50 protein-coding genes, 2 pseudogenes and 3 CRISPR repeat arrays (1 of these 55 only partly in view) are annotated in these 57155 nt (G+C 68.4%); of the genes and pseudogenes, 25 read left to right on the top strand and 27 right to left on the bottom strand.

Features of this window, described 5'->3' with window-relative positions:
- Positions 1-564: 564 nt before the first annotated feature.
- The 7 genes and pseudogenes from KME79_RS45240 to KME79_RS24425 form a co-directional block, all read right to left on the bottom strand.
- Positions 565-807 (bottom strand): annotated as a pseudogene (locus KME79_RS45240) (type I-E CRISPR-associated endonuclease Cas1e); the annotation flags it as partial.
- Positions 808-809: 2 nt separating this feature from the next.
- A complete protein-coding gene (gene cas6e / locus KME79_RS24450) occupies positions 810-1499 on the bottom strand; it encodes a type I-E CRISPR-associated protein Cas6/Cse3/CasE (RefSeq protein WP_219546507.1) in 690 nt (229 codons plus the stop codon).
- Positions 1499-2200: a type I-E CRISPR-associated protein Cas5/CasD gene (cas5e, locus tag KME79_RS24445; RefSeq protein WP_219546506.1), complete on the bottom strand. Its 702-nt coding sequence runs from the start codon at positions 2198-2200 to the stop codon at positions 1499-1501. The genes cas6e (KME79_RS24450) and cas5e (KME79_RS24445) overlap by 1 nt, the downstream gene beginning before the upstream one ends.
- On the bottom strand, positions 2197-3384 hold the full coding sequence (gene cas7e / locus KME79_RS24440; protein ID WP_219546505.1) for a type I-E CRISPR-associated protein Cas7/Cse4/CasC: 1188 nt from the start codon (positions 3382-3384) through the stop codon (positions 2197-2199). Before cas7e (KME79_RS24440) ends, cas5e (KME79_RS24445) begins: the two co-directional genes overlap by 4 nt.
- Positions 3384-5801, bottom strand: a complete 2418-nt coding sequence (casA, locus tag KME79_RS24435) for a type I-E CRISPR-associated protein Cse1/CasA (protein ID WP_308249033.1) — start codon at positions 5799-5801, stop codon at positions 3384-3386. The genes cas7e (KME79_RS24440) and casA (KME79_RS24435) overlap by 1 nt, the downstream gene beginning before the upstream one ends.
- A gap of 753 nt (positions 5802-6554) precedes the next feature.
- Complete coding sequence (mobF, locus tag KME79_RS24430) at positions 6555-10562, bottom strand: MobF family relaxase (protein ID WP_219546504.1); 4008 nt, start codon at positions 10560-10562, stop codon at positions 6555-6557.
- Between the two features lie 255 nt (positions 10563-10817).
- Entirely contained in the window at positions 10818-11033 is a 216-nt protein-coding gene (locus tag KME79_RS24425; RefSeq protein ID WP_219546503.1) for a hypothetical protein, read from the bottom strand.
- A gap of 1041 nt (positions 11034-12074) precedes the next feature.
- Here KME79_RS24425 and KME79_RS24420 point away from each other — a divergent pair.
- Entirely contained in the window at positions 12075-12515 is a 441-nt protein-coding gene (locus KME79_RS24420; protein WP_219546502.1) for a hypothetical protein, read from the top strand.
- 82 nt (positions 12516-12597) lie between these two features.
- Here KME79_RS24420 and KME79_RS24415 read toward each other — a convergent pair whose 3' ends face one another.
- From KME79_RS24415 to ssb (KME79_RS24395), 5 genes and pseudogenes are all read right to left on the bottom strand, one after another.
- A complete protein-coding gene (locus tag KME79_RS24415; RefSeq protein WP_219546501.1) occupies positions 12598-13191 on the bottom strand; it encodes a hypothetical protein in 594 nt (197 codons plus the stop codon).
- 407 nt (positions 13192-13598) lie between these two features.
- Entirely contained in the window at positions 13599-14231 is a 633-nt protein-coding gene (locus KME79_RS24410) for a vWA domain-containing protein (protein WP_219546500.1), read from the bottom strand.
- A gap of 206 nt (positions 14232-14437) precedes the next feature.
- Complete coding sequence (locus tag KME79_RS24405; protein ID WP_219546499.1) at positions 14438-15046, bottom strand: hypothetical protein; 609 nt, start codon at positions 15044-15046, stop codon at positions 14438-14440.
- A 344-nt stretch (positions 15047-15390) separates the two neighbouring features.
- Positions 15391-15738, bottom strand: coding sequence for a hypothetical protein (locus KME79_RS24400; RefSeq protein WP_219546498.1), 348 nt, complete (start codon positions 15736-15738; stop codon positions 15391-15393).
- Positions 15739-15930: 192 nt separating this feature from the next.
- A pseudogene (ssb, locus tag KME79_RS24395) lies at positions 15931-16299 on the bottom strand (single-stranded DNA-binding protein); the annotation flags it as partial.
- Between the two features lie 189 nt (positions 16300-16488).
- Between ssb (KME79_RS24395) and KME79_RS24390 the strand changes: the two are divergent.
- The 3 genes from KME79_RS24390 to KME79_RS24380 all read left to right on the top strand — a co-directional run bounded on the left by KME79_RS24390 (position 16489) and on the right by KME79_RS24380 (position 19582).
- Entirely contained in the window at positions 16489-17571 is a 1083-nt protein-coding gene (locus KME79_RS24390; protein ID WP_219546496.1) for a tyrosine-type recombinase/integrase, read from the top strand.
- A 5-nt stretch (positions 17572-17576) separates the two neighbouring features.
- Positions 17577-17891: a helix-turn-helix domain-containing protein gene (locus KME79_RS24385; protein WP_181616484.1), complete on the top strand. Its 315-nt coding sequence runs from the start codon at positions 17577-17579 to the stop codon at positions 17889-17891.
- 488 nt (positions 17892-18379) lie between these two features.
- Positions 18380-19582 carry a site-specific integrase gene (locus tag KME79_RS24380; RefSeq protein WP_219546495.1) on the top strand — a complete coding sequence of 401 codons (1203 nt, stop codon included), beginning with the start codon at positions 18380-18382 and terminating at the stop codon, positions 19580-19582.
- A gap of 30 nt (positions 19583-19612) precedes the next feature.
- On the opposite strand, the gene ssb (KME79_RS24375) is transcribed toward KME79_RS24380, so the two are convergent.
- On the bottom strand, positions 19613-20095 hold the full coding sequence (ssb, locus tag KME79_RS24375; RefSeq protein ID WP_219546494.1) for a single-stranded DNA-binding protein: 483 nt from the start codon (positions 20093-20095) through the stop codon (positions 19613-19615).
- 251 nt (positions 20096-20346) lie between these two features.
- Here ssb (KME79_RS24375) and KME79_RS24370 point away from each other — a divergent pair, with 251 nt between their 5' ends.
- Both KME79_RS24370 and KME79_RS24365 read left to right on the top strand, forming a co-directional pair.
- Positions 20347-20745: a hypothetical protein gene (locus KME79_RS24370; RefSeq protein WP_219546493.1), complete on the top strand. Its 399-nt coding sequence runs from the start codon at positions 20347-20349 to the stop codon at positions 20743-20745.
- Positions 20742-21080, top strand: coding sequence for a hypothetical protein (locus KME79_RS24365; RefSeq protein WP_219546492.1), 339 nt, complete (start codon positions 20742-20744; stop codon positions 21078-21080). The genes KME79_RS24370 and KME79_RS24365 overlap by 4 nt, the downstream gene beginning before the upstream one ends.
- Before the next feature lie 20 nt (positions 21081-21100).
- Here KME79_RS24365 and KME79_RS45230 read toward each other — a convergent pair whose 3' ends face one another.
- The 6 genes from KME79_RS45230 to KME79_RS24335 form a co-directional block, all read right to left on the bottom strand.
- On the bottom strand, positions 21101-21241 hold the full coding sequence (locus KME79_RS45230; RefSeq protein WP_246640340.1) for a hypothetical protein: 141 nt from the start codon (positions 21239-21241) through the stop codon (positions 21101-21103).
- A 93-nt stretch (positions 21242-21334) separates the two neighbouring features.
- The gene (locus tag KME79_RS24355) at positions 21335-21523 is read right to left on the bottom strand and encodes a hypothetical protein (RefSeq protein ID WP_219546491.1); all 189 of its coding nucleotides are present in this window, start codon (positions 21521-21523) and stop codon (positions 21335-21337) included.
- A gap of 607 nt (positions 21524-22130) precedes the next feature.
- Positions 22131-22898, bottom strand: a complete 768-nt coding sequence (locus KME79_RS24350; RefSeq protein ID WP_219546490.1) for a hypothetical protein — start codon at positions 22896-22898, stop codon at positions 22131-22133.
- A gap of 244 nt (positions 22899-23142) precedes the next feature.
- Positions 23143-23751: a DUF4192 family protein gene (locus tag KME79_RS24345; RefSeq protein ID WP_219546489.1), complete on the bottom strand. Its 609-nt coding sequence runs from the start codon at positions 23749-23751 to the stop codon at positions 23143-23145.
- 73 nt (positions 23752-23824) lie between these two features.
- Positions 23825-24064 (bottom strand): hypothetical protein, encoded by a 240-nt coding sequence (locus KME79_RS24340; RefSeq protein ID WP_219546488.1) that lies wholly within the window; start codon positions 24062-24064, stop codon positions 23825-23827.
- 142 nt (positions 24065-24206) lie between these two features.
- Complete coding sequence (locus tag KME79_RS24335; RefSeq protein WP_219546487.1) at positions 24207-25238, bottom strand: FAD-dependent monooxygenase; 1032 nt, start codon at positions 25236-25238, stop codon at positions 24207-24209.
- A 1155-nt stretch (positions 25239-26393) separates the two neighbouring features.
- A CRISPR array of direct repeats spans positions 26394-28266; the repeat unit is 29 nt; unit sequence CGGTTCACCCCCACGGGCGTGGGGACCAC.
- 256 nt (positions 28267-28522) lie between these two features.
- Here KME79_RS24335 and cas3 point away from each other — a divergent pair.
- Genes cas3 through cas2e form a run of 8 tightly spaced genes read left to right on the top strand, consistent with a single transcriptional unit; the run spans position 28523 to position 37193 of the window.
- A complete protein-coding gene (gene cas3 / locus KME79_RS24330; protein WP_246640359.1) occupies positions 28523-31210 on the top strand; it encodes a CRISPR-associated helicase Cas3' in 2688 nt (895 codons plus the stop codon).
- Between the two features lie 15 nt (positions 31211-31225).
- A complete protein-coding gene (casA, locus tag KME79_RS24325; protein ID WP_219546485.1) occupies positions 31226-32743 on the top strand; it encodes a type I-E CRISPR-associated protein Cse1/CasA in 1518 nt (505 codons plus the stop codon).
- The gene (casB, locus tag KME79_RS24320) at positions 32736-33386 is read left to right on the top strand and encodes a type I-E CRISPR-associated protein Cse2/CasB (RefSeq protein ID WP_219546484.1); all 651 of its coding nucleotides are present in this window, start codon (positions 32736-32738) and stop codon (positions 33384-33386) included. The genes casA (KME79_RS24325) and casB overlap by 8 nt, the downstream gene beginning before the upstream one ends.
- On the top strand, positions 33383-34504 hold the full coding sequence (cas7e, locus tag KME79_RS24315) for a type I-E CRISPR-associated protein Cas7/Cse4/CasC (RefSeq protein ID WP_219546483.1): 1122 nt from the start codon (positions 33383-33385) through the stop codon (positions 34502-34504). The genes casB and cas7e (KME79_RS24315) overlap by 4 nt, the downstream gene beginning before the upstream one ends.
- Complete coding sequence (gene cas5e / locus KME79_RS24310; RefSeq protein ID WP_219546482.1) at positions 34501-35241, top strand: type I-E CRISPR-associated protein Cas5/CasD; 741 nt, start codon at positions 34501-34503, stop codon at positions 35239-35241. Before cas7e (KME79_RS24315) ends, cas5e (KME79_RS24310) begins: the two co-directional genes overlap by 4 nt.
- Positions 35238-35870: a type I-E CRISPR-associated protein Cas6/Cse3/CasE gene (gene cas6e / locus KME79_RS24305; protein WP_219546481.1), complete on the top strand. Its 633-nt coding sequence runs from the start codon at positions 35238-35240 to the stop codon at positions 35868-35870. Before cas5e (KME79_RS24310) ends, cas6e (KME79_RS24305) begins: the two co-directional genes overlap by 4 nt.
- Before the next feature lie 46 nt (positions 35871-35916).
- Positions 35917-36852 carry a type I-E CRISPR-associated endonuclease Cas1e gene (gene cas1e, locus KME79_RS24300; protein ID WP_219546480.1) on the top strand — a complete coding sequence of 312 codons (936 nt, stop codon included), beginning with the start codon at positions 35917-35919 and terminating at the stop codon, positions 36850-36852.
- A 38-nt stretch (positions 36853-36890) separates the two neighbouring features.
- Complete coding sequence (gene cas2e, locus KME79_RS24295; protein ID WP_219546479.1) at positions 36891-37193, top strand: type I-E CRISPR-associated endoribonuclease Cas2e; 303 nt, start codon at positions 36891-36893, stop codon at positions 37191-37193.
- A gap of 91 nt (positions 37194-37284) precedes the next feature.
- A CRISPR array of direct repeats spans positions 37285-38351; the repeat unit is 29 nt; unit sequence CCGTTCCCCACGCCCGTGGGGGTGAGCCG.
- Positions 38352-38443: 92 nt separating this feature from the next.
- Positions 38444-38778: direct repeats of the CRISPR family, unit length 29 nt; unit sequence CCGTTCCCCACGCCCGTGGGGGTGAGCCG.
- A gap of 109 nt (positions 38779-38887) precedes the next feature.
- Here the strand turns inward: cas2e and KME79_RS24290 are convergent.
- Both KME79_RS24290 and KME79_RS24285 read right to left on the bottom strand, forming a co-directional pair.
- Entirely contained in the window at positions 38888-39505 is a 618-nt protein-coding gene (locus KME79_RS24290) for a 2'-5' RNA ligase family protein (protein WP_219546478.1), read from the bottom strand.
- A 29-nt stretch (positions 39506-39534) separates the two neighbouring features.
- Complete coding sequence (locus tag KME79_RS24285) at positions 39535-41019, bottom strand: helix-turn-helix domain-containing protein (protein ID WP_219546477.1); 1485 nt, start codon at positions 41017-41019, stop codon at positions 39535-39537.
- 311 nt (positions 41020-41330) lie between these two features.
- Between KME79_RS24285 and KME79_RS24280 the strand changes: the two genes are divergently transcribed.
- From KME79_RS24280 to KME79_RS24230, 11 genes are all read left to right on the top strand, one after another.
- The gene (locus KME79_RS24280; protein ID WP_219546476.1) at positions 41331-41744 is read left to right on the top strand and encodes a hypothetical protein; all 414 of its coding nucleotides are present in this window, start codon (positions 41331-41333) and stop codon (positions 41742-41744) included.
- Complete coding sequence (locus KME79_RS24275; RefSeq protein ID WP_219546475.1) at positions 41741-42613, top strand: SAM-dependent methyltransferase; 873 nt, start codon at positions 41741-41743, stop codon at positions 42611-42613. The genes KME79_RS24280 and KME79_RS24275 overlap by 4 nt, the downstream gene beginning before the upstream one ends.
- Before the next feature lie 633 nt (positions 42614-43246).
- Positions 43247-44242: an ABC transporter substrate-binding protein gene (locus KME79_RS24270; protein ID WP_246640355.1), complete on the top strand. Its 996-nt coding sequence runs from the start codon at positions 43247-43249 to the stop codon at positions 44240-44242.
- On the top strand, positions 44239-45303 hold the full coding sequence (locus KME79_RS24265) for a methyltransferase (protein ID WP_219546473.1): 1065 nt from the start codon (positions 44239-44241) through the stop codon (positions 45301-45303). Before KME79_RS24270 ends, KME79_RS24265 begins: the two co-directional genes overlap by 4 nt.
- Positions 45304-45561: 258 nt before the next feature.
- Positions 45562-45777 (top strand): DUF397 domain-containing protein, encoded by a 216-nt coding sequence (locus KME79_RS24260; RefSeq protein WP_219546472.1) that lies wholly within the window; start codon positions 45562-45564, stop codon positions 45775-45777.
- Between the two features lie 278 nt (positions 45778-46055).
- Complete coding sequence (locus tag KME79_RS24255) at positions 46056-46670, top strand: dTMP kinase (RefSeq protein ID WP_219546471.1); 615 nt, start codon at positions 46056-46058, stop codon at positions 46668-46670.
- Between the two features lie 4 nt (positions 46671-46674).
- The gene (locus tag KME79_RS24250; protein WP_219546470.1) at positions 46675-47985 is read left to right on the top strand and encodes a B12-binding domain-containing radical SAM protein; all 1311 of its coding nucleotides are present in this window, start codon (positions 46675-46677) and stop codon (positions 47983-47985) included.
- A gap of 23 nt (positions 47986-48008) precedes the next feature.
- Positions 48009-49205, top strand: a complete 1197-nt coding sequence (locus KME79_RS24245; RefSeq protein ID WP_219546469.1) for a DNA glycosylase AlkZ-like family protein — start codon at positions 48009-48011, stop codon at positions 49203-49205.
- Between the two features lie 76 nt (positions 49206-49281).
- Positions 49282-49620 carry a MazG nucleotide pyrophosphohydrolase domain-containing protein gene (locus KME79_RS24240; protein WP_219546468.1) on the top strand — a complete coding sequence of 113 codons (339 nt, stop codon included), beginning with the start codon at positions 49282-49284 and terminating at the stop codon, positions 49618-49620.
- Positions 49621-49809: 189 nt separating this feature from the next.
- On the top strand, positions 49810-49962 hold the full coding sequence (locus KME79_RS24235; RefSeq protein WP_219546467.1) for a hypothetical protein: 153 nt from the start codon (positions 49810-49812) through the stop codon (positions 49960-49962).
- A gap of 436 nt (positions 49963-50398) precedes the next feature.
- The gene (locus KME79_RS24230; protein WP_219546466.1) at positions 50399-50821 is read left to right on the top strand and encodes a hypothetical protein; all 423 of its coding nucleotides are present in this window, start codon (positions 50399-50401) and stop codon (positions 50819-50821) included.
- A gap of 25 nt (positions 50822-50846) precedes the next feature.
- Here the strand turns inward: KME79_RS24230 and KME79_RS24225 are convergent, their stop codons facing one another.
- From KME79_RS24225 to KME79_RS24200, 6 genes are all read right to left on the bottom strand, one after another.
- Positions 50847-51278, bottom strand: coding sequence for a hypothetical protein (locus tag KME79_RS24225; protein ID WP_219546465.1), 432 nt, complete (start codon positions 51276-51278; stop codon positions 50847-50849).
- Positions 51279-51418: 140 nt separating this feature from the next.
- Complete coding sequence (locus tag KME79_RS24220) at positions 51419-52552, bottom strand: DUF932 domain-containing protein (protein ID WP_219546464.1); 1134 nt, start codon at positions 52550-52552, stop codon at positions 51419-51421.
- A 90-nt stretch (positions 52553-52642) separates the two neighbouring features.
- Positions 52643-53191: a hypothetical protein gene (locus tag KME79_RS24215; protein ID WP_219546463.1), complete on the bottom strand. Its 549-nt coding sequence runs from the start codon at positions 53189-53191 to the stop codon at positions 52643-52645.
- Positions 53192-53291: 100 nt separating this feature from the next.
- Entirely contained in the window at positions 53292-55043 is a 1752-nt protein-coding gene (locus KME79_RS24210) for a ParB/RepB/Spo0J family partition protein (protein ID WP_219546462.1), read from the bottom strand.
- A 154-nt stretch (positions 55044-55197) separates the two neighbouring features.
- Positions 55198-55629: a hypothetical protein gene (locus KME79_RS24205; protein WP_219546461.1), complete on the bottom strand. Its 432-nt coding sequence runs from the start codon at positions 55627-55629 to the stop codon at positions 55198-55200.
- 318 nt (positions 55630-55947) lie between these two features.
- A protein-coding gene (locus tag KME79_RS24200) for an AfsR/SARP family transcriptional regulator (protein WP_219546460.1) crosses the window boundary here: on the bottom strand, positions 55948-57155 show its final stretch. The gene runs 1612 nt beyond the window's last position; the window shows 1208 of its 2820 coding nt (coding positions 1613-2820); its start codon lies beyond the right edge, outside the window — the gene reads right to left on this strand; the stop codon is at positions 55948-55950.

Raw genomic sequence — 57155 nt, 5'->3', positions numbered from 1 at the left:
CTCAAGCTTTACACGCTGCTGCACGACGTGGTGCCGCGCGGAGCTGGCTCGCCAGCAGAACACCTACAACCAGCCCCCCTACACCAGCTTCCATCTGGGCTTTTACTTCGACTGGGCTGAGCTGGCCCGGTTTTGGATCCCGCTGGCGGTGCCATCGCACTGGTGAAGATCGGGAGCATGTCGGCAGGACTGTCCGATACCACCGCCCAGGCGCGCTCGCACAGAGGTCTTGCGCCCATCTCGCTGGTGTCCCACCGACCTGGGAGGCCGACCTGCGGTTTTGCTCGAACTGCGCCCGGGCCCGCGGTAATGCGCGGCGCGTCTCCGCGCCGGAGAACCATCAGGGCATGGTCTGCCGCGGTGCGCCGCCGGGTGATCGCCACGGGCGGCTTCCTGCCGACCGGGCACAGCCTCGTGGGACCATCCCCACGTGCGCGGGGAGCACGTTCTGGGGGTGAGCGTTGCCCGCCAAGGTCCGGGACCATCCCCACGTGCGCGGGAGCACGCAAGCCCCGGTACCGTGTCGTCCAGGTGCGGGGACCATCCCCGGGTGCGCGGGGAGCACACTCGACGACCTGCAGCGCCCAGCAGGCTCATGGCCTGGTGAGTGACTCGCGTGCCGGGACCGAGCAACAGGGTGCCGATCGTGGCGGCCGGGATGTGGGTCACGCCCTGAGCGTCCTCGGCCGTTATGGCGTTGTCTTCCCGGTGCAGGACGCAGCGTTCCAGGTAGACGAAGGAGATGCGGTCGCCCATGCGGGTGAGTTCGCGTGGTGACGACGCCCTCCGTTGTCCGACCGTGGCCACCGCTACGCCTCTGCCAAGGTCATGAGGCCGCAGCCGTACGCTTTGCCCCGGCCGAGCCCTCGGGTGAGGGTACGGCTGAACGCTTCCGGGTCGGTGACCTCCAGGCGACCGTCGAAGGTGACCGTGAGCAGGGTGATCGGCTTGTCGTTGCCGCGCTTTTTGAACGTGAGCTGACGCCGGTCGTGGATGACCAGTTCGTGGGTGTCGAGGCCAGGTATGAGCTGGTGCTCCGGTGGCTTTCCGATCACCTTGAAGCCGGCGTGCTCTTGTCGTTGCAGCAGCCAGTCGATCTGGTGCTTCTGGCTGACGTGGGCGGTGCGCTTGGTGGGTTCTTCGGCCTTGCGGCGGATGCTGTGCACCGGGTTGGCGGTCAGCCGGAAGGCCCATCGGTTGCCCTTGGCGAGCCGGGACAGCAGCGCCTGGTAGTCGTAGGTTTGCCAGCGCCCGGTTTCCGGCCAGCCGGCCTGCTCCACGAGGTGGGTGAGGTCGGGTTTGTCGGGGCCGACGATGTAGAGGCAGGTCTCGGCCTTACTGTTGCGGTCGATCCGCCACAGCACCCGAGGTCCCTCTTCGTTCGCGGGTGGGATTTCGGCGAAGGAAGACATCACGGCGGCGTGCAGGGCCTGCGGCGAGGACAGCAGCTTGCGCGCGCCCACGCGGGCGGTGTTGAGGCGAAACCGTGTCAAGTACATCAGGCACCTTCCAGCAGGGAGGTGGGGTCGTGGGCAGGCAGGGCGGCCGGGTTGGGCACGCTCACCAGGATGCGGCGCACGCCCCTCAGCGCGTAGCGACGGTGCAGGGGATCGAAGCTGAGCGGCTGGTCGCGCAGGCTGTCGCCGCCGCCTTCGGCCGGTGTGGCCTCGATGAGGATTTCCAGATCGATCTGCTGGTCGTGACGGCGGCGACGCTGGTGCCAGGATGCGGCCTGCCAGGGCACGTCCCGGAGAGCTTGTTCGAGAGTGTGTTCGTGGTCGACGCGCAGTTCTACCGGGCGTGCCGGAGGGCAGGAGCGGCGTCCGAGGTAAGGCAGGAACGCCGGGCAGCGCAGCGCGGCCTGCAGGTCGTCGATGAGTCCCGCGTCGCCTTCCACGCCGGCGACGAAGACGGCGTCGGCGAGGTAGTAGCGGTCGGAGATCGGCTGAGCGTCCCCGGTGACGAAGTGGTGGGCTGTCTGGAAGTCGCGTAGCAGCACTCCGCGCTGATCGGCGCGCACGCCGAATCGCAGCGCCGCCAGGTCGGCGAGGTCATCGGTGCGTTGCCGTCCCAGGGCCGCCGCCAGCAGGCCGATCACGCCGCTCTTAGTGGGCGCCGCCTCGGTGGAACGCCGGGAGAACCGCGAGGACGCTCCCCACGACTGCAAGGGGCCGGCGAGCTGCATCAGCAGGACGCTCATCCCTGGCCCTGCCTCCCGGCGATCTCCTCGCCGACGGCCGCCACGAGCTCCGGGAGCGACACTTCGATCCCGAGCTCGGACAGGGCCTGGGTGTTCTTGCCTACCCTCATGACCCAGGTCGGTGCGTCGTTCGCGACCCCGTACACCTGCTCGACCTCGGACAGATAGGAGGCCAGGGCCTGGGCGGCGTGGCGCACGTGCCCGCCGGTCTCAGGCTCCGCGCGGCAGGGCTCTTCGAACGCCGCCACGGCGTTGATCGGGCGCGACGATCGCACCTTCACCACGACCGCGTCGGGCAGTGTGTGGTTGCCGAAGGTGTTGACCTTCCCGGTGGGAAGGGACGTGATGAAGCTCTGGACAAAGGCTGCTGCGGCCCGGCGCACCGGCTCGGTGACGGGTTCGTCGTCGCGCAGGCCCTTGCCGAGGTTCTTGCGCAGGAGATCGACGTCGACCGCGGCGTACCGGTAGAGAGTGGCCGAGTTGAACTCGACGGTGCCGATCATGCCCGCGCCCAGGTCGTCGGTGTCCCTGTTCTTGTAGTCGTCGACAGCGGTGTAGTAATCGGACTCGATGTCGGCCTGGTGGACGCTGATGGCATGCGCCACCTGGGCCGCCGCGTCGACGTTGATGTCGGCGCCGTCGGCGACCATGCGGCCAAACAGCGCGATATCTACCGAGTGCCTGGTGTTGGCAATCTGCCTGGCCTCCTCTTTGACCGCCTTGTCCTTGTAGAAGTCCTTGCCGGCGCCGCGCGCCTTGATCGCCAGCGCGGCCAGGCCGTCCAGCTGGTTGGCGCTGAAGAACATCAAGTACTTGGACTCGGGAGCAGGCGGCCCCTCGGCGTTCGCCTTGGCCCGCTTGGGCGGCTCGATCTTCGACCCCGTGGCCACCTGGATCGCCTCGGCGGCCAGTGCCCACGCTTCGGGCTTCTCGACGGACTCGTCGATCTTCCTGATTCGCTCGGTCAGCAACTCGGCAACCTTGCGGGTGCGAACCCCAAGGTCGGACGGGTCCAGCATGTCGTGGAAGCGCTGCCTGGCGGCCCGCTTCCACGCCTGGCTGGAAACCCTGGCGCGGCGGACGCCACCATAGACCGCGGTCTTCGGTGTCCCGGTGTCGTCGCGGTTCAGGCAACTCGGCGGGACGGTCTGCAGCACGTGCAGTTCGAGGATGGTTCGGGCCACTAGGGCTTCCTCCTCGGAGGGGTGACGTTGTCGGTGCCGGTTCCTGCGGCCGCGGTCCCTAGGCGGTAAAGGTGGAAGCCGCGACCCCAGCGCTGTCGTACACAGCGCATCCCATCGGGGTACTGCGCGAGGTAGAGCTGCTGCGCCAGAATGACGTAGTCCAACGGGATGGAGCCTCTGCGCAGCAACATAACGATCTCGCGCAGCCGGTTGGCGAGAGCACCCCGGGTAATAGCGGTGCCTACGCGGACGAAGCGACGCCGGATCGACTCGTCGAGGCTGTCGGCCGGCATCAAGCGACGAACCGCCTCCCCCAGCTCCGTTCCGGCTTGGTGCATCCCCTTATCGAGCCGGGATTGCTGGTGAAGCGCGTACAGGGTTACGGCCAGGAAGAGGGCGGCTTCGGCTCTGACCGCCTCGTTCTGCGAGAGGTACCGGTCTTCGTACAATCGCTCGGTACCGCACATGCCCCAGAGGTTGGGTACCTCTTGCGGCAGCTTGCCCGCACCACGACGCAGGTGGGCGAGAGTTCCCACGGCCCAGCTCTCGCCGCGGAGGTAGCCCTGCTGCAACTCGCTGATGTAGGCACCGGCGACACCACCTACGAGATCGATGGTTCGACCGTGACCGTCGGAGGATGTCGTGGTTATGGTGCCTCCCCTGCCTGTCTGGGATTGACCGCTTGATTGCGCTGTTTCGGAGATGGCGGTGCCGCCGGCCGCCGGAAGCGCCACACGCAACCGTGAACGGAATGTCCAATCGGCCCAGGACGAATTGAGCCAGAAGGGGCGCCCCGCCACCTCCATGACACGTCCGTCCCAAGCGTCGTCACCCGCTGACCGCAGAAGTTCGTCCGCGAGGCGGCTGAGGAGGCGATGAGCATCTCTCTGCCAAGCAGCCCGTCGTTCGTGCGGATCATTCAGAGGGCTGATACGAGCCAACCAGTCCCGGAACCCTGCATCCAGCGTACTGAAGCCAGAAGATCGCGCGGCTTCCCTGGCCGGATCAACCTCAGCTCCTGCGGCTCGGGCCAGGTCCGCCGCGAAGTCAGCCAGAACCGTAACCGCGTTCTCGGCGTCGTCGACGGCATCCACAGCAACCTGCCCCAGACCCCGGTCACGCTCGTACAGCAGCACCAACGGCATCGCCACCCGGTCGTCAATGATCTCGTTGAACACGGATTGCTGGGTACCATACTCCGCACCGACAAGGCGGGTGTGGATCAGGAGGTCCAGCGGAAGACGGTCTTCTACTGCTAGGCGGGCGACCCAGTCGAGAATCCGGGGTCGGACGATTGAAGCGGCTTCCTTGCGCTGCTCTGCTCCCGGGGCGCGGCCAGCGATCAGAACACCGAGGCCGCGCCAGGCACTGCGGCAGCGGTTGTGTTCGCGCGGCATGTAGACCTCTGGGAGACCGAGCTTCTTCTCTTGAGTCTCGCTGCGCCGCCACCCGGTCATAGGCTCCTGTTGGTGCATGTTCGGCGCGTCGAGCGGATCTCCGTAGGAGAGGATCGCCCCGAAGACGCCCCCAGTGTCGAAAGCCAACCGCACACGACGCGACTGCCACGTATACAGATCGCGAATCCCGGTCGGCCGTTGTGCCAGTTCTAGTTCATCGGTCTTCCCGGGGCCAGTCGGCGGACGTCGCCAGGCGGGACAGTCGCGCTTAACTTCCATACGCAAGTTACCGGTGTCGAAAGCAATCAGGTTGAGCAGCAGCGTCTGCCGCAGGTTCGCACCCTCTATCAGGACGCCACCCAATCGGCCCGCCCAGGCAACACCTTGCGGGTACGCCTTGCCGCCTTTGACGAGCGGGTCACCCACCACTCCGGTCTTGATGCCAGAGGTGTCAAAGGCGTGAGCGTGCACCACCCAACGAGCTGCTTCGGCGAAGCTCAGCCGGTCGACGCCGCGGACGCGCATAGTGAAGAACGGCTGCCCGTTGGGGACGTCGGCTACCAGCCGGTCCAAGGACGTCATGTCGCCCCTAGTGGTCTGCAGGCCGGGGGTCTGGAAGAACGGCTGATCGGGGTCCAACAGGTTGAAACGCTCATGGTGCTGATCCAGGTAGGCGTGGATGCGTTGGGTAGGCAGCCCCGTGTCCCAGAGTTCCTGCCACTCATCCAAGTCTTCTGGACCTTCGATCGCATCGTGCACGATCGCCAGCAGGACTCTCAACAGCGCAAACTCCTGCGTGGGGACATCGCCGACCAGACGATCCAACTCGTCGGCCCGAGTGAAGATCTCCCGCAAGGAGACCTCCTCATGGCCGTCCTGGTGCTGAACTGGTAGCCACCGCTCGCGCGTCAGATCGAAGGACGGTGCGACGGAGCCAATGGGCACGAGCCACCTCCAAGCCGTCAGCAGGGGTGTAGTGCAGGTCGAAGCCTGCCAACCAAGATCCGGACATAGAAGCATCAATTACCCAGGAGTTCACTGAGGATCTTTCAGTGAACTCCTGGGTGATCCCCGCATGCGCGAGGAGCACTTTCAACGCGCCGCTTCCCGTGGGAACATCCCCGCAGAGATAGGGAGCACATCGCGACGCGAGGCGTCGGACCATCCACATGATCCGCCGACCGGTCCGAGGTCACCGGGACATTCTAAGTACCGCCATTGCCCAGAGCAGCCCAGCACCGGCTGCCGCGCCACTCGCCAGCAGCGTCTGCGGCAGATTTACTCCGGACATGTGTGTCAGTATGCCCGCGGCCGTGCCAACCAGGGCCGCGAACAGCAGCAGCACGAAGGTGACGAGACTGAATGGATTGGGGGTTTCCATAACCACCTCTACTCTCTAGGGTCCCTGCTCCGCTTCCCGTGTTGCTTTTGAATCTGGACCGACATTAGCACGGGCCGCAGGAAGCAGGTGCCCGAGTTCGTCGGAATCTTCCGAAGCTCTTTGCTTGATCAGCTTCGAGCCCGCTCCTCCTGGCGTCCTCGAAACCCATCCTCCATACGGTTACGCTGCTCCGACCCACACACACCAGGGCACAGATCACAGGAAGGTACGCCGCAGCATCTGCCGCTGACCAAGAAAACCGTGTAGTAGTCGGGCTGCCACCGGGCCCATCTCCGCACACAAAAGGGACATCTAGCAAATTCTCCGACTATTGTGACAGATAGCAATAATCAATCCAACTCGCTACTTAGCCTTACATTCCTCCGGGCTGGTTACATATCGTGCCCTCGATCACGGCTCGCTTCTTCGCGGGGCGAACGGGACTTCTCCATCTCCTCACGTTCAACAGGGCCGACACGGGGCTGGTCTGCGTTCCCCCCGGTACGGGCCTGCACGGAGTGCTTTATGCGCACGGCATCTTCGACACTGCGCCGCTCGGGAGACAGTGCCCTGCGCCGGGCGACCTCCTGTTCGACGGCGGCGTGCTCCCGCCGCGACAGCACGCGATCCCCGCGAGCGGCCTGCGCCCGCCGCCCGGCATCGCTCACATCCTGGGCACGAGCGCCACGTTGAGCAGCGGTGAAGTCTCGATGAAGGTCAGCGTTACGGCGCCGTACCAGCGGCCAGGTGACCTCCGGTGGTGCCTGTTCCGCCGCCTCCTGGGCAGCCTGCCGCAGCTCGGGCATCCTCTCGGCGAGGACGTCACGCCGGTGCTGCGTCCGCTGTTCCGCCACGCCTGCCAGCTCGGTCTCCAGCTCGCGGCGGCGTGCCCGTTGCCACGGCCGCAGCGTGCCGAGTTCGCCGGCGAGGTCGTGCTCACGCTGACGGAGCTCATCGAACCGGCGGCCGTCCGCCACCGCGGCGAGGGCCTGATGCAGCCGCTCGGCGGCCGACGATGCCGCCTCGATCCTGCGGACCTGCTCCGCCAGACGATCGCGCTTGGCGATCAGCCGGCTCTCGACTGGGCCGCCGCCGGCTTCGGCGAACCGCCGCCGGTCCCGCTCGGCGGCCCGGATCTCGGCTTCCGCGACGGCGATCTGCCGGTCCAGTTCGTCCAGACGCGCTTCAAGCTCGCTCTCGGCGAGCAGGCCCACCCCGTACTGCGACTGGACCAACGACAGCGCAGCCGCCGCCCGCCGCACGGCGACCAGCGCCTCACGCTCAGCATCGCGCGGCGGGCCGTCACCAGCCCTCGCAGGGACGTCGTCATCGCGAGACACCTCCCGGTCGGCCTCACGCTCGCGACTGATCCCAGGTTCCCGTCCGCCTGCCTTGCGCGGGGCGACCGGCTCGGGCTCGGGCGACAGGAGCTTGTCGCTGCGGTCGCCTTCCAGGGTGGCGGCGTAGGCTGCCATCGCCCGCTGCAGCTCTTGATCCTTTCCCCTGACCTCGCCGTGACGTGCCCGGTCGGCATCGGTTTCCAGCAGTTCCAGCGGCAGGTACAAGCGGGCGGTGGCGCGGTCGCGGGCCATCGCCGAATACAGCGTGTGCGGGTCCAGGCCCATGCCGTAGATCAGCGCATGCTCAGCCGTCAGCCCCTGAGCGGCGGCCACCGTCATCGCGGTCCCGTAGGACAGGCCGCCCTCGGCGATGAACCGCCGGCTGATCCACTCGGTGGCCAGCGTGGGCCCGTCCGGGCCGGCCTGGCGCCACTCGACCTGGACCCGGTCGCGCACGTCGATGGCCACCACCCGGCCGCGGTAACCGTTGAGCACGTTGAGTTCGCCCTCGCCGCGTCGGGCCCGGTAGTCGTTGCGCCGTACGCGGACGTGATCCCCGACCGCCAGAGCGATGCTGCGGCCGCCGGCGATCCGGTAGGTGCGCTCCGGCCCGGTGATCTCGCCGAGCTCGCGCCGCAGGGCCCGGGACGTCAGGTTGAGCCGCTCGACGGCTTCGTTGGTGCCGGCCAGGACGAGCACGTCGGCGAGTTCGTCGTACACCGCCTCGCGGTCGCCGGTGCGATAGGGCTGCCTGGCGTCCGCCCAGTCGGCGATCAGCCGGGCCATGGTGTCGTCGGCGCCGCGCCCGGAACGCACCCGGTCACCCTGGCTCCACACATGCAGAGCCTCACCCCGCTGATGGGCCCGCCACAGCTCCAGCGCTTTGCGTTCCAGCGGGTCCCGCTGGCGGCGGTTGTGCCGCAGGGTCAGCCCACGGATCTGGCGGTGCACCGCGCCGAAGCCGCCGCCGACGCCGACCGCGCGCAGTTGCAGCGGGTCGCCCACGAGCACGACCTTGGTGCCCCTGCGTTCGGCCTCCCGCAGCAGCGCCGCCAGCTCACGATCGTCGACCATCGCGGCCTCGTCGACCACCAGCACATCCACCCCGCGCAGCCCTCGCCGGTCCGGATCGCGGATGCGGCGCAGCCAGCCGGCGATGGTATGGGAGGCGATGCCGGATTCGGCGCTCAGGTTGGCGGCCGCCACAGCGGCGGTGGCCGCGCCGCGCACCACCAGACCGCGCACCTCGAACGCGGTCTTGACGGCCGCCATGAGCGTGGTCTTGCCTGCGCCGGCCACCCCGGTGATCGCCTCCACACCGTGCCCAGTCATCAGCACCCGCTCCACAGCGGCGCGCTGCTCGCCGGAGAGCTCCACGGCGTTGCCGACCTCAAAGGCGTCGATGGCCATGCGTACCGTCTCGGCGTCGAGCACGGCCACGCCGCTGTCGTACCTGCTCCGTACACTGGCAAGGATCGCGTTCTCGGCCTCCAGCACGTCGCGGGAGGTGAACCGCTCCGCGTTGCTCAGGTGGCTCGCCCCGGATTCCGGTAGTTCCACGGCGGGGGCGTGCCGCAGGACCTCGTCGGTGAGCGCCTCGGCCTCGGCTACGCCGGCCACTCCGTCGGGCAGCGCGTCGATGACCGCGGCCAGCACATCGGCGCGGGTCACCACCTTGCGATGCGCGGTCAGCCCTCCTCCGGCGCGCCAGATCCAGGCGGCGATCTGCTCCGCGCTCGGCCGCGGCGGCAGCTCACCGCCCTGTCGACAGGTTCGTACCAGGGTGTCCGCGTCGATGCCCTCGGCTGCGAGCTGGCGGCGCCAGTCCGCCCGCAGGTCGACCTCGTCGGTGTCGTCCTGTTTGCGCTGGCGGCTTTCCGCGGAAGCCACCTTGCGGGCCTGGCGCGAGGCCTCGTCGTAGGGCTTGCCGAGCCGGGCCAGCAATGCCTTGACCTGCCCGTCCCGCTTGGAGAACAGGACGCGTACCTGCTCGGGGATGGACGCGATCTCCCACGCGCCGGTGTGCGGGTCCCGGATCCAGGAGATGCCGTACCGCTCGGTCAGCACGCGGCGGATGCGGGCCTTAAGCAGGGCGTCGGCGGCGTGCGCGTGCCGGTGGATGTCCCGACCGCCGGAAGCGATCGCCGACCACCGGCCGTCGCCGCGGCCGCGCACCATGTTGGCGATAGTCACGTGGGCGTGCAGGTGCGGGTCGGGTGCCGCGCCGTCCACCGGCCGGGCGGTACGGTGCCACATCACCCATCCGAGCAGCCCGGTCGACTCCTCCCGATCGGCTACCTGGCCGTCGCCCTGGTGGCCGCGCAGACCGTAGGCGGCCCAGCCCTCCACCGCGCCCACCGTCTCGACCACGGCGTCGGCGAACACCGTCTCGAGCTCGGCGGCGAACTCTCTTCCGGCCAGCCCGTACAGCACCGACAGGCTCTTGGTGACGTCCAGGGTCAGGTCGTAGCCGCGGTTGCCGACGCGTACCCGGGACTTGCACCACCGGCGCGCGACAGCCAGTTCGTCGGCTGTGTACGCCTCCCCCACGTCGACGCCGGCGGCGCGGGCGACCTGCTCGATCTCGGTGACCGTCATGAGATGGGCCTCGCCCTGGCGAGCGATGCCGCGCGCCATGCGGGCCACGCGCCTGGCCACCGCGGGCCGGTCGGATAACCGCTCCTGCACCGTGGTGCCCTGCTCGGCCGCGGCCGCTTCCAACGCCGCCAGGAGCGGTGCGGCAGGCAGCTTGGCGCGGGGGTCGACCTCGTGCTTGGCGGGCACCAGAACCTTGCCACTCCAGGGATGCACGCCGTTCATCAGCGCGCGGGCCGTGGCGTACTGGTCGGGGGTGAGCGGGGTCCGCGGGATGATGCCGAACTCGTGCAGGCCCTGGCCGATCCACATCAGTCCGCGTTCGTCGGCCAGCCGGTAGGTGGGCTGCTCGTGCGGTTGCTGGGGCGTTCCCTGGGCCTGCCCGTCATCGCGGTGCGCGCCGCATCCGGCGCCGTCCTGCAGCCGGTACTCCACCTGTTCCATGGAGGGTCCGATCACGCTCACCCAAGCCAAGGTGATCCACCTCCCCTGGCGGCCGGCACGGCTGCGGACCAGGCGCGAACATCGCAGATACCTTGGTCCAAGGACATGATCAGGTTGCGGAGAAGTGAGATAGATCGTCAAGATCATGCTGGTTGCAGGTGGGTTGGCGGCAGGTAAGGATTTCGACGCGGTGTACTCACCTGCGGGATGAGGGATGGGATAGGGGCGCGGATTCCCCGAGATCGTGTGCTTCCGCGCCCCTCGCCAGCATCCCGCTTATCGGTCGGACGGGGTGTGGGTGCCCAGCACGCGCCGCCTGAACCTGCGCGGGGAGGTGGGAGAGGCGGCAGGAACACCACGCCGGTCGTCGCGCTGGATACTGACTACGGCGGCGCCGAACCCGACGAGTACGAGAACGCCGAGGGCAATACCTGCTGCGGCGATGAGAGTGCCCCAATCGAGGGCGATGGTGCGGAGGAAGACGTTGCGCATGGAGGTCTCCTGTCTGCTGAAGGGGCCGCTTGCGTGAGCGGCACCCGCCTTGGGTGTCCCGGCAAGGGCGACTTCGCAGGCGAAGGAGCGAAGGACAACTTGCCCGTCAAGATGTTTTGCGCAGCAAAAGATCTTGAAAGGGGCGGGTTGTCCGCAGTGACGGCCTGCGAGGCTGACCTGGCTCGGGACACCAGCCCGGGGGACGCGGAGATGCCGCCCGCGCGCCAGCGAGCCGCAAACAGACGGCCGTGTTCGAGGCCAAGGCCGGGCTTGGGATGAGCCGAAAGCGCTTGGCCAGACCGCACGGCGCGCACCTCGTCGCGTGCGCCTCAGGGACGAGCTGGTCAGTGGAGAGACTTCCGGCCGGTGCCGACCGTGCGGTCTGGCTCACGCTGAAGGGATGGTTCGGGCCTCGGCGGCGGGAACGGAGGGGGATGGCGGGGTACCGCGCGGAGCGGAGGCGTAACGGAGGCGGAGCGTCAGCGAAGCCTCCGTGAAGCCGACGTGGAGCGCGCCGCGCGCAGGGTCGGCCGCAGGCCGATCGTGAGCGATGCGAGCGCAGCGAGCGCCCTGTGCGCGGAAAGGCTGGCTGCCGCGCCGGCGAGGTACGTCCGGGTCGGCGAGTAGTGACGACGGCGCCCAGCGGGCCGAAGTACGGCGGCGCGCGGTAGAAGCGGCCGGCCTGGAGGGGCGGGCTGTGCTCTGGACTGAGGAGCGATGGAGCGAAGCGACTGAGCGACGAGGGAAGAGCGCAGCCCCAAGCGCCCCGATACTGGCCGGCTGCGGTACGGCGGCCAGCCGGTCCGGATAACCAGTCCCCCCGCCAGGCAGTGGGCTTGCCTGATCGCTCATGGCGCGGCTTCCCCTGTGATTAAGGGTAAGACCTTCTGGCGCATCTGTTCGATAATCAAGTGAGTGAAGCTCAAGCGCTTTGAGATCATGGGCTGGCCGTCCGGGAGAGGACGGGTGGCGCCAGCCGGGCGCCGCCGTGGTCGGCCGCATCCGTGAGCCCTTCGCCCCGTCTGCCTCGAAGGAGATCCCGTGCCCGCCTCCCTGTCCCAGGTACGTCTGCATGCCGACCAGGACGGCCACCGCTACGAGCTGACCCTGACCGTCGACGGTGACCGGCTGCACATCGAGATGCGCGGCAACGATGCCGACGGCCAACTACTCGCCGACTTCAGCACAGCCGAGCCCATCCCGGCGGCCCACCTGCCGGTGCTCGTCCAGCTGCTGGCCGGCGGCCAGGCCGCGCTCGCCGGAAACCGGCGAACACCGACGCTGCAGGAGCGGCGGCACACACACAGCAACTCGCACCGCCCCTGGACCCCCGACGATGACCAGCGGCTCAAGGACCTGGCCGCGGCTCCTGGCACCACCATCCGGGATCTGATGCAGGTCTTCGGCCGCAGCCGCGGCGCCATTCGCTCCCGGTTGGAGAGGCTGGGCGTCGAGCTGGACGCCGACACGGACAAGGGCTGAAGTACCGCCTTCCCGTGTTCGGCGCTGCCCAGGAACGGCGTGGCGGAGCTCGTACCGTCCGCCACGCCGCCCTCGGTTGGCCTTACGCGGTCGTCGTCAGGCCCTCCTGCACTCGCTGCGTGGCCTTGGTCGAGGCGCTGGCGAGGATGTCGGGCAGGTGCTTCTTGACGAGGGTGCGCAGGCGGCGCTCATCGGTGCCGAACCGGCTCGCGACCTCGCGCACCAGCGGCTCGACGTCCGCCAGGTCCGGGGTCGGCTCGGGCAGGACGCCGGCCTCGTCCGCGCGCCTGAACAGGCGCTCGAACTCGCGGCACCACTCCTGCCGCTCGCCGAACTCCTCCATCTCCTCACGGCTCATCGGCAGTGCCTTCAGCACGTCTTCCGCGTGCCGGGGGTAGGCCTGCACCTCCGGATCGGTGAGGAGGAAGCGCACCAGCGGGTCCTCGGAGGCGGCCAGCTTCTGGTACGCCTCGGCCTGCTTGGTCTTGTCCGCCTTCTCCACCTCGCGCAGGGCGGCGTCCCGCTTGTCCTGCGCTTCGAAGTAGGCCGCGACCTGGTCGGGAGACATGGTGTGGTCCCATTCCGGAACCGGATGTGCGCGGTACACACGGTCGGTCTCGATGCGGAGATTCTGGTCGTCGATGGCGTCGAAGAACGCCTTAACCTCGGGCAGCATGATGGAGAGCTCTCCTTCTTCCCGTGCTGATGGATGGGCTGCCGGAGAAGGGGTTGGGGGGGTGAGGGCCCGGGCCGAGGCGGTGGGCTTCCCCTTCCGGCGAAGAGCCGACAGCGGCACGGCGAAGCGACCCGCGATCGTTCGGTTCTGCCTGCTTGAAGAAGTTTTGCGCCAGCAAAAGATCTTCAAGCAGGCAGAACTCGCCCACCGGGATCCGCAGAGCGGGGTGAGAGGACGGTCGCGGGGCGCGCCAAAGTGCCGCAGGCTGCGAAGCCGGAAAGGAGAAGCCCGAAACTGCCCGGATGCCGCACCCCCGGCACCCTGAGAAGGGCTGCCATATCAGCGGCGTGGAGCGGGGGCATGCTGGACGGCCGCTGGTGATCGCGGCCGCCAGCACACCCTGAGGCTCAGTGCCGGGTGGCGGTCCTGTCCTCGTCGGTGAAGCCGTACCGGCCGCTGCGGCTGCCTCGGCGGACCATCTCGCCGGCAGTGGACAGCGCTGTCTGGCTGAGGTCGTGGTCGTAGTGGATGGTGGTCTCCTGCCGGATGCCGAGCATGCCGGCGAGCCTGGTGACGTAGGAGCCCGCGCCCAGCAAGACGAACACCCACTTGCGTTTCTTGGCCTGCAGGTCCTCGATCCAGGCCCGCAGGCGCGGTGCGTCGTAGCGGTGGGAGGAGTTCTCCGCGCCGTCGGTCAGGATGACCGTGATGATCTCCTCGGGGCGTTCCGGCTTGGGCAGTGCCAGTACCAGGTTGCGGGCCCGCTCGATGGTGTCGCCGATCGCGTCGAACAGGGCGGTGGCGGCGCGCGGCTGCAGCCGGATCTCCGGCACCTCCGCCAGTTCCACGTTGCTGAAGACGAGCTCGCCGACGTCGTCGAACTGGTACAGGGTGACGGTGGTGCGGCCGGGCACCTCCCGCTGCGCTTCCAGGAATGCGCGCAGGCCCGCTTCGGTCTGGGCCGTGATCGGGTGCATGGACCCGGAGCGGTCCAGGACGATCTCGATGTGCCGCCAGCGGGCGGCGGTGTCGTCGGTCACCGCGTTCTCCTTCAATGGGCCGGTGCGGCGGGCCGGGGTGGCCCGCGCTTGGGCCGCATCGACCACGGGTTCCAGGCGCGGGGGCCGGCCGCGGCCGGCCGGGCTTTGGTGGCCGCGCCCCCGCGTCGGGGTTCCGTGGTAGGCCCAAGCAAGCGCGGGTCCATCCGGCACGGGACATCCGCCCGGAAGTCAGTCAGCGGCGGAGATCAGGCAGCCTGAGCGTGGCGGCGTAGCTCGGCCAGCGGCAACGGGCGCGTCACGCCGTGCCGCCGTCGCTTGAGGATGGCGACGTCGCCGAGTTCGGCGCGCAGCCGGCTCTCTTCGTGCTCGGCGCGCAGGAAGCGGTCGGGATGCGTGCGCAGGTGGTGCAGCCATTGCCGCTGACCGGAGGGCGGCTCGACCATCGGGAAGCGCACCCCCCACGGTGCCCAGCCCCGCTGGATGCCGGGGATGCGGCGTTTTTCGGACCAGTCGATGCCGACGTACACGATGGTGGTCCGCAGGTCGGCGTGGGCGGTGAGCCAGTCGCGGCAGGGCTTCTGCTTCAGCCAGTACGAGCAGGGGGCGATCCTGGCGTTGCCCAGGAAGCGGACGTCGGCGAACACCTCGAACGGGGTGCGGCCGTCGCAGACTACGGTGAGGTCCACGCCGAGCTGGGCGGTGGCATCCCGGTTGAACCGGTACAGGTCGTCGTCCTCGACAAGGGTGTCGGCGAACAGCAAGGTCAGCCGGTCGGTCCCGTGCTCGGCCGCGACGCGCTGAGCGGCCGCCCAGCTGCCGATGCCACCGGAGAACTGGACCACGTGGCGCATCATGCGAGCTCTTCTGGCAACGGCCTCCGGGGCCAGGACACGAGCTTGCCCTGCGCGATGGCCTGCCGACACAGCAGGACACAAGCGGGGCACAGGGCTTCGCGCTGTACGAGGGGATCGCCGCGCCGGGCCGGATTGCCGTCGGGGTCGACGGGGTGCCGGTGGCTTGGTGGATCAGGACAGACACGGCGTTGTCGGGATCGACGAGGAGCGGCCGCACGCCGCACCGGCAGCATTCGGTGATCAAAAGCATGTGCCCCTCGAACGGGAGGGGCTCGTGCTCGCCGGGGTCGCTCACGGACATGCGGGATCGGCCTCCTTCGGCGTACGGGCACGATTTCGGCAGGTCACAGGTCCGCCCACCCGTCGGGCGTACGCCGGATGTGACGGATCTCGTTGACGGCGCGGACTTTGAGCAGCGCTCCCCCTTCCCGGACGGCCAGCACGACGGCGGGGCCGCGGCCCGGCACGGAGAGGATCTCCCCGCAAGCCGTGGAATGGCCGGTAGCCGGCGTTGGGGCGTTGCCGAGCACGGAGGCGAGCTCACGCTCGTCGATGTCGTCGCTGAGCAGGCGAGCCAGCTCGGCGATGACATGCAGAAGAGCGGGGCGCAGATCCGCGCCCGGGTCGTTGAGCACGGTGCCGACGAAGTTCAGCAGGTCCGTCAGGTCCGCGCACGTCGAGGTGGACATCATCGGGGAACGTCCTCCACAAGGAGACAGAGTGCCGCCGTGCCTGCAGATGGCGGCTGGACCGGAGGCACGGCGGAGGGGAAGGGGTCGCGCAGAAGGCGCGGTGCGGGGCCCGCCCGGAGGGAAGCCGGGCGGGCTCGCTGGATGTCAGAAGTCCGGCTCGTCACCGGCCGCCGCGCCTGCGGGGACCGGCTCGCCGTTGGCCTGCTGGCCGTCGGCGGGCATGTTCTCCCAGGGGTTGTCCTGCGGCGGAGTGTTCGGGCGGTTGCGCCGGGTCTTGTTCACCTGGGCGGTGGCGTGGCGCAGGGACGGGCCGATCTCGTCGACCTCGATCTCGTAGACGGTGCGCTTGTCTCCGTCCTTGGTCTCGTACGAGCGCTGCCGGAGCCGCCCCTGGACGATGACGCGCATGCCGCGGGTGAGGCTCTCGGCGACGTTCTCCCCCGCCTGCCGCCAGACGTTGGCGGTCAGGAAGAGGCTGTCGCCGTCCTTCCACTCGTTGGTCTGGCGGTCCATGTACCGCGGGGTGGAGGCGATGCGGAACCGGGCCACCGCCTGACCTGTTATCCCAACTGCCGCGAGTTCCCGCAGGTCAGGTCGGCGCTGGTAGGGCGTCCATGCAGGTCGGCATGGGTTCGTCGGGCTGGCAGGAGATTTCATGGTTTCATCAGGATTCCTGACGTTCTGCTGGTATCTATGTCTGGTGATCGTTATTGGTGAGCCGGTTGGGGTTCGTGAGCTGGTGGTCGTTCGATGACGTTGGCTGTGGTGCGGTCGCTGGGTGCGCCGCATCGGCTGTGGACGGCGCAGGAGTTCGAGGACTTCGAACAGGAGCTCGTTGACCAGTTCGCATTGGCATGCGCGGGCGCCGGGATCACCGACCGCTACATCAGCGAGGAGCGAGGCGTCATCTTCAGCTTCTTGAAGGCTGTGGGTAAGCCGCTCTGGCTGGTGAGCCCCGCCGCCGCGGACGGATACCTGGTCGCGCAGCGCAAGGCGGGGCGGGCTCCCTCGACGGTGAGTGGCAAGGCGCAGACGCTGGCCCGGTTCTATGACTTCTTGCTGGCCCGCTACCAGGGCGACATCCACGCGTTGACCGGGCATGTGCTGGTGCAGCCGATCGACGAGTGGAACCGGCCGGCTGACACCAGCCAGCAGCTGATCCGGGTTCCGCCTCGCGACGAGGAGATCGACCGGCTGTTCCGGGACTGGCGCGAAGGTCTTCCGCAGGCCCGCAAGTTCTTGCCCGCGGCACGTGACTACATGGCGGCCTCGCTCTGGCGGCGGGTCGGTCTGAGGATCGGTGAGTCCGTCGGCCTGGACATCCGCGATTGGCGGTCTGACCTGGGCGAGTACGGCAAGCTCCACGTGCGGTTCGGCAAGGGCAGCCGCGGCCGCGGCTACAAACCCCGGATGGTCCCGGCGATCGAGTCGGTCGACGCGCTGATGGACTGGTGGCTCGGCGACATCCGGCACCAGTTCGGCGACGACTGGGCCGACCCGGACGCTCCGCTGCTGCCCAGCGAGCGACGCGACCGGATGACTGGACGCTGCCTTCGGGCCGGGGATGACGCCCTGCGCTCGGGACTGAAGGCCGCGGTCGAGGCCCATCTGCCCGCGTGGTCGGGGCGGCTCACACCGCACGTGCTCAGGCATTACTGCGCCTCCTCTCACTACGCGCGGGGGATGGATTTGAAGGCGATCCAGGAGTTGCTAGGTCATTCGTGGCTTTCGACTACGACGCGGTACATCCACGTCCATGACGACCACGTCGAGACGGCATGGGCGCAGGCCAACGACCGCGTCGCGGCACGGCTTGCCACGAAGGGAAGGTGATCGCGATGCGCTGGAACCTGCGGTTGAAGGCCGCCGAGCGCGGCATCTGGAAGTCCACGGAGATGCGGCGGCTCCTCGCGGACGCCGGGCTGGAGATCAGCGCGGGGAAGATGTCGGCGTTGTGGACCGGAACGCCGACCACCATCCGCTTGGATGACCTGGACGTGATCTGCTTCGTTCTGGAATGCGAGCCGACCGAACTGTTGATACGCGAGCCCGAGCAGGTCGAAGCTCGCCGACCGCGGAAGATCCAAGAGGCGAACGGCGGGCCACCGGTCACGCCGAGGCTGGGCCGGAACAAGTCCCTGCCGCCAGCGTGACCGTTCCTCGCACCTGTCCGGCCTGTCACGCGAAGCCGGTCGCGACCAACCAGCGCCGCTACTGCTACGACTGCACTCCTGGCGCCCCGCAGGTCCCGCCGCCCTGCCGCACATGCGGATCCGAACGCGATTTCTACGCCGCCGGGTTGTGCCGCCGCTGCCACCGCTTCGCACCGCACGTGTTCGACTCGTGCCGCGACTGCCTGGGCTGGGGCGTAACCCGGCACACCACCTGGTTGTGTGAGGCCTGCCGGGGCTGGCGCAGGAAGATCTCTCGTGGGGACGGGCCGTGCCGGATCTGCCACACACACCGGCCGCTGAACGGCGAGGCCCTCTGCCGTTTGTGTCGCCGACAAGCGGCACTGGCCCGCAGCGCCCGGCGCGGCACTACGGCCGAGGAAGCCAACCGGCACGGTCAGCAGCTGTTCATCGTCGGTCTGTTCCGTCAGCGCCGCAGTGGCCAGCGGCTTGTCCCGCCCGAGCCCGGCGTGATCGAGATCGTCGGCCATCGGCAGCTGACGCTCTTCACGGTCTCCCGGACCGCGCCGACCGGCCTGGCCTACGGAGAGGCCGACCCCGAACTCGTGGCCGCGGTGATGGCCGCCGCCGAACTCCACGCCGACAAGCACGGCTGGAAGAGGACGCAGCTGGTCAACGCCCGCAGGGTTCTGCGCATCCTGCTCGGACGACAGGACACGCCCGGGGCTCCGATCTCGGCCAGCGACGTCCTGGAGCTGAACCGAACCGACAAGCTCGCGGCCCAGCCCGCCCTCGACGTCCTGGACGCCATCGGCATGCTTGAGGACGACCGCGAGCCCTCGGTCACCGCCTGGTTCGACGCCAAGCTCGCCGAAGCGTACCTGCCCGAACCGATGGTCACCGAGCTGCGCGCCTGGTTCACCGTCATGAAGGACGGAACAACTCGTCCGCCACGACGGCGCCCTAGATCGCACATCACGATCCGGGTGCACGCGATGTGGGCGCTGCCGGTCTTGAAGGCCTGGGCCGCAGCCGGCACCAACTCGCTCCGTGAGATCTCCAGCGCGGACGTCCGGGCAGCACTCCCCAAGAGCGGCAGCCCACGATCGACAACGGGCCAAGGGCTCCGGTCGATTTTCAAAGTCCTCAAGGGCCAGAAAATCATCTTCACCGATCCCACTGCCCGCATCCGGACCGGAAGCCATGAGACCCGTGACCCGCTGCCGCTGACCAACCTGGAGGAACTCAGCAACGCGCTGAACTCGACCGACCCGGCGCGCGCAGCCCTGACCGCCCTGGTCGCCTTCCACGGACTGCGCAACCACCAGCTGCGCGACCTGCTCCTCACCGACAAGGACGGGCCACGGCTGCGGGTCGGAGACCGCACGATCCTCCTGGCGGCACCCGTCCGTGAACGGCTCACGTCCTGGCTCGACCACCGCACGGCAGGCTGGCCCAACAGCAGCAACCCCTACGTGTTCATCAACGCCTACACCGCGAACAGATCCAGGCCGGTCAGCGGCGCCTACGTCAGCGCAGTGATCAGGATCAACACCCAAGCGATCCGCGAGGACCGCATCCTCCACGAGGCCATCGCCACCGAGGGAGACATCCGGCGCCTCTGCGACCTGTTCGGGCTGAGCGTCGCGGGTGCCGAACGCTACGCCACCGTCGTCGGCGGAGAACTCGCCTCCGCCGACGACGACCGATGAGAGGGAATCGCTCATCACGCAGCCCGCACCCTAGAACGGAGGCGTCGAGGGATAACCGGCACCCGCGGCCACCGGGGCCTGCGGCACTGCCCACGGATCGCTCGGCGGTGCCTCCGTCCCGGAAGCGGGAGCCGGGACCTGATCCCGTTGGATCTTGACGACCTTGGCAGACGCCCACTTCAGGGACGGGCCGACGTCCTCGACCTCGACCTCGAACACGGTGCGCTTGATGCCCTCGCGGTCCTCATAGGTCCGCTGCTTCAGCCGACCCGTGACCACGGCACGACAGCCCCTGGTCAGCGACTCAGCGCAGTTCTCAGCGAGCTTCCTGAACGCCGAGCAGCGCAGGAACAACGTGTCGCCGTCGCTCCACTCGCCGGTCGCCTGGTCACGGACGCGCCGCGACGACGCGATGGTGAACGATGCCACCGCGACGCCCTGCTGCGAAAAATTCAACGAGGGATCGTCAGTGAGATTTCCGACCACGGTGATCGGGGTGTCTCCGATTGACATGACTGGTCTTCTCCTTTGTTCGAAGGTGCGGGAGGCAAGACCGGCGATCTGCCGGTCTCGGCATCAATGCAGTTGACGGGCCGGGCCATGATCGAGAATCTGGGCGACATGACGGCGAGGCTGATCGCGTGACTGGGAATGCATCGGGCCCTGATAGTCGGTTTCGGGATCGGCGCGACCGCAAGTACGGGTACGACTTCATCGACAAGGTGCTGGTGCGCTGCCCTCGATGCGACGGGTGCGCTGTCGTCATGCCGCACCCTGCGGCGCCCGAGGATGGCGAGGCAGCTTCCGCCGGGTCCATGAACTTCCGCCGGCGCTTGCACTGCAAGGAATGCGGCTTCTTCAAGGACGAGACAGTGAGCTCCGCCATCGTTGGCGGTCCTGTTGATCCTTTCTTCCGGCGGCCGGTGTGGTTGCAGGCGAGCTGCTGCGGACATGTGCTCTGGGCTTACAACGTTCGTCATCTCGATCTCCTGGAGGCCTATGTGGCCGCGAAGCTGCGCGAACGCGGAGATCTTGTGGCTTGGGCTCCGTCCAGCCTGGTAGAGCGCCTCCCTACCTGGCTCAAGACAGCCAAGAACCGTGCCGAGGTCCTGAGGACAATAAGGCGCTTGCGTTCGACGCTGCCTGCTGAAGAGTCGCCATGACGAGCTGGTTCCGCGCCTACTGGGACGAGGAAGACATCTGGTTCTACATCGAGGCCGGTGACGACGGCTGGGTCACCCGCCAGATCGAATTCCAAGGCCCCGAACAGCGGCCCCTCGCCGCTGCCTCCCTGACCGAGTGGCAGGCCGCCTTCGAGAGCGGCAACTTCGGAAGCTACGAAGCCACCTACGGCCGGACCGCTGAACTGCCCGTCCACGAGTGGGAAGGCCACGATCCTCAGCCGCTGACGCTCATCGAGTTCGACGACGCGTGGGCCAAGGCCCGTCGAATCCTCACCGGGCGGGACGATGCTGCCGCAGCTGCCTCCAGTTCGTGAACCGAAGCACTCGAACCCCGTCACGAGCTACCCTGCAGGCGTGAGTTCGACCGGACAGCCGCTTCAGTAATCGCGAACTCGCGGGGGACCGGGGTGAAGCGGAGCTCGGGGTCGTCGACGAGGTTGCCGACGATGGTGATGACGGTGTCGCCTGCGGCCATGATGATTCCTCCTTGTGGCGTGGTTACTGCGGGTTCCGAAACGAGGCGGGACGGGAGGCGGCGGGGGCCGGGGCCCCCCGCCGCCCGCGTGGGCTAGTAGGGGATCTCGTGGTCGGCGACCGCGGACTGGCGGTAGGCCTCGACGGCCTCGCACACGCACCCCAGGCAGATGCGGCCACCGTCGAGGGTCTTCCAGCTGTGCTGGAGGGTGACCTCGTTGCCGCAGCGGGTGCAGGCGGTGATGTCGGTGGCGTAGAGGGGGAGATCGAGGCTGAGTCGCATGTCCGGCTCCTTCCGTACGGTGCCCCTGCTGGGCGGCCGTTCCGCGTTTCGGTGAGGGAGGACACGCAGGTGGAAGTGACGGAAGGCAAGGCGGCGGCCCCGTACGGGCTAGATGTTTTGGCGCCCGTTCCTGCTCTTGCGCCAAAAGATCTTGACCGTACGGGGTGAGCGCAGCGAAAGCCGCCTTGCCTGGAGGAACGTGCCTGCGAGGCTGACCGGTCCGAAATGTGGGGCGGGTGACCGGCAGGGACATACGGCAAGGCCTGCCACCGGCGTCAGATTCGACCGCACGATCAGCACCCGGCCTCAGCCACCATCACGGGACTACGGCGACGTGCTCACCCGGCTCGGCCGGGTCCGAACGCGTCCGCTGTCCGAGCGGCTCGGTGAGCGGCTCGATCGGTCACTGTAGACATGAGCGCGTGCGCCGCGCGACGGAGTTGTTCACGAACGGGGCCGACCTGGGCGCAAGAGAGGGCGAGAAGATCGCTTGCCGCCACGATCCTGGGGGCGGCGCGCTCAGATCGCCCAGATGAATGATCACCATGGCCATCACAGGCGGCACGAGCGCGGCGGCGGCTGGCAGACAACCGAACTGCTCGTCGGCTCATGCCTCCAACGGAGCCGGGGCGGCCGGTTGGTGGCGTGGGGCGGCAAGGTCGTGGGCGAAGCGGGCCAGCCAGATCATGATCAGGACGCTCGAGACCACACCGAGAGCCTCGACGGCGCTTCCCTCGTCCGGGAACGGCAATGCCGCCAGTATCAGAAAGATCGGCGCCACCAGGGCGGCGATGCCATACGCGACGGTCGCCGTCCCCCAGCGGTCGTCGTACCCTTGGGCCCGCAGGACCAGCACCGTCCAGGCCAGAACGGCCACGCCGCAGATCAGCTCCACCCCACCCGGGACGGGCCAGCCGACGAGGTCGAGTACGCCGATGACGGTGAAACCGCCGTACCCGAGCACCCCCGCGCCCCGCATGTACTGCCGGTCGCCGCCCAGCACCCGCAAGAACAGCAGCACGACCACCCACATCGCCGCAGTGTCGAGCACCAACGCAACCGCCCAGACCAACGACGGGGCGATTTGAACCAGCCACGTCGTAGCCGCCGCGACGTAGAGCGCCACGCGCAACCACAGGGTGTTCCGGTCCTGCTGGGGAGGCCCCGCCAGCGGCCCGCGCAGGATCTGCCAGATCCCCCATGCCCAGGACAGCCCCGCTACGACCAGGAGGAGCACGTTCTGCCCTGTCGCCGCGACGCCTTCGGTCACGGTCGCGAACAGCGTCAGCCACCACAACGGGCCGAGGTCGCCAGAGATCAGGGCGATGACGACGGCGACCGTCAGCGCGGCGCCGTACGAGGCGGTGACGAGCACGGCGGGCAGGGCTGAACGGTGACGAGGTAACACGGGGCGCTTCCTGGGAGGTTCGTTGACGTGGGAGCGAACGCCTCACCCTACAAGCGATCATGAGGAGTGGCGCCAAGCAGAGAGCGTGCGTCCGCGGGCGCTGCGACAGGACATGAAAGAACGAGATCCCGACCGATGGTGGTGATCGGGCGGGATCCCATCAGCCGCAGTCCAGCCGCCCGTTGAACGACCCCAGCCGGTGGGGCGTCGTTCAGCAGGCGCGTTCGAGGTAGTCGGCCAGGGTCCACTGCAACGGCTGGAGCCAGTCCGGACGGGGCGGTCCCATCATGATGTCGATCTCGCCGAGCGTGGGCATGCGGTCCCGAAGTGCGCGCGAGGGCACGTTGAGCTGCAGCGCCATCTGGACAAGCAGGGCCATCGAGTAGAAGGGCTCCCTGGCCAGGACCTCCTCGACGGCGCGGCGGGCGGCGTCCTGTTCGCCCTGGTGCCAAGCGGTGAAGGCCAGCAGCGAGCCGACCGGGGCCAGGAACGCGGGCTCGATCCGGTCGGCCACATCCAGCAGCAGGGCGGTCATGACGATTGGTTCGACCTGCGAGGCCAACCAGGCTTCGTCGCGGATGCGTACGATCCGCAGGTCCATGCTGAGGCGGATGGCGGTGGTGTCGTCCGCTCTGTCGCCGTCGCGATACCGGTTGATCGTCTGATGCAGCCGGGTTCGGGCTTCGTCCACGATCTGGCCGGTCGGCGGCTGGGCGCGCAGTTGGTCGGCGAGTTCGGTGGCGAGCCGTCGGGTGAGGTGCCGCAGCCATGTGGCACGGTCTCCGGCCGGCTGGGGAACGGGCAGATTGGTCGACGTCATAACGGACTCCTTGTTGATCGAGCCGCCGTCCGGGGAATCGGTCCCCCGGAAGGCGGAGATGACGCGAGAGGACTCATGGGTGGTGGGCGATGGCCGCCTCGTCCGGGGTGCGGCTGAAGACCAGGTCGTCGGCGTAGGCCGACGCGGCCCGGTCTTCACCGAGGAACCAGACGCGCTGCCGGCCGAGGTGATTGACGGTGTCGATGCGAGCCAGGACGGGCATCCACCCGCCGCCGGCCGGGGTGTCGCCGGCGGCGAGGCGGACGAGCCAGCCCGGCTCGATGGTCCGGGCCGGCCGGTAGTCGCCGGTCATGCCGGCGCCGGATGGTGTCCGAGGCCGAGTGCGGCGCCCAGCTTGGGGCCGAGCTCCAGCGCGTCGCGGACGGCGGGCAAGGCGCGGCGCTGCCAGCCCTCCAAGGCGACGGGCAGGTCAGCGCCGTGGCGCAGGTGCTGCGTCAGCGCGGTGACCAGGGAGGTGGCCTGCTCGATGCCGTTGTTGGCGCCGCGGGCGGTGTTGGGCCGGACCGGGGCCAGCGCGTCGCCCAGCAGGACGGCGTGGGCGTGGCGGCCGACCGGGTAGACCATCCGCTCGGGCGGGGCGATGTCGACGATGGGGGCGGCGGTCCAGGCGGGAGTGGCCTCGATGATGTCGGCGGCCGTGGTGGGCAGCAGTTGCCGTGCGTGGGCGGTGACGTGCTCGCGGGCATGCGGGGTGATCTGGTGCGGCGGGTCGGCTCGGCGTCCAGCAGGGCGTGCAACTCCTGCTCGGAGTGGTTGAGGTAGAAGGTCCAGTCGGTGGCGGTGCTGCCGTCGCGCCGCAGGATCGGGAACAGGTGGAAGCCCGCGCCGTACGGTTCGATGCGGGTGTAGTCGCGCAGGTCCTGCGGCACGGTGGGTGCTTGGCCACGCCAGGCGACGTATCCGCCGTAGCGAAGCTTGCGGTCCGGGTCGAGCAGGCGGCGGCCGATCGAGCGGCGGCCGTCGGCGAAGACGACCAGGTCGGCGCTGATCGGGTCGGCGTCGGCGATCCGCAGCTGGGCGCGGCTGTCAGGGCCGGTGGTCAGGTCGTGGACGCGGCTGCCCAGGCGCAGCCATCCTTCGGGGAGGCGTTGCAGGAGCGCGGTGTTGATCAGGTGCCAGACGGTGGAGCGGCCCGGGTAGAAGGTGTGGGTGCGGCCGGCCTCGCAGCGGTCGGCGACCTTGACCGCGACCACGCGTTCGCTGGTGAAGGGGACGAACTCGCGCTGTGGGACGCCGATGGAGTCCAGCACGTCCAGGGCGGTGTGCTCCAGGCCGATGACGCCGCCGGCCTGCGTGTGCAGGTGAGTGGAGGCGTCCAGGACGGTGACGTTCCTCAGGCCGGCCTGATGCAGTAACAGAGCCAGGGTGGGGCCGGTGATGGAGGCGCCGACGATGGCGACGGCGGGCTGGTCGTCGCGCGTGGTCAGGGTGGGCGAGGCGGTGTGAGGGTGGGCGAGCGCGGTCATGGCAGCTCCCGGAGTGGGGGTGGGCGGGGCTGCCGGAAGGAAGAATGCGCGCGGCCGTTGGCGCGGGGCCGCGGCGGCGGGGATGTCCCCTTCCGGCAGCGGCCGTCAGCGGCGCGGGAAGCCGCCGTGCAACCGGCCGTGTCTGGCCGGGTCAAGATGTTTTGCGCCAGCAAAAGATCTCTGATCGGCCAGACCTCGCCCTCCTGGAGCCCCGCGGCGCGGGGCGAGAGGGCGGTTGAGCGGGCGGCGCCCCGTGACGCAGGCTGCGAAGCCGGAAGGGGTGGACCGCCCGTTGTGGCCTGATGCCGAACGCCGCGTCCCTTCTGGGGCGAGGCAGACTCCGCCGCCCTCCGCATCGGATGAGCGAGACATCTGCGCCGGCCTCGCGGCGGCTGCGGCGCTGCTCAGGCCGTGGGAATCAGCTGGGTACAGCGCAACCGAGAACCGGGCCGGTGTTTCTGTGCCGATGAGCGGCGTGGCGGCGGAGAACCTTTTCGGCCGTCGACGGGCTGGTGCCGCGTCAGCGGTGATAGGCCACTGCGCGAGCCTGAGTGCCATTACCAGGCTGTCACCGAGCCGGTGGCGCGCGAACTCAACCAAGTGTTATTACTGTTCGTGTTCGATCATAACGGTGAGTAGCTCAATGTTGAAGGATCTCGGCGCCTTCCCCCTACGCCGCACCATCCCGGCCGCCCTCCTGACTGCAGGTCCTGGCGACGCCGCTGATTGGGCTCAGTCCGGCATCGGCCGCCGCACCTACAGCGGCAGCCACGTCGTCCACCCGAGCCCAGACGGTGCTCCTGCGTGATGCGGTCGCCAGCTTGCTCGTGGACGAGGAGAGCCGTGGGCTACCAGCGCTCCAGCTTCTGGCACCAGGGCGACACCGACGTGGACGGCTGCAACGCCCGCTACTAGGTCCTCATCGAGGAGGCCACCAGCCCTACCTTGGCTAACACCACTCGCGTGTGCTTGGTACGGATGTCACTGGAATGCCGGGGCGTCGGGGGCGAGTTCGGCACGCTCGGCCTCTGCCATCCCGGTTGCCCCACGGGCGTGGGGAGCACTCCCTTCGGCGGGGCCACGGACGCGGCAGGCCCGGTTCACCCCACGAGCGTGGGGACCACGACGTCCTGACGACGGGTCAGCGCTCGGCACCGGTTTACCCCCACGGGCATGGGGACCACACGCGCGTCCGTACGGAAGACGGCCGTACGGGCGGTCCACCCCCACGGGCGTGGGGACCACGTCCTGGACGACGCCGGCGCGAGCGTGTCGCACGGTTCACCCCCACGGGCGTGGGGACCACATCTGCTGGAACAGCTGGCGGGCGGTGCTCACCGGTTCACCCCCACGGGCGTGGGGACCACTCTCCCTAGCTGGGCTTGCAGGATACGTCGGGCGGTTCACCCCCACGGGCGTGGGGACCACCAGTGCCTCCTGTACCGGGGCCTGATCCACAGCGGTTCACCCTCACGGGCGTGGGGACCACTCGATCTGCACGATGATGTCGCGAGCGTTGATCGGTTCACCCCCACGGGCGTGGGGACCACGTGGAGCGGACCTGCTCGCTCAGCCCGCGCAGCGGTTCACCCCCACGGGCGTGGGGACCACGAGATGTCCGAGATGGTGAGACAGAACGTGACCGGTTCACCCCCACGGGCGTAGGGACCACGTGCCGATCAACGCGCCGAGCCACGCGTTCCGCGGTTCACCCCCACGGGCGTGGGGACCACCTGGCCGCCGGGAGCTCCCAGTAGTACTTCGCCGGTTCACCCCACGGGCGTGGGGACCACAGGACCTGAGCCGAGGTCGAATTCTCGGCCGCCGGTTCACCCCCACGGGCGTGGGGACCACTCGGGCACCCGGGAGAGCGGATCACCGGGCGGCGGTTCACCCCCACGAGCGTGGGGACCACAACTGCAGCGTCAGCTCCGCGGCCATCATCAGCGGTTCACCCCCACGGGCGTGGGGACCACCCGTTCGAGCGCCCCGATGACGTTGCTGCCGTGGGTTCACCCCCACGGGCGTGGGGACCACGCCGTCCTGGAGGCCTACAGCCGCAACCCCAACCAACAGCCCGTCCCCGGTTCACCCCCACGGGCGTGGGGACCACCACTCCCACGTGGACGTGCACGTTCACCTCCTCGGTTCACCCCCACGGGCGTGGGGACCACGCCCATTCAGAGGCCAAGGGCAAGGCCCGGGTCAGTTCACCCCCACGGGCGTGGGGACCACCACACCCGCGTAAGCGGATTCTTATCGTTTGGCGGTTCACCCCCACGGGCGTGGGGACCACTCCAGACGGCCTCGAACACCTCGGCGTGCCCGAGGTTCACCCCCAGGGGCATGGGGACCACCGAGGCATATCAAGCCGCGGGCATCATGATCCCGGTTCACCCCCACGGGCGTGGGGACCACCGCTCCCGATGCCTCAGGAGCCGGTATGGACGCGGTTCACCCCCACGGGCGTGGGGACCACCCATACTTCCGGCCTAGACGCCGGAGAGCCTCCGGTTCACCCCCACGGGCGTGGGGACCACCCACCAGCGAACTGCAGCGGCCGGTCCCAGCCCGGTTCACCCCCACGGGCGTGGGGACCACTCCCACGCCCGCACCACGTACCCGGCCTGCGGCGGTTCACCCCCACGGGCGTGGGGACCACCCGACATCATCGATCCTCACGAGAAGGATCAGCGGTTCACCCCCACGGGCGTGGGGACCACTCCGTCCGCGAGCCGATCGCCGGCGGCGTGAACGGTTCACCCCCACGGGCGTGGGGACCACGTCCACAGCGCCGACACGGCGGGCTTGATCACCGGTTCACCCCCACGGGCGTGGGGACCACTCCGCACGGGCCCGGTTCAGTGCCTCCTGGGCCGGTTCACCCCCACGGGCGTGGGGACCACCTGGACGCGGCCGCCGCGGCGGGTGGCGCCGACGGTTCACCCCCACGGGCGTGGGGACCACGAGCGTCGCCACAACGCTCGTATATACGTTGGCGGTTCACCCCCACGGGCGTGGGGACCACACTTCCTGAGCAGGAAGGATAAGCCCGACCTGCAGGAATGTGAATGTCGGTGTTTGTCGCCACTTTGCCAACCTCTAGGGGTAGCGGGCCGGACAGGCGCGCTACAGGAAGGCTCCACTCTGGGGCCGATTGCATCTAGCGGAACCTTATCTTCGTACCGTATGCTCCCTCCGCATTGCCGCCAACAATTCATTAGATAAACAGACATCCGGGGAGATAGGTGAATCTAGAGCACGTGGAGCACGAAGCGGTAGACATGCTCATATGGGGTAAATCACGCAATCTACCCACACCCTACCCGCTTATCTGCCACTTGCTCGATGCTGCTGCCATGGCGAGCACTCTGTGGCAGGAGTATCTCTCCCCAACCCTGCAACACCGGATAGCAGAAGCTCTAGGCACTACAGTCGACGCCGCCGGGCGCCTGGTAGCTTTCTGGGCCGGGCTCCACGACATCGGCAAATGCATGGGCTGCTTTCAAAGCATGGATGCTGCTCAATTCGGGCGCCTCAACGGCTACCCAGAAGTAGGAGGAGATAGGCGCCGCCACGAGTATGCGGCTCACGTCTGGCTTGGTCTACCGTTCAGCCGTATGGGCTATGGCGCACGCCGCCCTAAAGACATCGCTTACCTCGTAGCGCAACTACTGGGTGGACACCACGGACGGTTCAGCGCAAGAGATCACCGAGAATGCCGGTTCAAACCGACGGAAGTTCTCCCCGAGTTGGGCGATGGAAAATGGGAGGCCCAACGCGAGGCCCTGTTTCGTGCCGTCAGCGAAGTCCTGCAGCCGCCGTCGGCTCCTGCCGCGCTCAACGCTGAAGCAGCCACTCTCGCTTGCGGCATTGTCATTCTCGCCGACTGGCTGGTCAGCCAGGACGATTACCTTAAGCAACGCCTGCCGCAGGTACCCATCGACGCCGGCGGTCTCCGCCGGCACTACGAGGGCTCACTACGCTCCGCCCCCTCTTTGATCGCTGCCGCAGGCCTTCGCCCCGTACGGCTCCGTAGTGCGAGCTTCGCCGACGAGTTCTCCTTCATCGAATGCCCGAACGCTCTGCAGCACTCGGTCGCCGGGCAGCTGCCGACCTTGTTGACCAACGGTCTGGGCCTGCTGCTGGTGACCGCCCCCATGGGCATCGGGAAGACCGAGGTCGCCTTCCACGGCGCGCGTCTGCTCGGGCAGGCCAGCGACACTCCGGGCTTTCTTTTCGCGCTCCCCACGATGGCGACGGCCGACCAGATGTACGGCAGAGCGCGGGCGTACGGAGAGAGCCAGGCCGAGGACGATGCCGCACTGACGCTGCTGCACAGCATGGCTTGGCTCAACGACGCCTACACAGCCGAGGGTGTCGACACCACGGTGGTCAGTGAAGACACCAGCGTGGCGGCACCGGACTGGCTGCACGGCAAGAAGCGTGGCCTGCTGGCTCCGATGTCGGTTGGAACGATTGATCAGGTCCTGTTGGCCGTGCTGCCTCTCAAGCACATGCCTCTACGCATGCTCGGCCTGGCCGGCAAGGTGCTCATCGTCGACGAGGTCCACGCCTACGACGCCTACATGCAGAAGTTGCTGGCCAAGGCTTTGGTCTGGCTCGGACGGCTGGGAGTGCCGGTCGTCTTGATGTCCGCCACATTGCCCACACGGATCGCGGCCCGCCTGGTGTCCTCTTACCTGGAGGGTGCCGGCCACAGCGAGATAGCACTGCCGCCGATCACGTACCCGGGCTGGGCCTTCGCCGACGCAGTCACCGGAAAGATCTCTGCCTTCGAGGTCGACATCGAGCCAAGCATTTTGCATGTCGAGCGGCGACCGGTTCCGGTGCTGTCATCCGCTCTGGATCGTTCCCAAGTGCTACGCGAAGTGCTGGCGCCGCTTGTCGACGAGGGTGGCTGCGCTGGCGTCGTCTGCAACACCGTCGCCGAGGCTCAGCAGACGTACCTGTTCTTACGCGACTGGTTCGACACCTTGCCGCAGGCCCTCGAGCTCACTCTCCTGCACGCCCGTTTCCCCGCACGTCGCCGTGAAGAGATAACCAGTGACATCACCCGCAAGTTCGGCAAATGCAAGATCTGTCAGCCCTCGGATAGATGTGGTCACCGCCCGAAAGCGGTCGTGGTCGCCACCCAAGTCATCGAGCAATCCCTGGACCTCGATTTCGACCTGGTGATCAGCGACCTCGCCCCCGTCGCGCTGTTGTTGCAGCGAGCCGGACGGTGCCAGCGTCACGCGGGACGACTGCGGCCTGCGTGGGCGGCCGAACGGCGACTGGTCGTCCTTCGACCGGGTGATGAGAAGGGCGAGCTGGTGCTGCCGCGCTCGTGGCCGTTCGTCTACTCGCCGTCCCTGCTGCGCCGTACCGATCAGGAGATCACCGATGGTGAGATCGCCATTCCCGACGACGTCCAAAGACTCGTGGAGCAGGTCTACGACGACAGCTTCGCCAACGGCGATCTGAGCGAGGAGGACCTGGAGTGGATCGGCAAGGAGATCGCCGAGGAAGGGATAGCGGACATGATCGCAATCCCATCTCCGGACGAGGTTTCCGGGCTTCACCAGCTCACATCCTCTGACGCTCAGGAGGACCTAGTGGCCACCCGCCTGGGCGCCGACTCAACCCGCGTCCTCTGCGTCTATCAAGGGCCGGATGGCTCTCTCTACCTCGACGAGGCCTGCACAACCAAGCTGCCCGACACCACCAAGCTCCCCCGCCAGATGATCAAGAAGATCCTCGCGGGGACCATCCCGCTCCGGTCCTCCATGCTTGCAGGCCGCGACTCCGCCAACGACCCACCGTCCAGTTGGAGGGACAGCGCCTGGCTCCGGGACCTTGCGGTCATCCCTCTTCAGATCGGTGCGGACGGGTCCGCCATCGGTTGGGTCGGCCAGCGGGAGTTCCGCCTCCACACCGACCTCGGCCTGCAGATAACCACTCATGTCTGAGTTCAAGGAGCGCCGATGCGCCATGGCTACGACCTGCTGAATCGTGATTGGATTCCCGTCCGTCCCGGAACTGCGATCGGGGTCCGGGAACTGCTCACGCGGGCCCACGAGCTCGAAGACGTCGTGGCCCCTTTGGCGCCGGCGGGCGCCGGGCTGTGGCGTGTTCTTACGGTCTTCGCGGCTCGGCTCACTGGCCTGGACAGGCCCGCAGGCTTCGATGAGTGGGAAAGCCGTCGGGAGGCCGTGCTTGATGCCGGCAGGTTCGAAGCGGACGGCTCCTCCTACCTCGGCCGATATCAGGATCGGTTCGATCTCTTCCATGGCGAACGGCCGTTCCTCCAGGATGCGCGGCTGGCTGTGGAATGTGCCAAGGCTTCCGGGATCAACAAGCTCGTCCTGTCACGGCCCGCAGGGAACAACCAGGTGTGGTTCGATCACCACACGGACCTCGATGCCCGGCCGATCCCGCCCGAGGAAGCGGTCTGGTACCTGCTGGCCCAGTTGTACTACGGCCCGTCTGGGCGATGTACGAGCCGCACGGTCAACGGCAAGAGCGAGGCCAACAGCACCGCCGGTCCATTGCGTGGGACGATCTCCTTTCATCCACTGGGCCGTACGGTCTTCGAATCCCTGGTGGTCGGGATCCCCTATCCGGGAAGCCGACCCGTGCAGGATGACCTGGCCCCCTGGGAGCGAGACGATCTGCCCGACCCGCTCGGGCTGCCCCCGCCTCCGGCGGGAATCGCGGGGGTGCTGACCGGCCGGTTCAGGCACGCGGTCCTGCTATCTCAGAAGGATGGCCTGGTCGACAATGCGTGGATCACCTGGGCCTGGCGCCAGCCCACGGCCACGGTGCGCGATCCGTATCTGATCTATCAGGAGAACAAGACCGGAGACCTCTACGCCAGAGGCGCGCGCAGCGAGCGGGCGCTCTGGCGGGATGTGGACGCACTCCTCCTGCATGATGTCGGCGAGGAGCACGCCCGCCGGCCGCAGGTGCTGGACCAGGCTGGGAACCTGCCTTTCGACCTGCTGGACGAACTGCGCGTACGGGCCTTCGGATTCGACCAGGACGGCCAGACGCGTGACCGTCAGTGGCTCACGGCCGCCACGCCCGCCATCCTGTCCCTACTGAAGGATCCCCAGAGCGCCACGGGCGTGAGCCGGGTGAGGCTAGCCGCGGAGAAGGTCGGGCGGCACCTCGGTTCGGCGTTGCGCAGCGCCTGGGTGGCGATCAACGACCCGTCGAACGGCAACGGTCCTCCGGTCCGCTCCGATATCCCGGCCGGTCCCTGGAGAGGCCAGGGAGACGCACGCTACTGGCCGCGCGCGGAGCAGGAGTTCTGGCGCAAGGTCTTCAGCCGTGACTTCGATGAGCCTGCCATGGACTTCATCAAGGTGGCATTGCAGGTCTACGAGGAGATCACCGAAAAAGCCGGCAGCGCCCCGCGCGCGCGGCGAGCCATCGAGCGGGCGCGCGGCCTCATCTTCGCCGCCCGCAAGCCGGCACCATCAAGGAGAGCAGATGGCTGAAGACACCCCCCTCCAGCGGCAGGCGACGAAACTGGTGGACGAGGCGATCAAGACGCTGTCCCATCCGGACAAGCGTCGCAGGGTAGCCCTGCGCCGGGCGCTCGGGAAATCACCGGAAGATCCCGCGGTTCGCGCGGCTCACATGGTGGTGGCGCCCGTCCTGCCTATGAGCTGTGATCAGGCGACGGAGCGGGCGTTCTACGCTGTCGCCTCCATGATCGCCGCTCAGCCGCGTGACGCCCGGGACAACACCACAGGCTCAGACGACGACGAAGCGGAAGAGTCTGAGCAGGACCAGGCTGACGACGCCGTCCCCGTCGATCAGATGGAGAGTCTGGGGGCCACGCTGGGCCGCGCGGTGGGTGCCGACGACCTGCGTGAGAAGACGATGGAGGCCCGGCTGCATCTGATGTGCCGCCAGGATCTCGACGGTATCCACCGGCACCTGCCCCGCCTGATCGCGACGCTGCGCGCGGAACTCCTGCCGGTCAGTTGGACGCGGCTCACCATCGACCTGGCGCGCTGGGGGCGCCAGCGCGACCTCGTCACCAAGAGGTGGCTGCAGGACTACTACCGCAAGGTGCACGACGAGAAGGCCAAGCGCGTGAAGAACAAGCAGAAGAGCGAAGGCGAGGACCAGTGACCACGGCCCGATTCATCGACATCCACGTTCTGCAGACCCTGCCCTACAGCAACATCAACCGGGATGATCTTGGATCCCCCAAGAGCGTGGTTTACGGAGGTGTGAGCCGTACCCGAGTCAGCAGTCAGAGCTGGAAGCGCGCCGTTCGCTTCGACGTCGAGAACGCCCTGGGCGATCCGGCAGCCCGTACGCGGCGGATCCCTGAGCAGGTGGCCAACCGGCTCACTGATCGCGGCTGGCCCTCCGAGCTGGCCACAGCCGCCGGCCAGCAGGTGGTTCTCTCGGCGGGTAAGGGCCTGAAGGTCGAGAGTGACGGAGTCACCTCCGTGCTGCTGTACCTGCCGACTTCTGCACTCGACGAGCTGGCCGACCTGGCGGTCGAGCACCGTGACCAGATCCAGGAGCAGGCCGGCAAGAAGAAGCCCGTCCCGGTGCTGCCCGCCGCCCGCATCGCTGAGCTGCTGTCCCGCCGCAACGGAGTGATCAATCTGTTCGGCCGGATGCTGGCCGAACTCCCCAGCGCCGAAGTGGACGGCGCGGTGCAGTTCGCCCACGCCTTCACCACTCACAGCACGAGCACCGAGGTCGACTTCTTCACGGCGGTCGACGACCTCAACCCAGGCGAGATGCGCGGCAGCGGCCACATGAACTCCGCCGAGTTCTCCTCCGGAGTCTTCTACCGCTACGCCAGCATCAATCTCACCGGCCTGATGAACAACCTCGATGACCGCACCGCCGCCGCCGAGCTCACCAGCGCCTTTTTGACAGCCTTCATTTCCGCCCTGCCCTCCGGCAAGCAGAACTCCACGGCCGCCAGCACCGTCCCCGACCTCGCCTACATCGCCGTCCGAGCTGACAGGCCGATCTCGCTGGCGCCCGCCTTCGAGATCCCCATCAAGCTCACGGGCGAGGGCGGGTACGCGGCACGCTCACGAGACGCGCTGGCCTCCTACGCTCAGCGGCTGCACGCGTTGTGGGGGCAGGACAGCCTGGTGCGGCACGGCCACGCGACCATCGACCCCAAGGAACTGGCCGGACTCGGCGACAAAGACTCCTCCTACGGAAGCCTCATCCAGCACGCAGTGATGGCCGCCTACCCGGCGGAGTCGAGCGCGTGAGCGGGCTGGTGCTGCGCTTGGGCGGGCCGTTGCAGTCCTGGGGTGAGCACAGTGCCTTCACCGACCGCGACACGCAGCGTTTCCCCACCCGGTCGGGCTTGATCGGCCTGTTCGCCGGCGCCCACGGCATGCGGCGCGGAGAAGATTTGTCCCGTTTCGACGATCTGGCCTTCACGATCCGCATCGACCGGCCTGGGATCCCCACGATGGACTTCCACACGGTGGGCGGTGGGCGAGCCCGCCACCAGACTGTGCCCACCGCTGAAGGCGGCAGGCGCAGCGTCGAGACGGCCACCATCGTCACCCGCCGGCACTACCTCGCCGACGCCGTCTTCATCGTCGGCGTGACCGGCCCGAAGGACACGATCGATACCCTGGCCGAGCGGCTCGAACAACCCTGCTGGCAACCGTATCTGGGCCGCCGATCCTGCCCGCCCGATCCGCCCCTGCTGCTGCGCCGGGCCCAGGACCCCTTCGTGGAGCTCGCCGAACGTGTCCCTGTCTGCCGCACCTACCAGGAAGGCGCACAGGTCGACTTCGTCCGGGAAGGAACCCACTCGGAAGCGGCCTCGGTCGCCGAACTCCTGGACGTTCCGGTCAGCTTCGCCCCGCTTGAACGCCGATACCGCCTCCGGACCGTCAGCATCACCCCGCTCTCCGTTCCCCAGGACCTCTGGCTAGGCCGGGGACGGAAGTACCAGGAAGCCCTCTTCGACTACGCCGGAGGGACACCGTGACCACATGGCTGACCCGGATCGTCCCTGAACCCCGTAGCCGCGCCGCCCAGCGGGACCTGCGCGACGCCGAAGCCCTGCACAAGCGCGTCATGTCCCTGGTCCCCGACGACCTCGGCGACCAGGCCCGCGCCAAGGCCGGTGTCCTGTACCGCTACGACGAGACGGGAACGGTCGGGCCGCACCTGCTCATCCAGACCGGCATGCCCATCGACACCACCCGGCTACCACAGCAGTACGGATCTCTTGCCGTTCGCGACCTGACCCCCCTGCTGGAGGCCCTCAACACCGACATGGCGATCCGCTACCGGATCATCGCCAACACCGCCAAGCGGTTGGGCCGAAACTCCGACCGTCCCGGCAAGCTGGTCTCCCTGCGCGGACCAGAGGCCGACCAGTGGTGGCATGCCCGCGCCGAAGCAAGCGGGTTGATCCTCAAGACTCTGATCTCCACATCGCTGCCTGATGTCCGCAGCAAGGGCGAGAACGGCGTACGACACGCGGCCACCCGGTTCGACGGCATCGCGCTGATCAAAGATCCGGAGTTGGTCCGGCAAGCCGTGCTGAAGGGCGTCGGTCGCGGCAAGGCCTACGGTTGCGGCCTGCTCAGCATCGCTCCGCTGGCCACCTGATGAGCGCGCCGTCCGGAGCCAAGCGGCGCCTGGGTCAGCCGACCCCATGCTCCCGCGTATCTCCGACTCGCTGTCGTTTCTCTACATGGAGAGCGTCCGGATCGTCCAGGACGACACCGGCGTGTGCGCCCAGGTCGAATCTCCGCGGGGAATCGAGCGGGTCTACCTGCCAGCGGCGTCGCTGGCTTGCGTCCTGCTCGGCCCTGGTACGTCCATCACTCAGCCGGCCCTGGCCACCTTCGCACGCCATGGCACATCGCTGGTGTGCGTCGGCGCGGGTGGCGTACGGTCCTACGCCGGGATCCTGCCCGCCCAGCTCACTACCGAATGGCTGGAGCATCAGGCGCGTGCCTGGGCCGACGAGGACGAACGCCTGCGCGTGGCCGTCCGGATGTACCAGCACCGCTTCGGCACCGCGCCGTCTGGTGCCGGGCTCGCCCAGTTGCGGGGCTTGGAGGGGCAGCGGGTCAAGGCGCTCTACCGGATGCTGGCCACCAAGCACGGGATCACGCGTTTTCGCCGCAACTACGATCCCGCCGCCTGGGATGACCAAGATCCGGTGAATCTGGCTTTGTCGGCGGCCAACGCCGCTCTCTACGGCGTCGTCCACGCGGCCGTTCTGGCGCTCGGCTGCTCACCGGCTCTCGGATTCATCCACTCCGGCACCCAGATGGCCTTCGTGTACGACATCGCCGACCTGTACAAGGCGAAGATCACCATTCCGCTCGCCTTCTCCCTGGCCGGCTCCATGCGGCCGGAGCGAGAGGCCCGCATGCGGCTCCGCGAGGAGTTCCGTCTGTACAAGCTCATGTCCACCATCGTTCCTGACGTCCAGAGAATGATCGCGCCCGATGTAGCACTGCCGTCCGCCCAAGGTGGCGACACCGACATCGTTCACCTATGGGATCCCGACCTCGGTTCTCTTCCGGCCGGGGTCAACTATGGCGACGAAGCCGCCGGCGACGTCGAGATTCCGTGGTAGCAGTAGCTGGTGATCCTGGCCGGAAGAGGACGTGACTCATGGCATCCATGATCGTCATCTCGACGACCGCCGTCCCCGATCACGTACGCGGCGCCTTGTCACGCTGGCTCGTCGAACCCGCGCCGGGGCTGTACGTGGGGACAGTCTCAGCTCGAGTCCGTGACCAGCTCTGGTCAGCCGTCAGCCAGTGCATCGCCGATGGCGCCGCTGTGTGCCTGCACCCGGACGACAACGAGCAGGGGTTCACCATCCGCACTGCGGGCGAGCGCCGTCGCCATGTCACAGACTTCGACGGCCTCCAGCTCATTCGCTTCCTTCCCGAGCTTCCTCCTCAACCATGACCGCCAGTACGAGGTCGCCTGCCATCAACGCCGACAAACACCGACACGCTAGAAAGGCCCAGGTCACCGGTCTTTGAGCAGGTCAGCAAGTCCGTTCCCCACGCCCGTGGGGGTGAGCCGGTGTCAACGATCGCCGGCGGCGGCCGGCCGGTCCGTTCCCCACGCCCGTGGGGGTGAGCCGTCACGGCCCAGTCGAACGAGCGGGTCGCGGAGCCGTTCCCCACGCCCGTGGGGGTGAGCCGGATCACGCGCGGGTCCTGGCGGACATGGACGCCCGTTCCCCACGCCCGTGGGGGTGAGCCAGCGGGGTCACCAGCTGGCCGAGGCGGTCGAGCGCCGTTCCCCACGCCCGTGGGGGTGAGCCGGTCCCGGCGCGGAGCATGTACGCCACGTCCCCCCGTTCCCCACGCCCGTGGGGGTGAGCCGGACTGATTGCTACCGAGGTTGGGATAGGCTCTCCGTTCCCCACGCCCGTGGGGGTGAGCCGAACGCGTCCTGCACCGACGAGCGCAGGGCGTCCCGTTCCCCACGCCCGTGGGGGTGAGCCGCTTGTCGCCCGGACGGCGGGCGATCATGCGGACCGTTCCCCACGCCCGTGGGGGTGAGCCGCGGTCGGCGTTCGGCTGGGGCGCCACCGGGGCCCGTTCCCCACGCCCGTGGGGGTGAGCCGCCGAGCTTGGCGTCGGGCTCTGGGGGTGCGATCCGTTCCCCACGCCCGTGGGGGTGAGCCGGAACGCGGCGAGGCTGACCTTCTTCTCGGCGTCCGTTCCCCACGCCCGTGGGGGTGAGCCGCGGGTGCAGAAGCTCGAAGCGGAGATGGCCCACCGTTCCCCACGCCCGTGGGGGTGAGCCGTGGGCCCAGGGCTCCTACGGAGGTCTTTCCTTCCGTTCCCCACGCCCGTGGGGGTGAGCCGCCTGGAACACCCAGTACAACACCCTGGAGATGCCGTTCCCCACGCCCGTGGGGGTGAGCCCTGCTCCAGGCGGGCGACGGCGGGTGGCCTTCCCCGTTCCCCACGCCCGTGGGGGTGAGCCGCAGGTGGCCCGCCTGTCGCGTCAGGTGCGGGACCGTTCCCCACGCCCGTGGGGGTGAGCCGAGGTGTGTGACGCGCGACCGACTGTTAGGTTTCCGTTCCCCACGCCCGTGGGGGTGAGCCGTATGTGCCGCCCTCGGAGGCGAGGTCGTACGCCCGTTCCCCACGCCGTGGGGGTGAGCCGGTCTCCCGCCGCACCCCCCGCCTGGCTGCTCTCCCGTTCCCCACGCCCGTGGGGGTGAGCCGGATGCGATGGTTCACCAGTCGGGCGCCGTGACCCGTTCCCCACGCCCGTGGGGGTGAGCCGCCACCGCCCGAGGTGATGATCCTCGCCCCGGACCGTTCCCCACGCCCGTGGGGGTGAGCCGCCACCGCCCGAGGTGATGATCCTCGCCCCGGACCGTTCCCCACGCCCGTGGGGGTGAGCCGGTGTCCTACACGCTGATCGGGACGGGGCACATCCGTTCCCCACGCCCGTGGGGGTGAGCCGCTGTGGACCGGGGCCGCCCTGTCCCGCGAAGACCGTTCCCCACGCCCGTGGGGGTGAGCCGCCAGACCGGAGATCTCGACTGCGGTCTCGGGCTCGTTTCGCGAGGCCGGTGGTGATACGAGTTCTGATACGTACCATGATCGATGAGTATGGGTCCGAATTACGTTGGCTTACCCGCCGAGCGGCGCGGTCGCGTATTCCTCCCACTCGTACATACGCCTGTCCCTGCCAAGGACGATCAGCTCCGCCTTGCGGACGAGCGTGAGCGCCGGCACGGCCTGCACCGTGTCGAGCGCATCGGCAACAGGTTGGGGCGGCCTCTGCGCGTTGCTGTAGGCGATGGTCACGTGTCCGGCGAACGCTTCGGCAGGCTCCGGCACGGCGGGCCACACGGAGGCGATGGCGTCGCGGATCGCGTTCCGCACCGCGACGACGGGCTGCTGCGGGTGGGCCTCCCACCGGATCGCCTCTGGGGTGATCCTGGGCCGGTCCAGCGTGATCGTGAAGGGCGGCACCGTGGCCAGCCGGGCGCGGGCGGCGTCCACGATGGCACGCACATCGACCTCGGCAAGCTCATCGACGAAGCCCAGCCCCTGCATGGTCAGATGCAGCCACCGATCGGGCACCAGGTCCAGCCCTTTCACCCTGGCCAGCCCATCACGGTACCTGCGGGCAAGCCGGTGAACGTCGTGTGCGTGATCGAAGGTGAGGTGCCAGGTGTAGAAACGGCGGCCTTGCCGCCACCCGGGACGCCACCACCAGTGGTCCGCCATCGGCTCCTCGGTCATGCACCTTCCTCCGTTTCGGGTGCGGTGCTTCAGCGGGAGTCTCCCCTATCAAGAGCGATCATGCGCGATACCGTCGCCCGCTCCCATTCCTCAATCTCCTGCCGGAGCACCACTCCGGGCGTGCTGCCGCCCATCGGTGAGCGGGCGAGCGCAGCGGCCAGTTCCCGGACACGCCGAGTGACGGGGTCGAGCCGCTGGTGCGGCGGGATCGCGAGGATGGCCCGCACGGGCGCACGAGCCCCGTCCGGCTGCCCGAGCGCCAGATGCGCTGTCGCCTGAACGATACGGACCTGGGCGACCGTCCCGTACGCCTGCGGCTGGTGCCGCGTGTCGGCAAGGGCGCGGTCTGCTTCACATAGCGCGTCGTCTGGTCTGCCGATGCGTAGCAGCACCGACGAACCGTAGTTGGCGTGCCGGAAGGGCGAGCAAGTGAACAGCCCAGCCACCTCGTCGACGCCGTCCATATGGTCGCGGGCGGCATCCGCGCGGGCCAGAGCGGCACGGGCGTCGTCATCACCGCCGAGCGCGGCCCACGCGTCTGCCTCCTGGCAGGCGAGCAGGATGCCGGCAGTGCCGTGCGGGCGGTAGGACGCTCCCCGCCGGGCGAGGTTGATCGCGTCGCGATACCTGCCGTCCCAGAACGCGATCTTGCTGCGCGTGGACAGCACCCACGCACGCAGATCGTCATGGCCGGTCAGTTCGGCGCACAACCAGGCGGTGCGGCCGTGCGTGTCAGCCGCGCTGAGCTGCCCCAGGTCGGAGCTGATCCACGCCAGCAGCGCGCACAGGTACCCGGCCGTCGCGTACAGCTCGGCGCTTTGGCGCGGATACTGGCGGCCTTCGAGCAACGCGAACACCTGATCCCGCAGGTGCCGCGCTGACCGGAACACCTCCAATGGGTCGCCGGTGAGGTACGAGCGGGCCAGTGCCCGTGTGTCGGCTTGGAGTTGTTCGAGGGCGATGTCGCCGATGTTGGTAGCTTCGGCCCACTGCGCCCAGGTAGCCGATTCGGCGGCCGCGGTGTTGAGCAGTTCGGCGCCGTTGAGCGGCTGCGGGTCCGCGGGATCGAGGCCGGCGGCTTGCGGTGGCTCGGGCGCCGGGTCAGGGTCTGTGGGCGGCTGGTTGATCAGTTGTAGCTCCTCGTCGGGCATGGCCCGCCGGTCGTTCAGGTCCAGCAGGTCGACGATCGTGCACCCGTACACCTGTGCGAGGAGGGTGAGCACGTGCAGAGTGGGACGGCGGCTGGACGGGCCTGGCCACTTCTCCCACTTGCCCACCAGGCTGGCGTCGGCGGCCACGGCTTTCCCGCGGCCCTGGGCGGCGGCCACGTTGAGTTTGGTGGCTGCCTGCTGGAGGCTCCAGCCGTGAGCGTGCCGCCATGCCTCCCTCGGCCGGATACGCCACCTCGCGCGCATCTCAGCGACGATCTGGACGGTGCTGCATCCGGCTTCTGCCATTTCGGCCCGCAGGGTTTCACGCTCAGCGCGGGCGCCTTGCTTGGGCTCTCTAGCCATAGACGATGACTCCCTGCGGCCTTGGATCTTCCCTCAACCACGTTAACTGTGGGCGGCTCGGCGGGATCGGTCCTGCTAGGGACAAAGTGACCATTCCTAGGCCAGTCCTGCTGTGTTTTCCGAGGTAGGAGACGTCGGCGGGTGTCCAGAATTCTTGGACATCACTGCCCGTGACGGAACGTCACTGTATTGGCATCCTCTGGATAGCACGAAGTCCAGCGCTTCCTGCCGGCGATTGGACTCTTGAGAGCATCGCCCCGGTCCCGCCTCCCGAAAACCAGGCGTGGGACGCCATTGAAAGGGATCTCATCATGCCGCCCCCCACCCCAGCCGAACGGATCGCCGCCGCGTACGCCGGTCATCTGCACACGTGGACAGGCCTACCGGGCGTGGCCGGTGTTGCCGCGTACCGGCTCCAGTCCGAGCTTTGGCAGGCGTACTGCATATCCTCCGACGTCCACCACGGGGACAAGATGGCGCTGGTGTCGGTTGCGACCGAGCTGGCCTGCTGGACGGACGGCCTCCGCTGCTGGTGGTGGACCGGCCGTACCTCCATCTCAGGGCAGCGCGTCTACACCTACGTCCTCACCCCCTTCGTGGAGAGGACCGCCCGGCGCATCGCCGTCCGGTACGCCGAACTGTGTCAGGAGGAGGAGCCCTTCTTCAGCGCAGCCGACATCCGCTTCAGTTCTGCCCATTCCATGCCGGAGGTCAGCCTTCGATGAGCATCCCGGAACGGGAACACGAGCACGGCTCCGCGAATTCGACCACGGCCCGCCTGTACGGGGCGCTCGGGTACGGCAAGGACCACTTCAAGGTCGACCAAACCAACGCTGCCGCGCTGGATGAGATCCTGCCCGGAATGCGGCTCATCGTGCCTGGCAACCGCGCCTGCCTGCGGCGGATGGTCGCGACCGCGGCGGACCTCGGTATCCGCCAGTACATCGACCTGGGGTCCGGACTGCCGGACCAGCCGCCGAACCTGCACGAGGTAGCCCAGCGCACCGTGAAGGACGCGCGGTTCATCTACGTCGACAACGATCCGATGGTGTGCACGCATGGCCGGGCCCTGCTGCAAGGCAGCGGCGTCACCATGATCGAGGCCGACGCACGCGACATCTGCGCGCTGTATCGCACCTATGAGCTGCTGTCAGTGATCGAGACCGGACGCCCGGTCTGCGTCGTGCTCGGCGCCATCCTCCACTTCTTCACCGACGACGAAGTGAAGGAGGTGATGGAGGAGCTGTACGACTTCCTCGCGCCCGGCAGCCTCGTCCTGGTCACGCACGCGACGAGCGACCAGCCCCACTACCGGCCCGAACAGGTCCAGGCCGCCCGCGACTTCTATGAGGAGCAGACCGGGGCCCAGCTCTACCTGCGCAGCGTGCAGGAGATCGCCGACTTGGTGCTACCGGGTTGTGTCCCGCTGCGGCCCGGCTTCGTCACCACCGCGGCCTGGCACCCCGACTACGAGTACGAGTCCGCGATGATCCCGCGCGCCCCGTACTTCACGGCCGTTGCCGCCGAGGTGCGCCGCCCCGTTGAAACCCGGCAGTACTTCCTGCTGGGCACCACCCAGGAGGCGGAACAGTGACCGGCGGCGGCTACCCAGACTGGCGGCGGAGCCGGTCTCTCCCCGGGTGCGCTCCTCATGCCCGTGGTGATCGCCCGGGGGGATTTATCCTGGCGGGCTCCGCCGTCTTCAGGCGCTCGTGGCCCGGTGCAGAGGAGGTTCTCGCCGGGCCACGAGCAGCCATCCAGAGCCCTGCGCTGCCCACTCAGCCGGTGTCCCGCTGCCGGGCGCGGCGGGCGCGCAGAAGGGAGAACAGGGCAGCACTCCACCGTGCCCGCCCTCGTCCTCCATCTTCGAAGGAAAGGGAACTCATGGACGCTGGCATTGCGCTGGCTTGGCTGACCATGGGCGGCGTTCGCACGCGGGGTAAGCCCGCCGCGCAGACGTCCCAGGATGAGGGCGTCGGCGCCAAGCCACGGGATCCTGATCCGCCTGAAGGTGACGGGGGGCGTTAGCTGCCCGGCCGCTCAGCCGCCCCCCGTGTAGCTGAGCGGCCGGGTTCAGGTCCTTTCGTCCCTAGCCTTCTGGTCCTGTTTCCCTTTGTATCCCCCCACCTGGGGAGGCGGCAGGCGGTGTCCTGCTCTCCCCCTGTCCTGTTGGATGTTCACCCCCATGAATCGGCTACGCAGAGTCGTATCTTTATCGCTTTTGGTGATGCTGGTGGGTGGGTGCGGCTCCTCGCCGCTCGCCGCCCCGACCAGCGGCCCGCTGCGCACCATCAAGGTCGGGATCATGCCCATCCCCGACTGCGTCACCGTCCTCATCGCGAAGATGAAGGGCTACTTCAAGGACGAAGGTCTCCAGGTGGAGATCTCGACCGTGCAGGGCGGCGGCGTCGCACTGCCCAAGCTGAAATCCGGGCAGTTGGATTTCGCGATCATGAACTACACCGCCGCAGTGCTCTCCGAGGCCAACCAGCCCGGCACCCTGCGCATCGTCGCGGACGCCTACCAGTCGGCGCCCAACACCTTCAAGCTCATGGTCGGCAAGAACTCGCCCATCAAGGGCCTGGGCGACCTGAAGGGCAAGCACATCGCGGTCGTGACCTTGCGATCGGTCGGCACACTCACGACCGAGGCCGCGCTGAAGATCGCCGGACTGACCGCCGACGACGTGCGGATCTCTGAGATGCCGCTCCCGGACATGATTTCTGCCCTGCAGGCCGGCACCATCGACGCCGCCTGGATGACCGAGCCGTTCATCACCGCCTGGCAGCAGCTCGGCGGCGCGACGCTCTACGACGTCATGCAGGGCCAGACGGAGAACTGGCCGATCGCCGGGTGGGCCACCACCGCCGAGTACGCCCGGGAGCACGGCCACGAGGTCATCTCGTTCCAACGCGCCATCCTTGCGGCCCAGGCCGACGCCCAGGACAGGAGGGTGATCACCGAAACGCTGCCCACCTACACCAAGATCAGCCCCGGGACGGCGGCGACCATCACCCTGGGCACCTTCCCCCTGGATCTCCACCCGGACCGCATCCAGCGGGTGGCGGACATGATGCAGGAGTACCGCTACATCAAGGCCGAGCTCGACGTCAGCCGGTTCCTCATGCCGCTCCCGGACGCCGTCCACTCCCCGGCGCCGCCCTCACCGCCGGCCACCCCGTCGATGGCCACCCCCTCTCCGACGAAGGTGCCCGCGCCGTGACCCTCCACCAGCATCCCGACACCCCGCCCGCCGTGCCCGCGATCGACAGCTACCAGCGCATCCAGAAGATGCTCGACGCCCTGCCGGACGCGGCTGCCCTGTACACCGCCGTCGAGCTGGACGTCTTCGAAGCCCTCGTGGCCGAGACGATGACCAGCGACGAGCTGGCCGAAGCCTGCGGCGCCGACCCGGCCATGATGGGCCGGTTGCTGGGCTGGCTACAGGCTCACAGCTTCGTCAGTGGCAGCCCCTCCGGATACCGGCTCACCGAGGACGGCCACGTTCTCACCGCTGATGCCAACCCGTCCCAGCGCCACGCCGTCCTGGTCACCGGCTCAACGTACTGGCGGGAGGCGCTCGGCCACCTGCCCGACACCGTCCGCTGCGGTTACTCCACACCTCCAGAGGGCCATCCGCTGTACGAATACCTGATCTTCACCAACGGGCTCGCCGAGACGTTCGACCGGTTCATGACCGCCCGCAGCACCCCTGTCGGCCGGGACCTGGCCGCCATCGACGGCTGGGCCGACGTCCGGCTCGTGGCCGACCTCGGCGGCGGCCTAGGCGGCGTCCTGGCCGCCCTCGTCCACGCCCACCCACACCTGCGCGGCATCCTGGCCGAGCGCTCCACCGTCACCGGGCGCGCCCACTCCTACGTGTCCGGGCAGGGCCTGCTCAGCCGGGTCGAGATCATCGCGGCCGACATCTTCGACTACGTGCCCCGGGGAGCGGAGCGCTACCTGCTGTCGTCGATTCTGCACAACTACAGTCCCGAGGCTTGCGTCACCCTGCTGACGGGCGTGCGCCAGGCCCTGCAGGACAACGGCGGCGGAGAAGTCTGGATCGTCGAGGGGACGCTGCCTCGGCGGCCGGGCACGGCGAGCCCTTGGTACAGCACCGACATCCGGATGATGTCCCTGTTCCAGGGTGGCCGGGTGCGCCGCGTCTCGGAGCTGCGCGAGCTGGCGAACCAGGCCGGGCTGAGCATCGACCGGTGCGCGCACCTGCCTTGCGGACAGACGCTGCTGGTGGCCAGCCCGGCACCCGAGCGGGAGGGCTGACCATGCCGATGCTGCTTACCTCGCGTAGCAGGCACAGCGTTCCTTGCCGGCGTCCTCGCAACGAGCCTCGCCGTCGCGCGGATCCTGTCCACCCATCCGCCCATATGGGAACGCGCCCGGCTGTGCCGCGTCGTCCACGAGCGCGCTGACGGCCGGTGCCCCAGGCACCGACCGCACGCCGAAATGATCCACCTCGGCGCATCGGACTCAAGCTCGCACCTCCCGGTCCGAGCTTCTACCCCCGAAGGAGAACGATCGATGGCCAACGACATTTACAACCGCAGCCTGACCGGCGCACAGTTCCGGCCGCTGTGCGGCGGCAATCAGCAGCAGGATGGCATGGAGTCCTGCGTGGAGGTCGCGGAAGTGCCCGGCGAGCCGGACCTGATCGCGGTGCGCGACGGCAAGCATCCCGAACGTGAGCCGCTGAGGTTCACCCGCTCAGACCTGGCCGCCGCCGGCCTGCAGGTCTGAGCGAGAACCGGCACGGTGGCCCCTGCCCGGAGTCGGCGAGCGGAGATCAGTGCGTTGCCTCGGGCGACTCGCGGGCGGCATCAGCAGCCTCACGGCCCAGCGACTGGCATGTATCCGCCCCTCCGTCTTTCGCTGGTGCCGGGCACCCTCTTCCTCTCATCGCGGGGAGATCCCCATGGATGATTCTTCATCGGCACCACGCCCGGCCCACATCCCATGAGAAGAGAAGCGCCATGCCGCTTACCTGCTCGGACGGTCTTCCAGGTTTCCTCATCACGTTGGACGGCCCCAGCGGTGTCGGCAAGACGACCTGCAGCCGCCTCCTGGCCGACATCCTCACCGCATTGGGACTGCCCGTGCTCCACACCACCCAGCCGTCCGACTCCCCGATCGGAGCCTTGGCCCGCTCCGGCACCCACGACTTCCACAACCTGGCGTTGACGTGCCTGGTCGCCGCCGACCGCTACCACCACATCGCCACCGTGATAGAGCCCGAACTGCGCGCCGGACGAGTCGTCGTGTGCGACCGGTATGTCCCCTCGGCGTTCGTTCTGGACCGGCTCGACGGCGCTGACGTCGCGTTCATCACCAACCTATACCGGCACGCCCGCCGCGCCGACCTGGCGGTGTTCCTACTCGGCGACCCGCAAGTGTGCCTTCGCCGAGCCCAGCAGCGCGGCACCTACAGCCGCTTCCACCGCAGCGACCTGGCCGCCGCCGAAACAGAGCGCGCCCTGTTCGCCGAGACCGCTGAGCAGTTCCGCGCCACCGGCACCCCAACCCTGATCCACCAGATCGGCCACGCCGATGCCGGCGCGGTCGCCGCAGCCGTCGCCGAGCCGATCACCACGGCGATCGCCGCCCGCTCCAACCCCTTACCTCGAGCGAGGTGACTTCATGAAGGTCGCACTTTTGTACCCCGAGGTCTACGACATGGCGCGCTTCCGCGAGCGGCGCAAGGAGTTCCCGCCGTTCGGCGTCCTGTACCTGGCTGCGGTGACCGAGGCGGCCGGACACCAGGTGGAGATCCACCGCGTCGCCCCCGGCCACACCGCGCTGAACCTGACCGGCTTCGACGCGGTCGGCTTCAGCCTGGCCTCCTCCGCCACCTACGGCCTGATGCTCCAGGCCCGCCGCGAGACCAAGCTCGACCCCGGCACACTCGTCATGGCCGGCGGTGTTCACGCCAACTTCTACCCAGCCGAGGTCCTGCACGATCTGGCCGCCGACGTCGTCGCGGACGGCGAATCCGAAGACACCATCCTCCAACTCCTCGACCACGCCCACGACCGGGACTTCACCGGCGTGCCGGGCGTGCTGTTCGCGCGCGACGGCCGCACCACGCGGAGCCCCGCGCGCCAGCTCATGCGCGACATCGACCACCTGCCGCTGCCCGCCCGGCACCTGCTGCCGCGCGAGGACATCGTGCTGACCGACCGGCTCGCCGGGACCGATACACGCATGGCGCACGTGATGTTCAGCCGGGGCTGCCCCTTCCCGTGCTCGTTCTGCGCGGTCGCCCAGCGCCGCATGCAGTACCGAGGAGGGGCCAGCGCCCGTGTCGAGCTCGCCCACCTGATCGACGCCTACGGCATCGAGGGGTTCGCGATCGTCGATGACAACTTCATCGTCAACAAGACCAAAGTGGCCGCCATCTGCGCCCAGATCGCGGATCTGGGCCTGCGCTGGTCGGCCCTGTCCCGGGTCGATACCGTCGACCAGGCGCTGCTGGAGACGATGGCCGCCTCGGGCTGCATCGAAATCAAGTACGGGATGGAATCCGGCAGCGAACGCCTGTTGAAAGCGATGCGGAAGAACACCACCCAGGCCAAGATTCGCGCCGCGGTCGAGATGACCTCGGCCGCCGGGATCTCGGCGAAGGTGTTCATCATCCACGGCTACCCCGGCGAGGACATCGAGACCACGCGGCAGACCATCGGCCTGCTGCGCGAGCTGCGGCCGATGCTCGGCCGGGTGTCGCTGTTTCGTTTCGTGCCGCTGCCCGGCACCGAGGTGTACGCCAACGCGCTGCTGCACGGCATCCGTGGCACCCACCAGCAACCGGGCTGGGACGGCGACTGGAGCAAATTCCACATCCACCACAACACCCGCCGCTGGTGGGGCGACGACGAGGCGTGGGCCGAAACCGAGCGGTCCTACGCAGAGTTGCGCAGGTTCGTGGAAGACGAATGGGGCCCGCAGGGATGACGACCGTTGCTAGCCTGCCCCGCATGGCTAGCCCCGGCCCCGAGACGGCGCAAACCCACACCCTCGGCCCTCGGGAGGCCGGCCGGCTGTGGAACTGGGTGCTGACCCGCCAAGGACTCGCCCCGCACACCCGCCGGACCGGGGTGGAGGAGATCGCCGATGCGGGGCTGGGGCTGCACGCCGCCCGGCTGCCCTCGCCCTTCGCCACGGTGGCGGCCCGCGCCGCCGACCCGTCCATCCCGCTGGAGCTGTTCAACCCCGCCGTACGCTCCCGGCTGGTGACCGTACGATGCATGCGCAAAACCCTGCACACGTTGCCCCTGGACCTCGCCGCCGCCGCGCACGCCGCCACACTGCGCTTCCGCGAACGAGACGCCCTGCGCGCTATCGTCAACGCCGGCTACGGCCACGCCGCCATCACCGCGGCCACCGCCGCCATCGTGGAACAGCTGGGCGCGTCAGGGCCGCTGTTCCATCGCACCATCGAGGCCCGGCTGGGTGCGGCGGGGACACCGGTGATGGTGACACGACTGGCGCTGAAGCTCGCCTGGGAGCGAGGCGTCCTGGCCTACCTGAACCAGGCCGCGGGCTGGAACCGTGAGGTGCGCGTCTTCACGCTCGCTGCCAGCACCTACCCCACCCTCGACACCGCGCTGGACCCGCACACTGCGGTCGAACTCCTGATGGCCACCTACCTGGACCGGTACGGCCCAATCAGCATCAAAGACGCCACCTGGTGGTCGGCACTGTCACGCACCACCGTGACCGAAGCTCTGCAGCGGTCGGGCATCAAGCTCGTCCGGCTGTTCACCCCGTGGAGTCACAGCCCGCTGTACATGAGCGCCCAGCGGTTCGCCGAGTACACCGTGGCCGACGACGCCGACTACCTCAGCGGGGTGAACTTCCTCGCGCACGAAGATGTCGCGCTCAAGGCGTACTTCGAGACCCGAAGCCGCTACCTGGGCGATCTCGCCCAGCACGCGGCGTTCAACCAGATCGGCGAAGTCCTGCCCACGATCGTGCTGGACGGCCGCGTGGTCGGCACCTGGAGGTGGGACCCCTCCGCCGGGCGGGTACGCCACCGGCTCATCCCCCGCCTGCTGCCGGCCGCCCGGCGGCCTGAGGTTCGAGCAGCCGCCGCCCGGCACACGGCCGTCCTACGCTCGGGCCTGTACCGCGCACCCCGCCCCCGGATCGCACCAGGCCAGCTGAACCGGTGAAAATCGCGGATTCCGGCGAGCCACAACCGGTGCTGCTGCTAGCGTGGCGCTCTCATCCGTCACATGCGGGAACACCATGCACCCTCTTCCCAACACGCATTCACCGTCGCTGGAAGAACTTCAGCGCTACGTCGCCGAGATGGAGCAGGAACGGGGCTTCACCCACAGCAGCATCGTCGATCAGTGCCTGAAGCTGGCCGAGGAGACCGGCGAGGTCTGCAAGGCGGTGCGTAAGCAGGCTGCCATGTCGATCGACCCGACCAGCCAGGTCGGCTCCGTCGGTCAAGAGCTGGCCGACGTTCTGATTTATGTCGCGGCCATCGCCAATCGCGCGGGGATCGACCTGGCTGAAGAGCTACGCGCCAAGGAACGGATCAACGAGACCCGCGTCTGGACGACGCCGGTCAACTCCTAGCCAGGCTCTCCTGATCTGCTGCTCGGAAGATCCGAAGCTCACCTCACCTGGTGGGTGGTCGTCTTGGTACAGCTTAGGGACGGCAGAACGAGTAAAGCCCTCGTAGCGGCGGCCAATAATGCGATCCGCGAAGAAAAGCGCATATTTTGCGTGAATATTCGCGAGGTCACCCCGGAAGGTGCCGTCCCTATGCTCGCGGAGGTGATCCCTGGCTTCGGTGTTGCTATGCTCGACGAAATCTTTCCGCCCCTGCGTGAGCGCCTGACACTCGAGGGGCACGAGATCGACCCGAGCAGGCACGAGGACGCCGCCAGGAGAATCCGCTACCAGATCGGCGGCTGAGCGACTCCACGGTGGTGGGTGAGGCATCTCACCCACCACTTTCGCCTCTACGAGCACCTCCACGAGGAACGCCCTGCACGCACGGATCTGCGGGCTGTTGCCCGTAGTGGTGCTGCTGGCCGTGAGCGGCAGCCATGGCGACGACGGGCCACATCCGGCGCCGTACACCGCACCTCCTCATGTGACATGGGGCGGCCTTGATGTCCGCGTCAGCATGGGTTAAGGCTGGACTATGTCCGATCAATCTGAGTTATCGAGTGATCCGCGGGGGCCACGCACGGACGGATCTCACGGCAACCGCAGCGCTGCTGGGGGTCCTCCAGGCGGGACACGGTGGTTCCAATCACCGCTCTTCATTGCGCTGATTACTGCTTCTTTCACCCTGATAGGAGTCGTCATCGGTGGATGGGCGTCCCAGCAGAGCGTGGTATATACCGTGGAGCGCCAGGCGCGGGAGGCTCGTGAGCAACAGATCCGATCTAAGCGGGCGAGCGTGTATTTCACCTTCACGAAGACTGCAGACGCCTACGCCCAGATGATTGTTAATCGCTATAGTCCAGAAATTCTTCCGGAAGAAGAGAAGAACTTCACTTATGCCGAGCAGGAGAAGGCCCGGCAAGCTTACTTGGCCGCATACGAGGCTGTTTACGTGTACGGATCGGACGAGGCGTGGAAAGCAGCTGGCGAGATGGCGTCTAACTTGACGCCAATCAGCTCGATCAATGCGCTTCATTTTGAGGAAAGACCGAATCCCACGATGAGCTCCTATAACGCGACCCTGAACAAATTTCGTGCCGTCATGTGCGCCGAGCTGCCCAGCGTTCCCCGGAACTCATGCGGTACTCCGATCAGCGAGTGACGCACGCGCATCGGGGCATCAGCGCTCATCGCTCTCGCCCCGTCTCCTCCCCCGCCTGCGCGGCCGTGGTGGAGGTCGTGGTCGAACTGTCGGCGTCGCAGGCCTGAGTCAGCGCGGGTCCGTACAGGAGTTGCCCGTCGACGGTGACGCGCAGCTGACGGTCGGCGCGCTGGTCGCGGGTGTAGAGCTCGACCAAAATGCCGCCGTCCAGGGTCTGGCGGACGTAGCCGGTGATCTGGTTGGCCTGGATGCGGGCGATCGGCCAGCCGGTGACCGCGTCCTCGATCATGTCGGTGGTGATGGCTTCGACGTCGACGATGCTGCGGCCGGTCGCGGCGATGATGGCGCTGATGGCGGCGAGGGTGTCCGGTCCCCAGTTGCCGTAGGCGGCCAGCAGCGTGCGGTAGATGTCCTCGATCGCTTGGGCGTCGGAGATGAGCGCCTGGGCGCGCGGCACTGGCAAAGGGCGCGGGCCTGGCAGATCAGACAGACACATCAGATGGCCTCCAATCAGGAGGAGTACGGAAGAAAGGAGAACCGCGGCCCCCGGTCCCGGAGAGGGAAGACGGACCGGAGGCCGCGGAGACAAAGGGGAGTTCAGACGCCCGCGGCCAGGTGCAGCACGCGCACCGCGTGCCCCTCCATCTCATGTGCCGCGTCGGCGTCCGGTAGGGTCCGGGCGACGCTAGTGACGGCGTGCATGACGCCGCCGGCGCTGGTGTCGCCGCCCTGGATGAAGTGGGACAGGATCTGCCGCTGCTGCTCCTCGCTGTAGGAGAGCTTCTTGGCCACCAGCTCGATCGTCGCGGCGGGGTCGGCGACGCGGGCGCCGGACAGCCGGGCCAGCTGGTCGAGCTTGGCGCGCACGTAGTCGAGGTCGAGGAAGGTGGTGATCGCGTCCCGGGTCTGGGCGGTGATCAGGGCCAGGTTCTTGTCCTGGGTGTCGGCGCTCCAGCGCACCACGCCCTCGTCCATCCGGCCGCCGAGGTGGACGTGCCGGGCGGCGTCGGCGTTGATCGTCATGCCGTTGCGGCAGACCTGGACCACGAGGCGCGGCACGATGGTGAACGCTCCCTCGCCGACCTCGCTGTTGGTGATCACGAACCCGGCGAACACGACCGGGTTGTCGGCGCCGCGCTCGCCGGTGAACGGGCTTCGGTAGTCGCGCAGCAGGTCCGGGGCGAGGGCTCGGACCTGCTCGCAGACCACGCGGACGTACATGCGCCGTTCGGTCAGGTCGCAGCCGTCGATCTGGACCTGCACGCCGCTCTGGCGTACCCCGTCCAGGGCCGCCAGCAGGACGTCGAGGTTGTCGATGATGCGGTAGCTGTCGGACAGGAAGGCCCGCGCGATGCCGTGCTCGCCGCCTGCGTGCAGTCCGCGTACGAGGAAGCGCCGGTCGGCGTCGGCCAGCCAGCCGTTGATGTTCGCGTCGTACAGGTCGGGCTTGTGCTCGCGCAGGCGGCGCAGGTACGGCAGCGGGATTCCGAGTTTGCTTGCGAGGCCCTGGTCGCACACCCCGGTCGGCGTGTAGAGCCCGGCGGTGGTGGTGACGCCGCGCTCCGACAGCAACGGCGCCGTGCTGATGCGCAGGCGGGTGCCTTCGGCGCGGATCTGGTGGCTGTGTGCCACGACGTCGACCTTGTGCGCCTGCTGATGGCGCAGCAGGTCGACGAGGTCTTCCAGGTTCGCGTTGCGGGTGGTCAGCGTGGGTGCGGATGCGGAACTCACAGGGGTCGCCCCATTCGTGGAGGTGGGTGGAAAGGGGAAGGTCCCGGCCGCCTGAACGGGTGGCCGGGACCAGATGAGGTGGTGCGGGATTTATAGGGCGGTGAGGAACTCCTCGTCGCTCGGCAACTGGTCGAACCGCCACCCCGTGACCAGGGCCGCCGGATAGTGATCGTCGGGGTGCGGCCGGGTGGCGAAGCGGCCGCGGTTGTGCGGGGCGGCCTGCCGGCCCCGGTACACCTCGAAGACTCCGGTGTCGAGGTCGACGATGTAGCCCCACTCGCACTCGGAGTAGTCCACGGGGTAGGAGGAGGCGTCGTCGATGACGCCTGCTCGCAGCATCGCCTCGGGGTCGCCCTGGGTCTTCCAGAGCAGTTCCACCCAGGTGATCACATGGGACGAAACGTACGGGTCGGCGTACTGGCCGTACCGCTCGATATCGCCTGCAGTGGGCCGGCCGGAGGTGACCACCCGCAGCGCGACGACGCGCCCGCGTAGCACGTCCGGCGCCTCGGCGGCGGTGCGCAGCCATGCCAGCACGATCAGGCCCACTCCAGTCGGGTCGGAGTCGTAGTGGTTGTAGGCGATCTTCTCGGTCTTGTCGGCCACGAAGCCGACGAATCCACGGTTGGCCATGGTCACCGGACCTCCGTGTCGGTACAGGTCATGCCAGGTCCTTTCGCCTCCTTGGCGGGAAGGCCGAAACTCGGTTGGAATGGGGCAGTCAGAGCAACGCTCGTTGTCAGGCCGCCTGGAGACCGTCGTCGGCGATGACGTCATCCGCGCCATCGGCCGCCTCCGGATCCGGAAGTTCAAGGTGGGAGGCCTCGTCGTGCTCCGGGACGTCGGTGATGGTGACGCCGTGCTCGGGTGAGGGCCCATCGTCCGCGACGGCGGACACGTCCTGGTCCACGGCTGAGTCCGCAGGATCGTCGCCTTCCCGGCCTGCAGTGACCGGCTCCATGGCGACGGGCGTGTCGCCGAGGTAGGGGGTGCCGTCGATCAGGGCCTGCTCGACGGGCGCCGGCGCGTAAGCCTTCTCCCCCAGCTCCGGCCCCAGCTCGTTGACCAGGAACCGCAGCCAGGCGGCGGCGTCAGCGGTCGAGCATGGGCTGTAGCGACCCTCGCGCCAGGTGTTCTTGCACTCGGCGGAAGCCTCGCTCATCTGGTACTCCCACGCCACCGCGATCGGCAACAGTTGCAGCATGGCCAACCGGCCAGGAGCCGCGGTGGCCAGCGCCGCCTCCAGGTCCGCGGGCCCACCGAGCTTGCCGTACAGCTTCGACAAGGGAGCTGAGCCGAGCTTGTCGCGCACCGGCGCCGGCATGTCGTTGAGTATCCGGGTGACGAACCTCGCGACCGGCTTGGGCGCGCTCTTACGAGCGAAGAACGTGGCCAGCCACTCCTGGCGAACCGTCGCGGCCGCCATCCAGGCCCGGTTGCCCTGTACGACGACCTTGCGGGACGGGCCGTCATCCTCGGCCTTGGCTGGCCGCGGAAGCGTGATGGTCAGCGGCGGGGTGTAGCCATGCCGCTCGGGGGTGCTGCAGTACAGCTCCGGCTGTTCCGGGCGCAAGGTGTAGAAGAACGCCCCGCGGCCCGGGCAGTCGGTGTGCTGCTCAGGGTCGAAACCCTCCACCCCGCTGACGAGTCGGCTGAGCCGGACGGCACCGGCCGGTTCGTCCTCAGTCACCGGAATGCCGGCAGCGGCGAGATCGGCCAGCGCCTGGGCGTGCGCGGCCGCCTCCTGGCGCTCCCGGCGCACCCGCTCGATGGCGTGCCGGCCTGTGTGCCCCCAGCTGGAGATGTACGTATCGATCTGGGCCAGGGCCTCCTGGTCGCCGTCGAACTCGTCCAGCAGCGCGAGCTCGTCCAGCGTCCAGGCGTACTCCATGGCTCGGGCGGTGCGGCGGGTCGGTTCCGACAGCTTGCCCGCGGCGATCGCCTGGGCGATCTCCTCACGGGTGCGGCCGGTCCGCTTGCGGATCTCGGTCCGGGTGGCGCCCAATTGGTGGGCCATGAACAGGGCGCGGGACTGCTCGAAGGGGGTGAGGCCGATGCGGAAGTCGTCGTCGTTCTCCACGACCTGGTCGACGAACAGGCTCGCCTTGTCCTCGGCCTTGGTCAGGTCGATCAGGCAGAGCAGCTTCGGCAGGTTGATCGTGATGGCACCTTCCAGGCGGCGGTTGCCTTTCACCACCCACCAGCGGTGCTCTTGTTCTCCTTCGCCGCGCTGGTAGTCGGCCGGAATGGGGATGACCGTGAGCGGGACCTGCAGCTGAGCCTTGAGCGAGGCGCAGAACTCCTGGGTGATGTGGTACTCCTCCCGCACGTTGTCGGGAAAGTGGCCGAGATGACTCACCGGGATCCGCGCCAGGCGGAAGTCCTCGGGCAGTTCCAGGTCGGCGCCCGGTTCGACGTCCACCGGCGGGGCGGTTTCGACGGCCTCGGGAGCGGAGCCTGATGGCTCGGGGGCTTCGGTGGTGATGGACATGGAGCAGTGACTCCTATCGGATGAAGTGGAGGAGGGTTCCCGCCGCCCGCCCATCTGCGCTGGCGAGAGCGCGGAGGACCCGGCAGGGCGGGCGGCGGGAGGAACGAAGAGACGCCGACGGGAGGGTCGCCGGCGCCTCTTCGGCTCGGGGGACTCAGGCCACGGCGGCGGAGGCTCCCTGCACCATCCGCGGGGAGGCGGCGCTGGGCTGCGAAGGACGGGTGCTTTCGCTGACCATGCTGTAGCGCGAGCACAGCCCGATCGCGGTGGCGGTGATCTTCACGACGCTGCGTACGGTCGCGCGACCGGCGCGGTCCTTGGACTCGAAGCTCCGGGCGACCATGTCACATCCCTGGACCACCAACAGGTGGCCCATGCGGTAGGACTCGCCGGCGCGGATGGCCGCGGCCCCGTAGGTGACCACCTCGACCGCTCGGGTCGGCACGTAGGGAGGGCCGTCGCGGCCGGGCGTCGGCGGCCCGTTAACCTCCAGCCTGGCCGACCACATGGCGGGCGAGTCGCCTTTGGCGGGGAAGAAGCGGGGCGGGAAAGCAATCCTGCCGGTGATGCTGACCTGGATGTCCATGTGCGAGGCCCTTCCTCGGCCGGCGCTACGTGGGCGCGCGGCGGACTTGATCGGCTGCCGGGGCTAGAGCTGGCCGTGTGGTGGAGCCCGTCCCGGCAAGGCAGACCAAGCGCCGCCGTGGGCGAGGCGCGCAAATCGGGTGGTGCCTGCCGCGGCAAGATGTTTTGCGCCAGCAAAAGATCTCTGCCGTGGCGGGCACGAGCCTTGGCGAGAACCCGGTTTGCGGCGCCGCGCCAAGGCGGCGCACAGTCAGCCTGCCGGGACGAGCCCGCCATCCGGTCCCTGACCCGGGCTAATCACGGATGCTGCGTCGCGGCGCTATTCGGCCAGCTTGGCCCGGCAGCGCTTGGCGTCCTCCATTCCCCCGTCCGCCTCGAACACCGCGGCCGCGTCCTTGTATCGCTCGTCGGCCTCCTGACGGCGGCCCAGCGCGGCGAGCGCGTCACCGGCCAGTTCCTGCGCGCGCGCCTGCCCGGCTCGGTGTAGTAGCTCCGCGCTCAGCTCGCGCGTCTGCTCACTCAACCGCAACGCGGGCTCCGCGCGCCCAGCGTTGAGCATGAGCATGGCCAGTGTCTGCAGTGCCAACCGCAGGTAGGACCGATCCTGCGGTCGCTCGGCGAGTTGCTCCGCCACGACCACCGCCTCACGGCCCAAGGCGAGCGCCCGTTCATGGTCGCCGCGGGCGCAGAGCACGGTGGCCATCGCTCTCAGGCAGACCAGCTCGGCGTGAGGGTTGGCGATGTCGCGGGCGATGCGCAACCCTCGGCCGGCGTCCGCCTCGGCCGCGCTCAGCAGATCGGAGTGATCCGGGCCACTTGAGAGCTGGCGGCGGCACACTGCTCGCAACGCCAGCGAACGCGCCAACCCAAAAAGGTCTCCGCTGCTCTCCCGCGCTTGCACACAGTCATCCAGCAGCGGTGAGGCCCGCTGTGCCCCGCCCGGACCCTGCATGATCAACGCGGCCAGACGATGGCGCACCTCCGCGGTCAAGCGCACGTCTGTGGGTGAGAAACTCTGCAGCAGGAGCCGCCACATGTCCGCGGCTTCGCGATGGCGGCTCTCGCGATACAGGTAGGACGTCACGCGCAACCCCAGCCCCATCGCCAGGCGCTGCTGCCCGTGCTCGCAAGCGATACGGACCACGTACAAGAGATTGGCCACCTCGGTCGCCAGCCAACCGTCGGCGTCGTCCACGATCGACTGGCGGACATCTGACGGCGCGAACATGACCATCCCCAGCACCATGACAGGTGGGTCATGCGGTTCCCGGGCGATCTGCTCGTCGGCCAGGCTGGCGAGCTCCAGCCAGCCCAGCATCAGCCGGTGGATGGCCCGGTCGCGCTCGTTGGGCTGCTCGGCCAGGCGCGCGGCGGCGAAGACGCGCAGCAGGTCATGCTGTCGATAGCGCGGCTGGCCCAGCGAATCCACCCCGACCATGGACAGGAGGCTGCGGCGGCTCAAGCGCTCCAGGACTTCCTCGACGGCGTCGACGTCCCCGCCTCCCAGCATGGCCACCTCCCAGCCGG

The organism is Nonomuraea harbinensis (assembly GCF_019396385.1).
GTDB lineage: Bacteria > Actinomycetota > Actinomycetes > Streptosporangiales > Streptosporangiaceae > Nonomuraea > Nonomuraea ferruginea.
The sequence above is the reverse complement of the archived record's forward strand: the minus strand, read 5'-3'. Positions and strand labels throughout refer to the sequence as shown.

Coding starts and splice junctions, on each gene's coding strand:
- KME79_RS24285 (WP_219546477.1), bottom strand. CDS start 41,019: ATGGCTAGAGAGCCCAAGCAAGGCGCCCGCGCTGAGCGTGAAACCCTG.
- KME79_RS24280 (WP_219546476.1), top strand. CDS start 41,331: ATGCCGCCCCCCACCCCAGCCGAACGGATCGCCGCCGCGTACGCCGGT.
- KME79_RS24245 (WP_219546469.1), top strand. CDS start 48,009: ATGGCTAGCCCCGGCCCCGAGACGGCGCAAACCCACACCCTCGGCCCT.
- KME79_RS24415 (WP_219546501.1), bottom strand. CDS start 13,191: ATGCTGCCCGAGGTTAAGGCGTTCTTCGACGCCATCGACGACCAGAAT.
- casA (WP_308249033.1), bottom strand. CDS start 5,801: ATGCTTCTATGTCCGGATCTTGGTTGGCAGGCTTCGACCTGCACTACA.
- KME79_RS24400 (WP_219546498.1), bottom strand. CDS start 15,738: ATGATGTCCACCTCGACGTGCGCGGACCTGACGGACCTGCTGAACTTC.
- KME79_RS24275 (WP_219546475.1), top strand. CDS start 41,741: ATGAGCATCCCGGAACGGGAACACGAGCACGGCTCCGCGAATTCGACC.
- cas6e (WP_219546507.1), bottom strand. CDS start 1,499: ATGTACTTGACACGGTTTCGCCTCAACACCGCCCGCGTGGGCGCGCGC.
- casA (WP_219546485.1), top strand. CDS start 31,226: ATGCGCCATGGCTACGACCTGCTGAATCGTGATTGGATTCCCGTCCGT.
- KME79_RS24355 (WP_219546491.1), bottom strand. CDS start 21,523: ATGCGACTCAGCCTCGATCTCCCCCTCTACGCCACCGACATCACCGCC.
- casB (WP_219546484.1), top strand. CDS start 32,736: ATGGCTGAAGACACCCCCCTCCAGCGGCAGGCGACGAAACTGGTGGAC.
- KME79_RS24425 (WP_219546503.1), bottom strand. CDS start 11,033: ATGCGCAACGTCTTCCTCCGCACCATCGCCCTCGATTGGGGCACTCTC.
- KME79_RS24370 (WP_219546493.1), top strand. CDS start 20,347: ATGCCGCACCCTGCGGCGCCCGAGGATGGCGAGGCAGCTTCCGCCGGG.
- KME79_RS24260 (WP_219546472.1), top strand. CDS start 45,562: ATGGCCAACGACATTTACAACCGCAGCCTGACCGGCGCACAGTTCCGG.
- cas3 (WP_246640359.1), top strand. CDS start 28,523: ATGCTCATATGGGGTAAATCACGCAATCTACCCACACCCTACCCGCTT.
- KME79_RS24210 (WP_219546462.1), bottom strand. CDS start 55,043: ATGTCCATCACCACCGAAGCCCCCGAGCCATCAGGCTCCGCTCCCGAG.
- KME79_RS45230 (WP_246640340.1), bottom strand. CDS start 21,241: ATGGCCGCAGGCGACACCGTCATCACCATCGTCGGCAACCTCGTCGAC.
- KME79_RS24390 (WP_219546496.1), top strand. CDS start 16,489: ATGACGTTGGCTGTGGTGCGGTCGCTGGGTGCGCCGCATCGGCTGTGG.
- KME79_RS24385 (WP_181616484.1), top strand. CDS start 17,577: ATGCGCTGGAACCTGCGGTTGAAGGCCGCCGAGCGCGGCATCTGGAAG.
- cas2e (WP_219546479.1), top strand. CDS start 36,891: ATGGCATCCATGATCGTCATCTCGACGACCGCCGTCCCCGATCACGTA.
- KME79_RS24335 (WP_219546487.1), bottom strand. CDS start 25,238: ATGACCGCGCTCGCCCACCCTCACACCGCCTCGCCCACCCTGACCACG.
- KME79_RS24250 (WP_219546470.1), top strand. CDS start 46,675: ATGAAGGTCGCACTTTTGTACCCCGAGGTCTACGACATGGCGCGCTTC.
- KME79_RS24205 (WP_219546461.1), bottom strand. CDS start 55,629: ATGGACATCCAGGTCAGCATCACCGGCAGGATTGCTTTCCCGCCCCGC.
- KME79_RS24270 (WP_246640355.1), top strand. CDS start 43,247: ATGCTGGTGGGTGGGTGCGGCTCCTCGCCGCTCGCCGCCCCGACCAGC.
- ssb (WP_219546494.1), bottom strand. CDS start 20,095: ATGTCAATCGGAGACACCCCGATCACCGTGGTCGGAAATCTCACTGAC.
- cas1e (WP_219546480.1), top strand. CDS start 35,917: ATGCTCCCGCGTATCTCCGACTCGCTGTCGTTTCTCTACATGGAGAGC.
- KME79_RS24290 (WP_219546478.1), bottom strand. CDS start 39,505: ATGACCGAGGAGCCGATGGCGGACCACTGGTGGTGGCGTCCCGGGTGG.
- KME79_RS24405 (WP_219546499.1), bottom strand. CDS start 15,046: ATGATGCGCCACGTGGTCCAGTTCTCCGGTGGCATCGGCAGCTGGGCG.
- cas5e (WP_219546506.1), bottom strand. CDS start 2,200: ATGAGCGTCCTGCTGATGCAGCTCGCCGGCCCCTTGCAGTCGTGGGGA.
- KME79_RS24365 (WP_219546492.1), top strand. CDS start 20,742: ATGACGAGCTGGTTCCGCGCCTACTGGGACGAGGAAGACATCTGGTTC.
- KME79_RS24240 (WP_219546468.1), top strand. CDS start 49,282: ATGCACCCTCTTCCCAACACGCATTCACCGTCGCTGGAAGAACTTCAG.
- KME79_RS24340 (WP_219546488.1), bottom strand. CDS start 24,064: ATGACCGGCGACTACCGGCCGGCCCGGACCATCGAGCCGGGCTGGCTC.
- KME79_RS24235 (WP_219546467.1), top strand. CDS start 49,810: ATGCTCGCGGAGGTGATCCCTGGCTTCGGTGTTGCTATGCTCGACGAA.
- KME79_RS24345 (WP_219546489.1), bottom strand. CDS start 23,751: ATGACGTCGACCAATCTGCCCGTTCCCCAGCCGGCCGGAGACCGTGCC.